This window comes from Geodermatophilus sp. SYSU D00867 (assembly GCF_054050315.1).
Genome location: NZ_JBJGZC010000002.1, coordinates 227177 through 282722, shown reverse-complemented (window position 1 = coordinate 282722; position 55546 = coordinate 227177). Strand labels below are relative to the sequence as shown.

General features: G+C 75.4%; 55 protein-coding genes (2 of these 55 cut by a window edge). 21 read left to right on the top strand and 34 right to left on the bottom strand.

The window, feature by feature from the left end; translation table 11 throughout:
- Positions 1–683: the 3' portion of a response regulator transcription factor gene (locus tag ACI8AK_RS03455; RefSeq protein WP_456955108.1), read on the top strand. 124 nt of this gene lie to the left of the window's left edge; only the last 683 of its 807 coding nucleotides appear in the window; its start codon lies beyond the left edge, outside the window; its stop codon occupies positions 681–683.
- Between the two features lie 104 nt (positions 684–787).
- On the opposite strand, the gene ACI8AK_RS03450 is transcribed toward ACI8AK_RS03455, so the two are convergent.
- From ACI8AK_RS03450 to ACI8AK_RS03435, 4 genes are read right to left on the bottom strand one after another with little or no spacing between them, the layout of a single operon-like run.
- A complete protein-coding gene (locus ACI8AK_RS03450; protein ID WP_387990968.1) occupies positions 788–1933 on the bottom strand; it encodes a hypothetical protein in 1146 nt (381 codons plus the stop codon).
- Positions 1934–1947: 14 nt separating this feature from the next.
- A complete protein-coding gene (locus ACI8AK_RS03445; RefSeq protein ID WP_456955107.1) occupies positions 1948–3600 on the bottom strand; it encodes a PEP-utilizing enzyme in 1653 nt (550 codons plus the stop codon).
- Entirely contained in the window at positions 3597–4799 is a 1203-nt protein-coding gene (locus tag ACI8AK_RS03440) for a hypothetical protein (protein WP_387990962.1), read from the bottom strand. Before ACI8AK_RS03440 ends, ACI8AK_RS03445 begins: the two co-directional genes overlap by 4 nt.
- Positions 4796–5173, bottom strand: a complete 378-nt coding sequence (locus tag ACI8AK_RS03435; RefSeq protein WP_456903248.1) for a PEP-utilizing enzyme — start codon at positions 5171–5173, stop codon at positions 4796–4798. Before ACI8AK_RS03435 ends, ACI8AK_RS03440 begins: the two co-directional genes overlap by 4 nt.
- A 183-nt stretch (positions 5174–5356) precedes the next feature.
- Between ACI8AK_RS03435 and dapB the strand changes: the two genes are divergently transcribed.
- On the top strand, positions 5357–6160 hold the full coding sequence (gene dapB / locus ACI8AK_RS03430; protein WP_387990956.1) for a 4-hydroxy-tetrahydrodipicolinate reductase: 804 nt from the start codon (positions 5357–5359) through the stop codon (positions 6158–6160).
- 31 nt (positions 6161–6191) lie between these two features.
- On the opposite strand, the gene ACI8AK_RS03425 is transcribed toward dapB, so the two are convergent.
- From ACI8AK_RS03425 to ACI8AK_RS03405, 5 genes are all read right to left on the bottom strand, one after another.
- On the bottom strand, positions 6192–7445 hold the full coding sequence (locus ACI8AK_RS03425) for an NAD(P)/FAD-dependent oxidoreductase (protein ID WP_456955106.1): 1254 nt from the start codon (positions 7443–7445) through the stop codon (positions 6192–6194).
- Positions 7446–7494: 49 nt separating this feature from the next.
- Positions 7495–7998, bottom strand: coding sequence for a cupin domain-containing protein (locus ACI8AK_RS03420; protein WP_456903250.1), 504 nt, complete (start codon positions 7996–7998; stop codon positions 7495–7497).
- A 132-nt stretch (positions 7999–8130) separates the two neighbouring features.
- Positions 8131–8964 (bottom strand): alpha/beta fold hydrolase, encoded by an 834-nt coding sequence (locus ACI8AK_RS03415; RefSeq protein WP_456955105.1) that lies wholly within the window; start codon positions 8962–8964, stop codon positions 8131–8133.
- A complete protein-coding gene (locus ACI8AK_RS03410) occupies positions 8937–10589 on the bottom strand; it encodes an HD domain-containing phosphohydrolase (protein WP_387990947.1) in 1653 nt (550 codons plus the stop codon). Before ACI8AK_RS03410 ends, ACI8AK_RS03415 begins: the two co-directional genes overlap by 28 nt.
- 11 nt (positions 10590–10600) lie before the next feature.
- A complete protein-coding gene (locus tag ACI8AK_RS03405) occupies positions 10601–11212 on the bottom strand; it encodes a hypothetical protein (protein ID WP_456903251.1) in 612 nt (203 codons plus the stop codon).
- A 233-nt stretch (positions 11213–11445) separates the two neighbouring features.
- Here ACI8AK_RS03405 and ACI8AK_RS03400 point away from each other — a divergent pair, with 233 nt between their 5' ends.
- Positions 11446–13170, top strand: coding sequence for a GmrSD restriction endonuclease domain-containing protein (locus ACI8AK_RS03400; protein ID WP_456955104.1), 1725 nt, complete (start codon positions 11446–11448; stop codon positions 13168–13170).
- A 58-nt stretch (positions 13171–13228) separates the two neighbouring features.
- On the opposite strand, the gene ACI8AK_RS03395 is transcribed toward ACI8AK_RS03400, so the two are convergent.
- Complete coding sequence (locus ACI8AK_RS03395) at positions 13229–13438, bottom strand: hypothetical protein (RefSeq protein WP_387990935.1); 210 nt, start codon at positions 13436–13438, stop codon at positions 13229–13231.
- A 243-nt stretch (positions 13439–13681) separates the two neighbouring features.
- Here ACI8AK_RS03395 and ACI8AK_RS03390 point away from each other — a divergent pair, with 243 nt between their 5' ends.
- Positions 13682–13885, top strand: a complete 204-nt coding sequence (locus ACI8AK_RS03390) for a cold-shock protein (RefSeq protein WP_387990932.1) — start codon at positions 13682–13684, stop codon at positions 13883–13885.
- Positions 13886–13954: 69 nt separating this feature from the next.
- Here the strand turns inward: ACI8AK_RS03390 and ACI8AK_RS03385 are convergent, their stop codons facing one another.
- Positions 13955–14434, bottom strand: coding sequence for a hypothetical protein (locus ACI8AK_RS03385; protein ID WP_387990929.1), 480 nt, complete (start codon positions 14432–14434; stop codon positions 13955–13957).
- A gap of 74 nt (positions 14435–14508) precedes the next feature.
- Entirely contained in the window at positions 14509–15147 is a 639-nt protein-coding gene (locus tag ACI8AK_RS03380) for a hypothetical protein (protein ID WP_456955103.1), read from the bottom strand.
- 173 nt (positions 15148–15320) lie between these two features.
- On the opposite strand from ACI8AK_RS03380, the gene ACI8AK_RS03375 reads away from it, so the two are divergent.
- From ACI8AK_RS03375 to msrB, 3 genes are read left to right on the top strand one after another with little or no spacing between them, the layout of a single operon-like run.
- On the top strand, positions 15321–17459 hold the full coding sequence (locus tag ACI8AK_RS03375) for a sensor histidine kinase (RefSeq protein ID WP_456955102.1): 2139 nt from the start codon (positions 15321–15323) through the stop codon (positions 17457–17459).
- On the top strand, positions 17446–18102 hold the full coding sequence (locus ACI8AK_RS03370) for a response regulator (protein ID WP_456955101.1): 657 nt from the start codon (positions 17446–17448) through the stop codon (positions 18100–18102). Before ACI8AK_RS03375 ends, ACI8AK_RS03370 begins: the two co-directional genes overlap by 14 nt.
- A 52-nt stretch (positions 18103–18154) precedes the next feature.
- On the top strand, positions 18155–18574 hold the full coding sequence (msrB, locus tag ACI8AK_RS03365) for a peptide-methionine (R)-S-oxide reductase MsrB (RefSeq protein WP_387990917.1): 420 nt from the start codon (positions 18155–18157) through the stop codon (positions 18572–18574).
- A gap of 109 nt (positions 18575–18683) precedes the next feature.
- Here the strand turns inward: msrB and hemQ are convergent, their stop codons facing one another.
- Genes hemQ through hemE form a run of 4 tightly spaced genes read right to left on the bottom strand, consistent with a single transcriptional unit; the run spans position 18684 to position 22326 of the window.
- A complete protein-coding gene (hemQ, locus tag ACI8AK_RS03360) occupies positions 18684–19400 on the bottom strand; it encodes a hydrogen peroxide-dependent heme synthase (RefSeq protein ID WP_387990915.1) in 717 nt (238 codons plus the stop codon).
- Between the two features lie 22 nt (positions 19401–19422).
- Entirely contained in the window at positions 19423–19857 is a 435-nt protein-coding gene (locus ACI8AK_RS03355; protein ID WP_456955100.1) for a hypothetical protein, read from the bottom strand.
- 22 nt (positions 19858–19879) lie between these two features.
- On the bottom strand, positions 19880–21271 hold the full coding sequence (gene hemG, locus ACI8AK_RS03350) for a protoporphyrinogen oxidase (RefSeq protein WP_456955119.1): 1392 nt from the start codon (positions 21269–21271) through the stop codon (positions 19880–19882).
- On the bottom strand, positions 21271–22326 hold the full coding sequence (gene hemE / locus ACI8AK_RS03345) for a uroporphyrinogen decarboxylase (protein WP_387990907.1): 1056 nt from the start codon (positions 22324–22326) through the stop codon (positions 21271–21273). The genes hemG and hemE overlap by 1 nt, the downstream gene beginning before the upstream one ends.
- A gap of 76 nt (positions 22327–22402) precedes the next feature.
- Between hemE and ACI8AK_RS03340 the strand changes: the two genes are divergently transcribed.
- Both ACI8AK_RS03340 and ACI8AK_RS03335 read left to right on the top strand, forming a co-directional pair.
- Positions 22403–23035: a DUF3000 domain-containing protein gene (locus tag ACI8AK_RS03340; RefSeq protein ID WP_387990904.1), complete on the top strand. Its 633-nt coding sequence runs from the start codon at positions 22403–22405 to the stop codon at positions 23033–23035.
- 225 nt (positions 23036–23260) lie between these two features.
- On the top strand, positions 23261–24448 hold the full coding sequence (locus ACI8AK_RS03335) for a ribonuclease D (RefSeq protein WP_387990901.1): 1188 nt from the start codon (positions 23261–23263) through the stop codon (positions 24446–24448).
- 117 nt (positions 24449–24565) lie between these two features.
- On the opposite strand, the gene ACI8AK_RS03330 is transcribed toward ACI8AK_RS03335, so the two are convergent.
- The 3 genes from ACI8AK_RS03330 to ACI8AK_RS03320 all read right to left on the bottom strand — a co-directional run bounded on the left by ACI8AK_RS03330 (position 24566) and on the right by ACI8AK_RS03320 (position 27861).
- Positions 24566–25852, bottom strand: coding sequence for a sugar ABC transporter permease (locus ACI8AK_RS03330; RefSeq protein WP_387990898.1), 1287 nt, complete (start codon positions 25850–25852; stop codon positions 24566–24568).
- Between the two features lie 3 nt (positions 25853–25855).
- Entirely contained in the window at positions 25856–26662 is an 807-nt protein-coding gene (locus tag ACI8AK_RS03325) for an ATP-binding cassette domain-containing protein (protein ID WP_387990895.1), read from the bottom strand.
- 83 nt (positions 26663–26745) lie between these two features.
- On the bottom strand, positions 26746–27861 hold the full coding sequence (locus tag ACI8AK_RS03320; protein WP_387990892.1) for a sugar ABC transporter substrate-binding protein: 1116 nt from the start codon (positions 27859–27861) through the stop codon (positions 26746–26748).
- A 242-nt stretch (positions 27862–28103) separates the two neighbouring features.
- On the opposite strand from ACI8AK_RS03320, the gene ACI8AK_RS03315 reads away from it, so the two are divergent.
- Positions 28104–29309: a thiolase family protein gene (locus tag ACI8AK_RS03315; protein ID WP_456955099.1), complete on the top strand. Its 1206-nt coding sequence runs from the start codon at positions 28104–28106 to the stop codon at positions 29307–29309.
- Positions 29306–31393 carry a 3-hydroxyacyl-CoA dehydrogenase NAD-binding domain-containing protein gene (locus tag ACI8AK_RS03310; protein ID WP_456955098.1) on the top strand — a complete coding sequence of 696 codons (2088 nt, stop codon included), beginning with the start codon at positions 29306–29308 and terminating at the stop codon, positions 31391–31393. The genes ACI8AK_RS03315 and ACI8AK_RS03310 overlap by 4 nt, the downstream gene beginning before the upstream one ends.
- Positions 31394–31472: 79 nt before the next feature.
- Here ACI8AK_RS03310 and ACI8AK_RS03305 read toward each other — a convergent pair whose 3' ends face one another.
- Together ACI8AK_RS03305 and dxs are read right to left on the bottom strand one after the other, a co-directional pair.
- Positions 31473–31757 (bottom strand): thiamine-binding protein, encoded by a 285-nt coding sequence (locus tag ACI8AK_RS03305; RefSeq protein ID WP_387990883.1) that lies wholly within the window; start codon positions 31755–31757, stop codon positions 31473–31475.
- Positions 31758–31845: 88 nt separating this feature from the next.
- A complete protein-coding gene (dxs, locus tag ACI8AK_RS03300) occupies positions 31846–33765 on the bottom strand; it encodes a 1-deoxy-D-xylulose-5-phosphate synthase (protein WP_387990880.1) in 1920 nt (639 codons plus the stop codon).
- 215 nt (positions 33766–33980) lie between these two features.
- Here dxs and ACI8AK_RS03295 point away from each other — a divergent pair, with 215 nt between their 5' ends.
- Positions 33981–35165: an ROK family transcriptional regulator gene (locus ACI8AK_RS03295; protein WP_387990877.1), complete on the top strand. Its 1185-nt coding sequence runs from the start codon at positions 33981–33983 to the stop codon at positions 35163–35165.
- 46 nt (positions 35166–35211) lie between these two features.
- Here ACI8AK_RS03295 and ACI8AK_RS03290 read toward each other — a convergent pair whose 3' ends face one another.
- The 4 genes from ACI8AK_RS03290 to ACI8AK_RS03275 all read right to left on the bottom strand — a co-directional run bounded on the left by ACI8AK_RS03290 (position 35212) and on the right by ACI8AK_RS03275 (position 39916).
- The gene (locus ACI8AK_RS03290) at positions 35212–35589 is read right to left on the bottom strand and encodes a hypothetical protein (RefSeq protein WP_387990874.1); all 378 of its coding nucleotides are present in this window, start codon (positions 35587–35589) and stop codon (positions 35212–35214) included.
- A 176-nt stretch (positions 35590–35765) separates the two neighbouring features.
- Complete coding sequence (locus ACI8AK_RS03285; protein WP_387990871.1) at positions 35766–35993, bottom strand: DUF4177 domain-containing protein; 228 nt, start codon at positions 35991–35993, stop codon at positions 35766–35768.
- A 568-nt stretch (positions 35994–36561) separates the two neighbouring features.
- Positions 36562–37878: a class I SAM-dependent RNA methyltransferase gene (locus ACI8AK_RS03280; RefSeq protein ID WP_456955097.1), complete on the bottom strand. Its 1317-nt coding sequence runs from the start codon at positions 37876–37878 to the stop codon at positions 36562–36564.
- Complete coding sequence (locus tag ACI8AK_RS03275) at positions 37871–39916, bottom strand: APC family permease (protein ID WP_387990866.1); 2046 nt, start codon at positions 39914–39916, stop codon at positions 37871–37873. The genes ACI8AK_RS03280 and ACI8AK_RS03275 overlap by 8 nt, the downstream gene beginning before the upstream one ends.
- Before the next feature lie 169 nt (positions 39917–40085).
- On the opposite strand from ACI8AK_RS03275, the gene ACI8AK_RS03270 reads away from it, so the two are divergent.
- Both ACI8AK_RS03270 and ACI8AK_RS03265 read left to right on the top strand, forming a co-directional pair.
- Positions 40086–40751, top strand: coding sequence for a potassium channel family protein (locus ACI8AK_RS03270; protein ID WP_387990863.1), 666 nt, complete (start codon positions 40086–40088; stop codon positions 40749–40751).
- The gene (locus tag ACI8AK_RS03265) at positions 40751–41416 is read left to right on the top strand and encodes a potassium channel family protein (RefSeq protein WP_387990860.1); all 666 of its coding nucleotides are present in this window, start codon (positions 40751–40753) and stop codon (positions 41414–41416) included. The genes ACI8AK_RS03270 and ACI8AK_RS03265 overlap by 1 nt, the downstream gene beginning before the upstream one ends.
- Here the strand turns inward: ACI8AK_RS03265 and ACI8AK_RS03260 are convergent.
- Genes ACI8AK_RS03260 through ACI8AK_RS03230 form a run of 7 tightly spaced genes read right to left on the bottom strand, consistent with a single transcriptional unit; the run spans position 41413 to position 45942 of the window.
- Positions 41413–42285: a DUF3159 domain-containing protein gene (locus ACI8AK_RS03260; protein WP_456955096.1), complete on the bottom strand. Its 873-nt coding sequence runs from the start codon at positions 42283–42285 to the stop codon at positions 41413–41415. The genes ACI8AK_RS03265 and ACI8AK_RS03260 overlap by 4 nt on opposite strands.
- A complete protein-coding gene (locus ACI8AK_RS03255) occupies positions 42282–42659 on the bottom strand; it encodes an OB-fold nucleic acid binding domain-containing protein (protein WP_387990854.1) in 378 nt (125 codons plus the stop codon). Before ACI8AK_RS03255 ends, ACI8AK_RS03260 begins: the two co-directional genes overlap by 4 nt.
- The gene (locus tag ACI8AK_RS03250) at positions 42656–43450 is read right to left on the bottom strand and encodes an alpha/beta hydrolase family protein (protein ID WP_456955095.1); all 795 of its coding nucleotides are present in this window, start codon (positions 43448–43450) and stop codon (positions 42656–42658) included. The genes ACI8AK_RS03255 and ACI8AK_RS03250 overlap by 4 nt, the downstream gene beginning before the upstream one ends.
- Positions 43447–44166, bottom strand: coding sequence for a DUF3710 domain-containing protein (locus ACI8AK_RS03245; RefSeq protein WP_456955094.1), 720 nt, complete (start codon positions 44164–44166; stop codon positions 43447–43449). The genes ACI8AK_RS03250 and ACI8AK_RS03245 overlap by 4 nt, the downstream gene beginning before the upstream one ends.
- Before the next feature lies 1 nt (position 44167).
- A complete protein-coding gene (gene dut / locus ACI8AK_RS03240; protein ID WP_387990845.1) occupies positions 44168–44623 on the bottom strand; it encodes a dUTP diphosphatase in 456 nt (151 codons plus the stop codon).
- A 50-nt stretch (positions 44624–44673) separates the two neighbouring features.
- Positions 44674–45600 carry a hypothetical protein gene (locus tag ACI8AK_RS03235; RefSeq protein ID WP_387990842.1) on the bottom strand — a complete coding sequence of 309 codons (927 nt, stop codon included), beginning with the start codon at positions 45598–45600 and terminating at the stop codon, positions 44674–44676.
- Positions 45601–45639: 39 nt separating this feature from the next.
- Complete coding sequence (locus ACI8AK_RS03230) at positions 45640–45942, bottom strand: DUF4193 domain-containing protein (RefSeq protein WP_204693870.1); 303 nt, start codon at positions 45940–45942, stop codon at positions 45640–45642.
- Between the two features lie 307 nt (positions 45943–46249).
- Here ACI8AK_RS03230 and ACI8AK_RS03225 point away from each other — a divergent pair, with 307 nt between their 5' ends.
- Entirely contained in the window at positions 46250–47293 is a 1044-nt protein-coding gene (locus ACI8AK_RS03225; protein ID WP_456903264.1) for a phosphotransferase family protein, read from the top strand.
- Positions 47294–47399: 106 nt separating this feature from the next.
- Positions 47400–47936, top strand: a complete 537-nt coding sequence (locus ACI8AK_RS03220; protein WP_456903265.1) for a LytR C-terminal domain-containing protein — start codon at positions 47400–47402, stop codon at positions 47934–47936.
- A gap of 7 nt (positions 47937–47943) precedes the next feature.
- On the opposite strand, the gene ACI8AK_RS03215 is transcribed toward ACI8AK_RS03220, so the two are convergent.
- Positions 47944–48765: an inositol monophosphatase family protein gene (locus ACI8AK_RS03215; protein WP_456903266.1), complete on the bottom strand. Its 822-nt coding sequence runs from the start codon at positions 48763–48765 to the stop codon at positions 47944–47946.
- A 60-nt stretch (positions 48766–48825) separates the two neighbouring features.
- Here ACI8AK_RS03215 and ppgK point away from each other — a divergent pair, with 60 nt between their 5' ends.
- The 5 genes from ppgK (at position 48826) to ACI8AK_RS03190 (ending at position 55416) form a co-directional block, all read left to right on the top strand.
- Positions 48826–49569: a polyphosphate--glucose phosphotransferase gene (ppgK, locus tag ACI8AK_RS03210; protein WP_387990831.1), complete on the top strand. Its 744-nt coding sequence runs from the start codon at positions 48826–48828 to the stop codon at positions 49567–49569.
- Between the two features lie 248 nt (positions 49570–49817).
- Positions 49818–51191: an RNA polymerase sigma factor gene (locus ACI8AK_RS03205; protein WP_387990828.1), complete on the top strand. Its 1374-nt coding sequence runs from the start codon at positions 49818–49820 to the stop codon at positions 51189–51191.
- A 462-nt stretch (positions 51192–51653) separates the two neighbouring features.
- The gene (locus tag ACI8AK_RS03200; RefSeq protein ID WP_143108228.1) at positions 51654–51878 is read left to right on the top strand and encodes a DUF7455 domain-containing protein; all 225 of its coding nucleotides are present in this window, start codon (positions 51654–51656) and stop codon (positions 51876–51878) included.
- Positions 51879–52021: 143 nt separating this feature from the next.
- Complete coding sequence (locus tag ACI8AK_RS03195; RefSeq protein ID WP_456955093.1) at positions 52022–54262, top strand: VanW family protein; 2241 nt, start codon at positions 52022–52024, stop codon at positions 54260–54262.
- 83 nt (positions 54263–54345) lie between these two features.
- Positions 54346–55416: a YihY/virulence factor BrkB family protein gene (locus ACI8AK_RS03190; protein ID WP_456955092.1), complete on the top strand. Its 1071-nt coding sequence runs from the start codon at positions 54346–54348 to the stop codon at positions 55414–55416.
- Here the strand turns inward: ACI8AK_RS03190 and ACI8AK_RS03185 are convergent.
- Positions 55413–55546, bottom strand: the 3' portion of a protein-coding gene (locus ACI8AK_RS03185) for a DUF3039 domain-containing protein (RefSeq protein WP_456903269.1). The gene runs 97 nt beyond the window's last position; the window shows 134 of its 231 coding nt (coding positions 98–231); its start codon lies off the right edge, out of view — the gene reads right to left on this strand; it ends in the stop codon at positions 55413–55415. The genes ACI8AK_RS03190 and ACI8AK_RS03185 overlap by 4 nt on opposite strands.

Below are 55546 nucleotides of genomic sequence, written 5' to 3'. Positions count from 1 at the left end.
CGTCCCTCCCGGACCTCCGCGAGGAGCTGGTGGAGTCGCTGGGCAGCACCTTCGGGCTGCGGCACGTGTCGTTCTTCGCCGGCGCGACGTTCCACAGCACCTTCGGCGACCTGACCCCGCTGACCGAGGGCCTGACCGTGCGGATGCTGCCGGAGTACCACGACCGGTGGTCGCGCTACGACCTGTTCGGCACGCCCGCGGCCATGCGGCAGCTGGTCACCACCGGCGTCTCCTCGCTGGCGGAGCTGCGGGCTATGGGCAGCCTGCCGGCGTCGGCCGACGCCTACGTCCGCCACTTCCTGCACACCACCTGGCGCATGGAGACCGCCGCGGCGATGCGCCTCGAGCTGCCCGGCGGCCACACGGCGCTGGTGGGGATGTTCGACTCGGCGCCCGACCGGCTGGGCCCCCACGAGCTGGCGACGCTCCGCCTGCTCTCCGGGCAGCTGTCCGCGGTCACCCGGCGCCTGCCGGTGTCCCGGCGGCACGCCGCGCTCGCCGGCCTGTCCGAGCGGCAGCAGCAGGTCGTGCAGCTGGTCGCCGACGGGCTGTCGAACGCCGAGATCGCCGAGACCCTGTCGCTGGCCGAGGACAGCGTGAAGAAGTACGTCAGCCGGATCCTGGCCGCCACCGGCTGCCAGTCCCGCATGGAGCTGGCGCTCCTCGCCCGCGCGCACGGCTGAGGGCCGCCCGCACGAGGCGGGCGGCCCTCGAGCCGTACCCGAACGGCCACCCTCCAGGGTCCCTCCGCCTGCGCCTGCGAGGCGGGGGGAGGGTGGTCCTCCCACTAGAGGAAGGACGACTCCCGGGTCAGGCCGTAGCGGGGGTGCTCGCCGATGACCATGGACTCGAAGATCCCGTAGCCCTCCGCGTCGCCCTCACGGACGCGGATGACGCAGTCGCGCAGCTGGTGGACGGTGCGCGCGGTCTCGGGGTCGGACACGTCGGCGAAGCGTTCCCCGTCGACGTGCGTGGGCCCCAGCCACTGGCCGTGGCGGTGACCCTTGAACCCGAAGTACAGCCCCGTGCCGAGGTGGAACCCGGTGTGGCTGGCCGCCTCCACCTCGATGGTGCGGGTCTGGCCCCAGCCGGCGTCGAACACCATCTTGCCGCCGAGCAGGCGCCGGTTCACCGGGTCGAACTTGAGCTCGTCCTGGAGGGCGTGCAGCGGCCGCTGGGTGCCGTCGGGCAGGTTCTCGAACCCGGAGAAGTACGTCGTCCGCCCGTTGACCCACTGGTGGTAGTGGTGGATCTCGTAGCTGCTGCCGTCGGGCCGCTGCAGCCACATCGGGCTCCAGGTGAGGATGAAGTCCCCGGCGAGCCGGTCGGGCCGGTAGACGTCCGCCGGGGGCTCGCCGACGTCCATCCGCACGCCCCAGGAGTGGTCGCGGAAGCCGAACCACTCCTCGTCGTGGACGTCGATCTGCTCCCCGTCGACCCAGATCCGGCCGCTGACCGTCGAGGGCTGGTGGTAGCGGAGCAGGTCGGAGCAGATCCGGAAGCCGGACGGCTCGCGCTGCGAGTCCTTGGACTCCAGGAAGGGCGGCAGCACCCCGGTGACGGTGAGGTCGAACCGGATCGGCAGCACGTGGTTCTCGCGCAGCACCCACCGGACCTTCCTCAGCGGTTCGAGCACCTCGTAGTCCAGCGGGCCGACACCGACCCGCTCCGGGTCGCTGTCCAGCTGCCGGCTGGCCCGGACGGTCAGCTGCTCCGTGCCGCGGGAGATGCCCGCGAACATGTCGATGACGTTCCGGTTGTGGTACTTGCCCAGACCGACGTCGACCTGCAGCGAGCCGTCCCGGGCGAACAGCGACGCCCACAGCTTCTCGGTCCAGGAGACGTCGGCCTGGCTGATCGTCGCGAACGTCTCGGGTGTCTGGTGGCAGAGCAGCTCGTCCGCGGGGACGAGCCGCTGCATCGACTGGCGCATCGATGTCCTCCTGGTCAGGCCGTGCGGGTCGGCGAGAAGGCGCCCGGCATGTCGTTGGCCACCAGCGCGGTCCCGAAGATCGCGGCGGCCTCGTCGTCGTCGTCGAAGGGGTCGGGGTAGAGCGCCAGCGTGTCCGGCGAGAAGGACCAGTCGACCCGGTCGGTCACGCCGGCGACGTCGGCGAACGGCCGCAGCCCGGAGGTGTACATCCGGGTCGCGGAGAAGATCCGCTGCTCGCGGTCCATGTCGGCGAACTGCTGGTAGACGGCCAGGTGCGACCGGCTCAGGTCGGCGGTGAGCTGCGCCCACTCCCCCGGGTCGAGGACCCGCTGCTGCCCGTCGGCGGTGTGCCCGACGACGGCGGCGTCGGTGACGGCGCCGAGCAGCTGGTCGGGTTCGGTGAACGTGGTCCCCCAGTCGTTGATCTCGAAGCTGGAGAACGCCGCCGGGTCGTAGGTGAGCACCAGCGTCAGGCCCGTGAAGGGCGGCCGCAGCTCCCGGGCCCACGGGTAGTCGAACGTGCTCGGTCCCAGGGACAGGTAGTCGCGGACGATGGTGTGCCGGCCGTCGGGCTGCACGTACGGGCCGGAGTCGTAGATGCCGACCCGGGAGTCGGTGAAGTAGAGGAACGAGTAGCCGGCGACGGTCGCGTTGAGCCGCTTGAGCGCCTTGGCCGCGTCGGCGTCCAGCCGCTGCGTCGCGGCGCTCAGCGAGGTGACGGCCTCCGCCGGGAGGTAGCGGTTGGTGAAGCCGGCGTCCTTGTTGTCCAGGGTGCCGTCGCCGCGGTGGGCCAGGGTGAGCCGGCGCCAGAAGTCGACGACCGTGCGGACCTCCTCGGTCCGCTCGTCCGGGCGGAGCCTCCCCATGCGGATCAGGCACTCCCGGCCGCACAGGTAGTGGTAGCCGGCCATCCAGATCCACAGCGGGCTGACCTGCCCGGGCGCCGTCCGCAGCCGCCGGCCGATCTCCTCCGCCGGCATCGCCGCGTCGATGACGGCGACCCGCTGCGCGTAGGTGTGGAAGTCGTCGATCACCGACAGCGACATGTACGGCAGCATCGGGAACAGCTCGGAGGTGAACGACGAGCGCCGCGTCATCTCCGGCTTGAACGCACGGCCCATGTGCTGGACCAGGTCGTCGAGCCGCTCGTCGGTCAGCGGCTCGGCGATCAGGGCGTCGAGGTCGGCCGGGGAGACGTCGACGTCGAAGTCCTTGACGCCGATGTCGTCGCCGACCCGGCGGACGTAGGCCCACCACCGCTCGGACACGTCCTCCCGTGCCGGCGGCGCGGCGGTCGCCGCCGGGGCCCCCGCCGAGGACAGCGACACGAGACCGAGGTCGCCGTCCTGGACCTGCAGGGTGAGCTCGGCGCCGTCGTCGGGGACCTCGACCAGCTCGGTGCCCACGAGGCAGGGGACCTCGAACTCCCGGGACACGATGGCGAGGTGGGAGCGCAGCGTGCCGTCGCGGGCGACGATGCCGCCGAGCCGCCCGAGGATGGGCGAGAGGAACGTCGTGCCGCCGGACTCCACGAGCGCGATCGTCGCCTCGAGGTCGGAGTCGATCGCCTCGATCACGTCGGACGGCGAGCGGAACCAGCGGGCCCGGCCCGTGACCGGGGGGAAGCGGTAGGAGGGGATCCCCTTGCCGATCTGGGACATGGTCATCGCTCCTGTCCGAGGGGGCGGAAACAGCCGTCCCGGTCCTGCGGGACGAAGACGCCGCCGATGAGCCGCAGGGCCAGGTCGGGGTCGCTGAAGCGGGCGTAGGACTCCGCGATGCGCGGGGTGACGGTCCAGTCGATCTCGTCGAAGCAGCCGGCCAGGCGGGCCCAGGGCTTGAGCTTCCACGCGTACATCTGCGTCGCGTAGAGGTTGCGCTCCTCCGGGTCGGTCTCGGCCAGGCGCTGGTAGAGGGCCCGGTGGGCGCTCCGGATGGCCTTGGTCGCCGCCTCGACCTCGTCGGCGCCCAGCGGGCGCAGGGTGCCGTCGTCGGTGCAGAAGACCTGCGTCTCGATCAGGGCGGACTGGTGGTCGCTGGGGCTGAACCAGGCGGTGCCCCAGACGTTGTTGTCCATCCGGACCGAGCCGGGCAGCCGGTGCGCGATGACGAAGTGGTGGTACGGGAGGGTCTCCCGGATGCCGTCGACCCACGGGAAGTCGCCGTCCCGGTCGGTGCACGTCTCGCGGAGGGCGAGGAAGGAGCCGTCCTCGAGCACGTACGGGCCGGTGTCGCAGACGGCGGTGCGCGCGTCGCAGTTCTCCAGGAACGCGTAGGCGGTCAGCCGGGCGCCGAACTTGCGGATCGTCCCCTTCAGGCCCTCGTCGGCGGGGAGCAGTTGCCCGCGGATCTCGTCGAGCAGCGACCGGGGGACGACGTGGGAGCTGTTGGCCGGTTCGGCGTCCATGTTGAACAGCACGCCGTCCGTGCGGGCGGCGATCGTCGCCTCCCGCCAGAAGCGCAGGACCGTCAGCTGGTCCTCCAGCCCGTCCGCGAGGCCGTTCTCCCCCAGGTCGACGAACAGCTCACGGCCGGTGAGGTAGTGCAGCGGCATCGCGGCCAGGTTGATGAAGCTGCGCTTGGTGCCGATCGGCAGGTCACGGCTGACCAGTTCGGACGGCGTGGCGTGCCGCAGGATCGTCCGGAGCCGGTCGGGGACCTGGAGGTAGTCCTCCATCATCGACATGAGGATGTAGGTGTTCATGCCGAACAGCTCGGACTCGAAGACGGTGCGGGCCGCGAGCTCGGACCTGTAGGCGGCACCGGCCTTCTGCACCAGCCAGTTCCACTCCGCCAGGGACGGCTCGTACGCGGCGTCGGTGTACAGGGCCGTCAGGTCGGCCGGCGTCTCCAGCGAGAGGGTCATGCCGTCACCGCCGCGCCCGTCACCGAGATCCGGGCCGTCTCACCGTCGGTGAGGTCGAGGACCACCGTGTCCCCGTCGGACACGGCCCCTGTCAGCTGCGCGGCGAGCACGCACGGCACGTCGGACTCCCGCGACAGGATGGCCAGGTGCGACTCGCGGCTGCCGGCCGTGCACACGATGCCCTTGAGGTCGGGCAGGATCGGCGACAGGAAGGTCATGCCGCCCTTGTTGACGAAGGCGACGGTGTCCTCGAGGTCGTCGTCGTCGATGGACAGGACGTCGGACGTGTCGTTGAACCACCGCGCGGTGCCCGTCACCGTGCCGGCGACGAAGAGGTTGGTGCCGGTCGCCACCTCACGTGGATTGCCGCTCATGAGTGCTCCGTCCCGCCCCGACGCCGGGGCGATCGATGGGCCACGCCGCGTTCTGCCACGGCCAGCCCGGACGGTATGAGCGGCGTCACACCCGACCCAGTGCACTTAGGGGGACACTCCCCCGTCAGGGCACCCGCTGGGTCGTCGCAGCGCTGACGGGGGCGCCGACCCTAGGGTCGGTCCGTGATCCGGGTCTGCTTCGCCGGCGTGACCGGCTGGACCGCGCCGCCGATCCTGGCCGCCGTCGACGCCGCCGACGACCTGGTCCTCACCGCGGGGGTGTCCCGCTCCGCGGCCGGCCGGGCGCTGTCGGAGGTGACGGCGTCGCGCAGCGAGGGCAGGGTCTTCGGATCCGTCGCCGACGCGCTCCACTCGGCCGAGGTCGACGTGCTGGTCGACTACACCAGCGCCACCGCCGTCGAGGAGAACGTGTGGACCGCCGTGCAGGCCGGTGTGCACGCGGTCGTCGGCTCCAGCGGGCTGACCGACGACGACTACACCCGGCTGGACCGGCTCGCCCGTGACCGGGGCGTCGGGGTGATCGCCGCGGGCAACTTCTCCGTCCAGGCAGCGGTCCTGCAGCGGGCCGCCACACTGGCCGCCGGGCTCATCGACCGCTGGGAGATCGTCGACTACGCGAGCGCCGGCAAGCCCGACGTGCCCAGCGGCACCGCCCGCCAGCTCGCCGAGGCCCTCGGTGCGGTCCGCACGCCGGCCTCCGCCGTCCCGCTGCCGGAGCTGCACGGCCCGGTCGAGGCGCGGGGCGCGGAGGTGGCCGGCAGCCGCGTCCACTCCGTCCGGCTGCCGAGCTTCGTGGTCAGCACCGAGGTCGTCTTCGGCGGCACCGGGGAGCGACTGGTCATCCGACACGACGCCGGCGAGTCCCCGGACCCCTACGTCGCCGGCACCCTGCTGGCCGTCCGGCGGGTGGCCGAGGCGCCGGGCGTCCGCCGCGGCCTCGACTCCCTGCTGTTCGACCAGCCCTGACCGGACCGGGCTCGGCCCGGCCGGTGCAGGGTCAACCGACCGCGACCGGGCCGTCCGGTGTGCGGGGACCCGGTGGCGGCTCGGCCGCGGCCAGGATGCGGGCGACGTTGTCCGGCGCGAAGAACTCGGCAGGTGACTCGACCCCGGCGTTGACCCGCGCGAACCGGTCCATCGCCTCCCGGTTGCCGGCAGCGGCGGCGAGCAACCGCTGGAGCTCGGGCGGGGCCGGCTCCAGGGACGCGAACTGCAGGGTGAACTCGTACATCGGCAGGACGCGTGCGTCCCGGCGGGAGTGGTACTCGCCCAGGGCGGCGTCGAACGGACGCCCGCCGGTGAGGGTCTCGTGCAGCGCGGTGGCGCACAGCTCCGCGTCCAGGAAGGCGTCCTGGATGCCCTGCGCCGTGACGAAGTCCTTGTTGTAGCCGGCGTCGCCCACCAGGACCCAGCCGGGCCCGTGGGGCTTGCGGAGGTAGTTCGGCACGACCGCACCGACGAGGCGGGTCTCGCGGGTGGCTGCACGGAGCCGCTCGGCGAACGACGGAGCCAGGCCGAGGGTCTGCAGGTACGCCCCCTCGAGGTCCTGCTTCCTGGCCTGGAACTCCCGGTACGGCCATCCGGCGATGACCAGCGTCAGGTCGTCGTTCGTGGCCCACGCGGCGAAGGCCCGCTCCGGACGGTCGTAGGCCTCCCAGCGGCCGTGCATCGGCAGGCCGCTCCAGTAGGCGTAGTAGCCGCACAGCAGCGGCGGGTGCTCCCGGTACTGCTCCGGGCGGACGACCCGGGCCACGAGCGAGTGCAGACCGTCCGCGCCGACGACCACCCGCGCGCGCTCGTCGACCGGGCGGCGCTCGTCCCGGCCGTGGCCGCGGACCCCGACGACCGCGCCGTCCTCGACGAGCAGCTCGTCGACCGGGAAGCCCTGCCGGACCTCGGCGCCCGCCTCGGCCGCCGCCTCGACCAGCAGCTCGTCCAGCACCGTCCGCCGCGGGGCGTACGCGACCGGGCTCTCCGGGGTGCCCGGCGCGCCGGCGAGGGTGAAGTGCCCGAAGTCGAACGCGTAGGTGTCGATCGCCGGACACCCCGAGGCGACGACCCGGTCGAGGAGGCCCCAGCGCTGGAGCGCCGCCACCCCCGGGGGGTGGACCAGGTGGGTGGAGACCGTGTCACTGGGGAAGGTGGCCCGGTCGACGACCAGGACCCGGTGGCCCTGGCGGGCCAGCAGCAGGGCGGTGGCGGAGCCCGCACACCGGGCTCCGACGACGACGTCGTACTGGTTCTCGTGCACGTCGCACCAGCCGGACGGTCGAGGGGATGGCGGACACGGGGCCGCGGGGTCAGCCCCGCGGCGGCAGCGGCGGTCCGACGAACCGCTGCCCGTACCGCGCGCCGATCTCTCCGAGCGTCTGCGGGTCCGGCGGCTCGCCTGGAGGCAGCGTCGCCGCGAACGCCGAGGCGTCCCGGAAGAACCCCTCCACCCCGGCCGGACCGAAGAACAGGAGCACTCGCGCCTCGTCGGAGCTCATCGTGAACGCGTGGGCGACCCCGCGTGGGCCGTAGACGACGGACCGCGGCCCGGCGTCGGTCACCTCGTCACCGAGACGGAACCGCACCTCGCCCTCGAGCACCACGAAGAACTCGTCGTCGTGGCCGTGCACGTGCACCGGCGACCCGAAGCCCCGCGGACCCCAGAACTCCACGGCGGCGTACCTCCCCTGCGTCTGCGCGGCGGTCGCCTTGATCGTGAGACGGGCCCCGCCGAACCAGGAGTCCAGTGCCTCGCCGGCGCCAGGGTGCAGCACGTACCCGTCGGTGCCGTCCGGGAGCGTCAGGACGGTCATCGGTCATCACCTCCCTGTGACGGCAGGTGCGAGTGGTGGACAGGCTCGTGGAGTCCCCGCGACGCCGCCGCGGCCGAAGGTCCCGTCGACGAGGGCACATGGGACCGTGTCGGTCCCGACCGCCGCGAGCGGTCACCGTCGCCGGGCGTCGGCCTCCGGCCCACCGGACACGAAGGCCAGGACCGCGCTCGCGAACAGGTCCGGCGCGGTGAGCATCGCGACGTGCCCCTGGCCCGCCAGCGACACGATGCGTGCTCCCGGCAGCGCCGCCGCCACCGTCGCCGTCGACTCCGCCTCCGGCGGCGGGCTGTCCGAGCCGAGCAGCAGCAGCGTGGGCACGGAGAGGGCGGCGAACCGCTCCGGCCGGAGGCGGTAGGCGTCGTGGGCGCGCACCTCGCGGACGACGGTGTGCGCCGCGGCCACCCGGTTCGGCCAGGACGGCAGCAGCCGCATGCGGGCGAGCTGGCCGGCCGAGACCCCCGCGGCCACGGTGAGCAGGCGGGTCACGACCTCCTCGCGCCGGTCCGCGGCCAGCGACGCGGCCAGCTCGTCGGTGAGCCCGGGCGGAGTGGGCACCCCGGCTCCCGCCTCGTAGAGGACCGCGCGGCGGATCCGGCGGGTCCGTGTCAGCGCCTCGAGCAGGCACAGGCCGCCGTAGGAGTGGCCGAGCACGTCGACCGGGCCCCCGGTGGCGGTGGCCACCGCCTCGACGACGGCGGCCACGTCGGCGCCCTCCTCCTCGATCCGGTACCCGGCGGCGTCCCCGCTCCCGCCTCGGCCCCGCCGGTCCATCGCGTACACGGTGACGTGCGGCTCGAGCAGCGGGAGCACCGTCTCCCAGCGGGTGTGGTCGGCGGTGGCGCCGTGTACCAGGACCAGCGCCGGTCCCTGCCCCGTGCGCCAGTACGCGATACGGGTGCCGTCCCGGGACGTGGTCGTCAGCCGGCTCTCCGTCCGGACGTCCATGGTGATCCCCTCCCACCGGTCGGATCGGTGGACCGAGGGTGGGAGCGGGGCCGGCGGGACGGCATCGGGTGATCGCCCCATCCCCCGAGCAGGTCGTGCTCCATGGCGAACAGGGCCGCGGCCGGGCGCGTGGTGACGCCGATCTTGGCGTAGACGTGCTCGACGTGGTGGCCCACGGTCTTCGCCGAGATCCCCAGCCGGCGGGCCACCTCCCGGTTGGAGCACCCGTGGGCGATGAGCCGGAGCACCTCCACCTCCCGTTCGGACAGACCCGCCGGGCGGGCGCCTCGCGGGCGGCCGGCGGCCTGTCCCTCGACCGTCAGGACCGCCTCGACCGCCGTCCGGTCGAGGCGACCCTCGGCCGCCTCGCGCCACAGCACGTCACGGACCGCGGCAGAGGTGGACGCCGGGCGGTGCGGCCGGTCCTCGCGCAACGCCGTCCAGACGTCGGCGGCGGCGAGCAGGCGCGCCGGGCCGGGGAGCTGCGCGGCAGCGCTGCCCCGGTGGTAGCCGGACCCGTCGAGCCGCTCGTGGTGGGCGCCGGCGAGGGCGGCGACCGGCCGCAGCTGCGCGCACCTGCCCAGGACGCGTTCGGAGAGGTAGGGGTGCAGGCGCACCCGCTCGACCTCGGCCGGGCCCAGTGGTCCGGGGCGCTGCCAGATCCCGCTCGGGACACCGACGGCGCCGACGTCGGCGACCGACGCGGCACGGGTCAGGGTGGCGAGCTCCGGACCGGACAGCCCGCAGGCCCGCCCGGCGGCCCGCGCCGTCGCGGCGAGCCGCGACGAGCGCCCCCGTGTCCACGTCGACCGCAGGTCGGTGAAGTCCCCGACCGCGGCCATCGCCCGGTCCAGCCCGGCGGACCCGACGCGGCGCACCGGTTCGGGCTCGCCGGCCAGCACCTCCTCCCACACCGCCGGCTCGTCCGGCGCGGGGATCCCGACGGCGAGGACGGCGTCCACGGCGGCCGGGTCGTAGGCCCGGCCGCGGCGGCGGGTCAGGACGTCCGTCGCCGCGTCCGGCCCGGCCGCCCGGTGCCACAGGACGGCGTCACGCGCGACCACGACCACCCGGACCGGGACCGGGATCTCGGCGCCCGACAGCCCGTTCGGCAGGCCACGGCCGTCCCACCGCTCGTAGGCGTGCGCCAGCGCCTCCACCACCCCGGGTCCCAGGCCGAGGCGGGCCGCCAGGCGGGCGCCGACCTCGCAGTGCGACACCTCGGCGCGGGCGGAGGCCAGCGCCTCGGCCAGCAGGCCGGCCCGGCGGGGCGGCGAGAGACCCCGCCCGGCGCTGCGCACCAGCGTCCGGACCTCCTCCCTGGCCGAGCCCGTGGCCACCGGAGCCATCGCGGCCATGAACCCGAGGTTGTCCCCGCCCGCGAGCCGCGCCATCTCCGGCGCGTCGGCGGTGCAGCCGAGGAACCGCAGCAGGGCGACGAAGTGGACGTCGGCGACCGTGCCGGCGTCCAGTCCGAGGGAGCGGGCGACGGTCACCGCCAGCCGGCAGGTCCGCAGGGCGTGCTCCATCGGCTGGCCCGTCACCAGGTCGGTGGCCAGCGAGATCGACGCGACGAGCTCGGTCAGCCGGAGCCCGTCGCCGTCGGGCACTCCACCGCTCGGCACCGCACCACCCGTCAGCGCCGCGAGTGCAGGAGGGGCCCGCGGAGGTCGAGGTAGGTGGGCGGCTCCTTGGCCAGCCGCGTCAGTTCCTCGACGACCTCCCGCCACTCCGCCGGGGGCTCCCTGCGCTCGCCCTCGCGGGCCTCGTCCTCCGACGTGAACCAGGTGACCTGGACCCAGCGCCCGTCATCGGAGCCGATGCGCATGGTGGCCAGGACGTCGGGCCGGTACTCGGCCAGCCGCTCCCGCGGCATCTGCCGCACGAGCTCCCTGGCGCGCTCGAGGTCGGTGGTCTGGCCCTGCATGACCTGGACGAAGCCGGCGCGGTCCGGGTCCCCGAACAGGTCGACGGTCACGTCCTCGCTGTCGAGGAACGCGGGCTCGCCCTCGAACAGGTGCCGGACCCCCTCCCACCACCGGCCCTGCTCGGGACGGTCGGAGTTGCGGCGGGCGGCGTCGGCCGACTCGAAGCGGACGACGGTGACGAACCAGCCGTCGTCGGTGACGCCGGTCGTGCTGCCGAGCCACCCCTCCGCGGTGGGCGACAGCTGTGCCACCCAGTCCTCCACGGCCGAGAACACGGCCTCGGTGTCCGTCGTCCTGCCCTGGATGACCTGAGCGAACATGGCGTGCCTCCCGCCGACGGCGTCTGTCCGGCCCCCGTGGGACCTCGAACGCTACGACCGGGCGGCACCGGGGTCGATGGGTCCGCGCCCGGTGGCGAAACACAGCGCGCGGAGGTCACGGCTCGCCCCTCTGACCCCACGCGCCCCGGGGCCGCTGCGGTTCCTGTACCGGCGGGTCCGCTCGTCGGACGATGACGGGCCGCCGCACCGGAGCACCCACGGGGAGAGCACACATGGCGTCGTCGTCCGACCCTGCCGTCGAGGCCGTCCTGCGGCACCACACCGGACGGTCGCCGGGGACGCCGATGCGCGCGGTCGTGTCCAAGGCCGCGGCACTCGGCTACGACGTCGCGCCCGAGCCGTGGGGGACCGAGCCCACGCTGCGCCTGGTGCGGCGGGCGCCGTCGGGGCGCAGTGTCACGCTCCTGGTGGACGGCCGGCAGCTCACCTCGCCCTCCCCCGCGGAGCGCGCCTTCGCCGCCGCGCTGCCCGGCGCCGACGCGACCCGGGTGGACGTCCGGTTCCCCTTCGCCGGCAGCGACCCGTTCGACGTCCTGGTGGCCTTCTCCGCCGAGGCGGACCGCGCGCCGGCACCGTTCCTCCCGCCCGCGCCGGTCCTCCCGCCGGTGCCCAGCTCCACCGGGGACCGGCGGCAGCGGACGGTCCTCGGCGTCGTCGCCGCGGTCGCCGTGCTGCTCGTCGTCGCCGGGACCACGACCTCGGGCGTCCCCGGTGGGCTGCTGGCGCTGGGTCTGGTGGCGCTGCTCGTCGGTCTCGGCGCGGTCGTCACCGGCCGGGCGCGGTGGGCGTTCATCGCCTCCCGCCGGGTCGGCGGGGCCGTGGTCGCGGCGGGTCTGGCGGCCGTCGTCGTCGGCGGGGTGACGGCGCCGCGCGCCGAACCGACCGCCGTCTCGGCCCCCGCGCGCACCTCCCCGGCCGCGCCCACCACCTCCGCGGCCGAGGAGAGCGCCGCCGCGGAGGCCGCCACCGAGGCCGCCGAGGACGCGCTGGCGCAGACCGAGACCGCCGAGACCGCCGTCCCCGCGGTCGACTCCGCCACCGGGCTGCTCTCCGACGACGCCACCGACGACGCCGTCGGGTCCGCCGCCCCGACCACCGCGCTGGCCGCCCTCGCCGCCGTCCCGGTGCAGGGCCGGGCGCCGCGCACCGGCTACGACCGTGACCTGTTCGGCAACGGCTGGGTGGACACCGACCGGAACGGCTGCGACACCCGCAACGACGTGCTCGCCCGCGACCTGACCGGGGAGACGTTCAAGCCGGGCACGCGGGACTGCGTCGTCATGACCGGGACCCTCGACGACCCCTACTCCGGCCGGACCATCGCCTTCCAGCGCGGGCAGACCACCAGCGACGACGTCCAGATCGACCACGTCGTCGCGCTGTCGGACGCGTGGCAGAAGGGCGCCCAGCAGTGGGACGGCGCCCGCCGCGCGCAGTTCGCCAACGACCCGCTCAACCTGCTCGCCGTCGACGGGCCGCTGAACACGCAGAAGGGCGACGGCGACGCCGCGACCTGGCTGCCGCCGGACCGCTCCTACCGCTGCGCCTATGTCGCCCGGCAGGTGGCGGTGAAGGTCAGCTACGGACTCTGGATGACGCAGGCCGAGCGCAACGCGGTCGCCACCGTGCTGAGCACCTGCCCGGCCGAGCCGCTGCCCGGCGGCGTGGTCGCCGCCGTGCCGCGGACGGCGGCGCCGACCACCCCGGCGCCCACGACCCCCCGGCCGACCACGCCGGCCCCGGCGCCCACTCCTGCGCCGGCCCCTGCGCCCGCACCCGTGCCCGTTCCTGCTCCCGCGCCGGTGCCCGACACCTCGGTCAGCTACGCCAACTGCGACGCCGTCCGCGCCGCCGGGGCGGCTCCCATCCACCCCGGGGACCCCGGCTGGGACGAGAAGTTCGACCGCGACCACGACGGCGTCGGCTGCGAGTCGTGACCGCCGGCCCGACCCCCACCCCCGTGGCGCGGGTCGGGCCGGCGAGATCGAGGGGTGCTCAGTCGGCGAGCAGAGCGGCGTGCGCGCCCAGGCGGTGCGCCAGGGCCGCGGCGGCGCCGGTGGAGCGCAGGACGTCGGCGAGCAGCTCGGCGAGCTCGACCGGGCGCTCCTCCAGCTCCCCGGCCAGCAGGGCGTCGAGGTCGGCCGTGTCGAGGTCGGCGAGCTCCACGAGCACCAGCGGCTCGGCGGGACGCGCGGTGGTCTCCATGACGGGCTCCTCGGGTCGGCGGGCCGGGGTCCGTCCCGGCACCGACGACCCTGACCGGCCTCCCGCAGCCCTCCCTCCACGGAACCGCAGGGTTCCCGCAAGACCGGTCCCGGCAGGTCCGCGCCCCGACGCGCGCGGCCCCGGGGCGACCGGAGGGGGCCGGGACGGCTATGGTCTGCGCGTCGGGAAGGCCCTGCGCACTGGCAGGACCCCGATGCACCATCGCAGCTAGGAGCGAGCGCAATGCCCGAAGGAACTGTCAAGTGGTTCAACGCGGAGAAGGGGTTCGGCTTCGCCACCCCTGACGGTGGCGGACCGGACGTCTTCGTCCACTACTCGGCCATCCAGACCAGCGGTTACCGCACGCTCGACGAGGGGCAGCGCATCTCGTTCGACGTCGAGCAGGGTCAGAAGGGCCCGCAGGCGGCGAACGTCACCCCGCTCTGATCGCCTGAGCCTCCGTCAGCGCCCCCGTCCGGTCCGCCGGGCGGGGGCGCTGTCGCGTCCGGGGCCGGTTCAGCGGGCCCGGGGCACGTAGCCGCCGACGAGCGCCTGCATGAACAGCGCCCCCGCGTCCGGGCCCACCGCCTGGGCGGCGTCGGCGAAGGCCCGCCAGCGCTGCCGCTCGACGTCGGTCGGCGCCTTCTCCGCCCGGGTGGCCGCCTGCTCCAGCAGCCGCTCCCACTCCCCCTGCGGGGTCGGCCACAGCCCCGCGAGCCGGCGGGCCTCGGCGGAGATCCCGGTGATGCGGACGATGTCGCCGGCGTGGTTGGTCAGCGGCTCGATGTAGCCGGCGGCGGCGAGCGCCTTGGCCGCGGCGATGACGTCGGCCTTCGGCAGCCCGCTGCCGGGGACGACCGAGCCGAGCAGGTACGGCGCGCCGCCGTGCCTCGGCTCGTCGACCAGCCGGGCGATGGCCCGCAGCACGGGCAGGTCGCGGCGGAACCAGGTGTCGGGCAGGGGCCGGTCGAGCGGCGGCTGGCCAGGAGGTGTCACCCGGGAAGTCTCCGCCGCACGCGACGGCGCCCCGCCACCCGGGGTCACGGGGTGGCGGGGCGCCGCGGTCGGGTTCAGCGCGCGCCGGTCAGGTGGGGGCGGGTGGCCAGGACGATCCCCAGGACCACGTAGCCGACGAGCAGGTGGGCGGCGCCGACGTACTGGGTGACCGAGGGCAGCAGGAAGGCCGTGGGCACGGTGACCGGCGCCCAGCTCTCGGCGACCACCGGCCAGGCGCGGGCCACGCCCGTCCACCGCCCGGCGATCGCGATGCGGACGCCGATGGCGGCCATGCCGAGCATCGACAGCGGCCAGAACAGGTCGATCACGAAGAAGAGGCCGGTGTCGTAGAGAGAGGGCGTGAGGGCCCACATCAGCGACGACACCATCGCCACCGCGAGCAGCGCGTGCTCGACGTGCAGCAGCGTCCGGGCCAGCCGGCCGGTGCCGATCGCCCCGGTGCGCATCTGCGCCGACACGAGGAACACGAGACCGACCTGGAAGGCGAACGCGGTCAGGTTGACCACCGTGGCCTGCCAGGTGCCGGCCGGCGGCGTGGTCCCGAGCAGGGCGCAGGCGGCCGCCCAGGAGGCGGAGCCGGCGGTCACCGCGATCCCGGCCGTGCGGACCGAGCGGATCGAGGCGGCCGACCGGGCGCCGGCCGCTGCGGCGAGGTCGGTGCGGGCGGGAGCGGGGGCGGTGGTGAGGGACATCGGGTCCTCCGTCGTCGTGCGGCGCCCTGTGCGCCGTCCGGGGAGAACCGTCGCGGGAACGCGTCCCGGGCACCCAGGGCCCGCCGCCACGGATCCGGTCACGTCCCGTGTCCCGGGGGACACGGGACAGCTGCCTCGTGCCCGTCGGGACACCGGCAGGCGAGGATGCGCGCGTGCAGGCGCAGGCCCCGGTGGACGGGCGGACCGATCCGGCACCGGAGCCCCTCCCCCGGCCCGGTGCCGGCGGGCGGCGGTGGGCGCGGACGACGGCGGCCGCGGGGGTCCTCGCCGTCGTCGTCGGCTCGGCGGTCACCGCCGCGGTCCTCGACGCCACCACGCCGCCGGCGGTGCGGGCGGCGCTGGGCCGCGAGCCGGGCTGGCCGGCCACCCTGCCCGGCCTCGCGCTCGCCGTCCCCGCGGTGCTCCTGCTGCTGCGCGCGCCGCGCAACGCCGTCTCGTGGGTGGTGGCGGGCACGGCCGCGTTCTGGGCCGTCGACGGGCTCGCCGAGTCGTGGGTGTCGTGGTCGCTGCAGGACGGCACCCCGCGCGTCGGCGGCAGCCTGGCGTTCTGGACCGTCGAGCGGCTCGGCTCGGCCCTGCTGCTGGGGCTGCCGCTGCTGCTCCTGCTCTACCCCGACGGCCGGCTGCCCGGCGGCCGGTGGCGCCCGCTGAGCGTGGCCAGCCTCGCCTCGACCGCGCTGCTGCCGGCACTGCTGCTCGTCGTCCCCGCGGACGTCGCCTTCACCGCCGACGAGGGGACGGCGATCGCCCCCCTCCACGGCGCCCTCGACCTGGACCTCACCTCGCTGCCGCTGCCCGCCGCCGTCGCGCTGCCGCTGCTGCGGATCGGCTTCCCGCTCGCGGTGCTGGGCATCGCGGTCCCGGCCGCCTCGGTGGTCGCCCGGTACCGGCGGGCGGACGGGGAGGACCGCACCCGGATGCGCTGGCTGCTGTGGGCCGCCGTCGTCGACGTCCTCGTCATGCTCGCCACGCTGCTGCTGCCCGCCGACCCGAGCACCCTGGCGCTGGCCGTCGCCGTGGCGCTGACCGGGTCGGCGGTCGCGGTCGGCGTGCTGCGGCCGCGCGCGGTCGACGTCGACCGGCTGCTGGGCGGCACCCTCGTCCACGGCGGCCTCGCCGTCGGCGTGGTGCTGCTCGACCTGCTGGTGCTCGCCGCCGCCGGCGCCCTGCTCGGCGACGCCCTCGGCGGGCGCGACGCCACGCTGCTCACCCTCCTGCTCGTCGCCGGCGTCTACGTGCCGCTGCGCGCGCCGCTGTGGCGGCTGGTCCGCCGCTGGGTGCTCGGCGAGCGCGAGGACCCCTACCGCGTCGTGTCCGGCCTGGCCGAGCGGCTGGAGCGCTCCGACGGCGCCGAGGAGCAGCTCATGGCGGTCGCCGCCGGCATCGCCGAGGCCTTCCGCACGCCCTACGTCGGCGTCGAGGTGGACTCCGCCGACGGCGGCCGGCTGGTGGCCGAGCACGGCACCCGCCCCACCGTGGTGCAGTCGCTGCCGATCGCCTACCGCGGCGAGCAGGTCGGCCGGCTGCTGCTCCCCCGCGACGGCGTCCGCGCGCAGCTGGTCACGCGCGACGAGCGGCTGCTCGCGGACGTCGTCCGGCAGGCCGCCGCGGCCGCCCGCGCCGGCTCGCTGGCCGCCCAGCTGCAGGCCAGCCGCGAGCAGCTGGTCGCCGCGCGGGAGGAGGAGCGCCGCCGGCTGCGCCGGGACCTGCACGACGGCCTGGGCCCCTCGCTCGGTGCCGTGGTGCTGCGCATCGACACCGCCCGCAACCTCGCCGCCGCCCGGCCCGAGGACGCCGACCGGCTGCTGCGCCAGGCCCGCGACGACGTCTCCGCCGCGCTGGCCGACGTCCGGCGGCTCGTGCACGACCTGCGCCCGCCCGCGCTCGACGACCTGGGCCTGGCCGGGGCGGTGCGCCAGCAGGCCGAGCGGCTGCTCGCCCCGCCGGTCACGGTGACCGTGGACGCCGAGGGCCTGACCGAGCTGCCCGCCGCCGTCGAGGTGGCCGCCTACCGGATCGCGTCCGAGGCGCTGGCCAACGTGGCGCGGCACGCCGCCGCCTCCCGCGTGCGGGTCACGCTGGCCCGCGCGGACGGCGACCTGGTCGTCGCGGTGGCCGACGACGGCGTCGGGATCGCGCCGGACCGCGCGGCCGGCGTCGGGCTGGTGTCGCTGCGGGAGCGGGCCGCCGAGCTCGGTGGCCGGTGCACGGTGAGCTGCCCGCCCGAGGGCGGGACGGAGGTGCGGGCGGTGCTGCCCGCCGAGGGAGGAGCGACCGGTGACCGAGCCTGACGAGCCGCTGCGGGTGGTCGTCGCCGACGACCACCCGGTCTACCGGGACGGGCTGGCGCTGCTGCTGAGCTCGGTGACGGGCCTGGAGGTGGTCGGCACGGCGGCCGACGGCGCGGCCGCGGTCGAGGTGGTGCGCGAGCAGCTGCCCGACGTCGTCGTCATGGACGTGCAGATGCCGGTGCTCGACGGCATCGAGGCCACCCGGCGGATCACCGGGGAGGCGCCGTCGGTGGGCGTGGTGGTGCTAACCATGAGCGAGGACGACGGGACGGTGTTCGCCGCCGTCCGCGCCGGCGCCCGCGGCTACCTGCTCAAGGGCGCCGACCAGGAGGAGGTGGTCCGCGCGATCACCACCGTCGCGTCGGGCGGCGCGGTGTTCGGCGCGGCGCTGGCCCGGCGGATCGCCGAGTTCTTCACCGCCGGCCCCGCCGGGCCCGAGACGGCGTTCCCGCAGCTGACCGCCCGCGAGCGCGAGGTGCTGGAGCTGGTGGCCGCGGGGCGGTCGAACGCGCAGATCGCCGCGGTGCTGTACCTGTCGCCGAAGACGGTGCGCAACGTCGTCTCCAACGTGCTGACCAAGCTGCAGGTCACCGACCGCGCGCAGGCCATCGTGCGGGCGCGGGAGGCGGGCCTGGGGCGGTGAGGCGGGGAACCGGGCGAGGAATCCGGGAGCGGCGCGGGTCGTTCTCCCGGGCATGACGACGTCCGCTTCGCAGCCGAAGGTGACCAAGAGCGACGAGGAGTGGCGCGCCCAGCTGTCCCCGCAGGAGTACGCGGTGCTGCGCCGGGCCGGCACCGAGCGGCCGTGGACCGGGGAGTACGTCGACACGAAGACCGTCGGCGTCTACACCTGCCGGGCCTGCGGCGCCGAGCTGTTCCGCTCGCAGACCAAGTTCGACTCGCACTGCGGCTGGCCGTCGTTCTACGAGCCGTCGTCCGCCGACGACGTGGTGCTCCGCGAGGACCGCAGCCACGGGATGGTCCGCACCGAGGTCCTCTGCGGCACCTGCCACAGCCACCTCGGGCACGTCTTCGACGACGCCCCGCAGACGCCGACCGGCGACCGCTACTGCATCAACTCCGTGTCCATCCGGCTGGTCCCCGCCGAGGGCTGAGCCGACGCCGTCCCGCCGTCCTGGCTCACGCTGACGCGTCCGGGCTCACCTCCCACGGTGAGCCCGGACGCAGCACGATCAGGTCAGCTGGTCGTTCGCGGGCCCGGCCTCACGCCAGGTCGCGGACCAGCTCGGCCACCGGCTTGCGCATGCCCGTGTAGAACGGCACCTCCTCGCGCACGTGCCGGCGGGCGCGGCTGGCGCGCAGGTCGCGCATGAGGTCGACGATGCGGTGCAGCTCGTCGGCCTCGAAGGCGAGCATCCACTCGTAGTCGCCCAGGCCGAACGAGGCGACGGTGTTGGCCCGCACGTCCGGGTAGGGCCGGGCCTGCATGCCGTGCTCCTTGAGCATGTCCCGCCGCTCCTCGTCGGGCAGCAGGTACCACTCGTAGGACCGCACGAACGGGTAGACGCAGACGTAGCGCCGCGGCTCCTCGTCGGCGAGGAACGCCGGGATGTGGCTGCGGTTGAACTCCGCTGGGCGGTGCAGCGCCATCTGCGACCACACCGGCTCCAGCGCGCGGCCGAGCTCGGTGCGGCGCAGCCGGGTGTAGGCCTCCTGCAGCGCCTCCGGGGTCTCGGCGTGCCACCAGACCATGAGGTCGGCGTCGGCGCGCAGGCCCGCGAGGTCGTAGGTGCCGCGGACGACGACGCCCTTGCCGGCCAGCTCCTCGAACAGCCCGGTGACCTCGTCGGCGGCGGCGGTGCGCCGGTCGTCGGCCAGCGGCCGGGCGAGGCGGAACACCGACCACATCGTGTAGCGGATGAGGGCGTTGAGCTCGTTGGCCCGCTTGCCGACGCTCTTGGTCTCCGTCTGCTCGCTCATGCCCCCATTGTCGCGCGGCCGGTCAGCGACCGGCGGCGATCCCCCGGCAGGCCAGCGAGGCGATCGTCACGACGACGACGTCCTCGGCCAGCGCCGCCGGCAGGTCCGGCACCCGCCGTCCGGCGAGCCCCCGCCACCGCGCGCCGCCGAGGGTCCCCGCCGCGGCGCCGGCCGCGCCCGCGAGCGCCGGCAGCAGCCGGCCGCCCTGCCGGCGGGCCAGCAGCGCGCCGCCGGCGGCACCCGCCGCGAGCCGGACGGCGACGCTCGGCGGGATCGTCCGGGACGGCGTGGCCGGCAGCTTGTCGGCGACCAGCTCCCCCGCGACGGCGGCGAGCGCGGCCAGCCGCACCGGCCGGCGCCGGGAGGCGGTGAGCGCCGGGGCGGCGAGGCCCAGGGAGCTGCGGCCGCCGGCGGCGACCCCGAGCAGCGCGGCCCGCAGGACGAGGGAGGAGGTCACCGGCACACCCTGCCAGCCCCGGTCAGGTCAGCGCCTCCACGGCGCGGCGCGCGCCGCGGATGCAGGCCGGGACGCCGACGCCGTCGTACGCCGCGCCCGCGACCGCCAGCCCGGGCACCGCGGCGACGGCGTCGCGCACCGCCACCACCCGCTGCGGGTGGCCGACCAGGTACTGCGGCAGCCCGCCGCCCCAGCGCACCAGGCGCGCCTCCACCGGCTCACGGCGCTCGAGGCCGAGCAGGTCGGCGACGTCGGCGACCACCGCGGCGGTCAGGTCGTCGTCGTCGTGCTGCAGCTGCACCTCGTCGCCGTAGCGGCCCACCGACGCGCGGACGCGCAGCAGGCCGTCGCCGGACAGGTGCGGCCACTTCGACGACGACACCGTCACGCCCTTGACCAGCCGCCCGGTCACCGGCGGGACGAGCAGCCCCGACCCGGCGTCGACCGGCTGGGCGGGGAACGCCATCGCGACCACGGCCATCGAGGCGTACGGGATGCCGCGCAGCGGCTCGACGGCGTCCGGCGCCACCCCGGCCAGCAGCCGCGCGGACTTCCCGGCCGGCGCGGTCACGACGACGGCGTCGGCCTCCAGGACCTCCGGCGCCGCCACCGGGCCGACGGCGACCTCCAGCCGGCCGCCCGCGCGGCGGATCGCGTGCGCGGGCGTGCGCAGCCGCACCTGCGCGCCCGACGCCGCCACCAGCGCGGCCGGCAGCGCGCCGATCCCGTCGGCGACGGTGACGAACACCGGCCCGTCGGCGTCGCCGCGGCTGCGGGCACCGGCGTCGCGGGCGGCGACGGCCGCGGCGAGCACCGAGTCGGCGCGGGCGAGCTGCGCGGCCAGCGCCGGCATGGTCGCGGCCAGCGAGAGGTCGTCGGGGCGGCCCGCGTAGACGCCGCCGAGCAGCGGCTCGACCAGCCGGTCGACCACCTCGTCGCCCAGCCGCTCGCGCAGCAGCCCGCCGACCGAGACGTCGCCCTCCAGGCGCAGCGGCGGCAGCTCGGCCTCCGCCCGCACCCGCGCGACGCCGTCGGGGGTGAGCACGCCGTCCAGCCCGTCGGCCGACGTCGGCACGCCCTGCACGGTGCCCGGCGGGAGCGGGTGGCGGCCGTCGGGGAGCACGATCGACGCCTGCGTGGTGCGCGGCGCGACCAACCGGTCGGCCAGGCCGAGGTCCCCGACCAGCTCGACCGCCTCCGGCACGCGGGCCAGCACCGCCTCGGGCCCGGTGTCGTACCAGACGCCGGCGAGCTCGACCCGGTCGAGCTTGCCGCCGATCCGCCCGCCGGCCTCCACGACGACGACCTCGTCGGCGGGCCGCCGCCGGCGCCACTCGAACGCCGCGGTGAGCCCGGCGATGCCGGCCCCGACGACGACGACGCGGGCTGCCGGGGCGGCGGGGCGGGACGACATCACCGCGCCGAGAGCTCGTGCACCAGCTCGACGACGTGGGTGAGCACGCCGGGGTCGGTCTCGGGCAGCACGCCGTGGCCGAGGTTGAACACGTGCCCGCGGGCGGCGCGGCCCTGCTCGACGACGCGGCGGACCTCGCGGTCGACGGTCTCCCGGTCGGCCAGCAGCACGGCCGGGTCGAGGTTGCCCTGCAGCGAGCGCTGCGGCCCCACCCGGCGGGCGGCCTCGTCCAGCGGCACCCGCCAGTCGACGCCGACGACGTCGGCCCCCGCGTCGCCGATCAGCGCGAGCAGCTCGCCGGTGCCGACGCCGAAGTGGACCCGCGGCACGTCGCGGTCCCCGAGCCCGTCGAAGACCGCGCGCGAGTGCGGCAGCACCCGGGTGCCGTAGTCGGCGGCGGACAGCACCCCGGCCCAGGAGTCGAACAGCTGCACCGCGGAGGCGCCGTTGTCGACCTGCACGCGCAGGAAGGTGGCCGCCGAGACGGCGAGCCGGTCGAGGAGCCGCTTCCACGCCTCCGGCTCGGCGTACATGAAGGCCTTGGTGCGGGCGTGCTCCTTGGACGGGCCGCCCTCGATCAGGTAGGTCGCCAGCGTGAACGGCGCCCCGGCGAAGCCGATCAGCGGCGTCGGGCCGAGCTCGGCGACCAGCCGGCGCACCGCCGTCGCGAGGAACTCCAGCCGGTCGGGCTCCAGGTCGGGCAGCGCGTCGACGTCGGCGACGGTGCGCACCGGGCTCGCCACCACCGGGCCGACGCCCGGCTTGATCTCGATGTCCACCCCGGCCACCACCAGCGGGAGCACGATGTCGGAGAAGAGGATCGCGGCGTCCACACCGTGCCGGCGGACCGGCTGCAGGGTGATCTCGGTGACCAGGTCGGGGTCCTGGCAGGCCTCGAGCATCGCGGTCCCGGCGCGCAGCGCCCGGTACTCCGGCAGCGACCGGCCGGCCTGCCGCATGAACCACACCGGCGTCCGTCCGACGGGGAGGCCGCGGGCGGCCCGCACGAGGTCCGAGTCGGCGGGGGACGGCGGGACGGCGGGTGCGGTGCTCACGACGCCCGATCCTCCCAGACCCCGCAGCGGCGGCGCGTCCGAGACAGACCGGGCCCGCGGCCCCTACCCTGCGAGCGTGGAGCCACACAGCCTGGCCGGGTCCCGGGACGGGTCCGGTGCGCGTGCGGGCTCCGACGACCGTCCGGCCGCCTTCGTCGCTGGCCTGGAGTCCCTGGCCGCGGTGCGGGTGCGCCCCGAGGTCGTCCTCGAGACGATCCCGCCGCCCCAGCGCCTGGCGCCGTACGCGCACGCGCTGGCCGCCCGGGTCGTCGAGGGGGAGGGCGACGACGAGGTCGAGGTCGCCGTCGCCCGGTTCATCGTGCTGTACGACCCCGACGGCCACGAGGCCTGGGACGGCACCACCCGCTGCGTCGGGTACCTGTCGGCGAGCACCGACGAGCACATGGTCGACGACGCGATGTTCTCCGAGGTCGCCTGGAGCTGGCTGACCGACGCCCTGCAGGAGTGCGGCGCGGCCTCGCACGCGCTCGGCGGCACGGTCACCCGCACCGCCTCGACCCGCTTCGGAGACCTCGCCGGTCCCGAGCACACCGTCGACGTCGAGCTCCGCGCCTCCTGGACCGCCGAGGACACCGCGCTCGGCCGCCACCTCGACGCCTGGCTGCAGGTGCTGGCCAACGCGGCCGGGCTGCCGCCGCCGGGCGTCGCCCTGCTCGGCCCGTCCGGCCCGGTCCCCGGCACCCCCTGACGCCCGCCCCCTGACCGGCCGGTCCACCGCGGTCTCTACCATCGGTGGTGACGGGACGCACTCCCCCGGGTCCGCGCCGCTCGGCCTGCACACCCCGGGAGCCGGCGGGACCGGTGGCGCGCACGGACGGGACGGCGAGTAGGTGGACGGCAACTGAGCACCGAGCCCCTTCCCCTCGACGGCCTGGAGACCGCCCCGGAGTCCGCTCCGGAGGCGCCCGCCCCGGTGCCCCTGCTCGCCCCGCGCGACGGGCTGCCGCCGGTCATCGACACCCCCGACGCGCTCGCCCGCTACGCCGACGCGCTGCGCGCGGGCACCGGCCCGGTCGCCGTCGACGCCGAGCGGGCCTCCGGCTACCGCTACGGCCAGCGCGCCTACCTGGTGCAGCTGCGCCGCGCCGGCGCGGGCACCGGGCTGGTCGACCCCGTCCCGCTCGGGGACCTGTCGGTCGTGCAGGACGCGATCGCCGACGCCGAGTGGGTGCTGCACGCCGCCAACCAGGACCTCCCCTGCCTGGCGGAGATCGGCATGGTGCCGAGCCGCCTGTTCGACACCGAGCTGGCCGCCCGCCTCGCCGGGCTGCCCCGGGTGGGGCTGGCCGCCGTCGTCGAGTCGCTCCTCGGGTACTCGCTGGTCAAGGGCCACTCGGCCGCCGACTGGAGCACCCGCCCGCTGCCCGAGGAGTGGCTGGTCTACGCCGCCCTCGACGTCGAGGTGCTCGTCGACCTCCGCGACGCGCTCGCCGCCCTGCTCGAGGAGCAGGGCAAGACCGAGTGGGCGCGGCAGGAGTTCGCCGCCGTCCTCGCCGCCGGCCCGCCGGCGCCGCGGCAGGACCCGTGGCGGCGCACCTCCGGCGTGCACGGCCTGCGCAACCGCCGTCAGCTCGGCATGCTCCGCTCGCTGTGGCAGGCGCGCGACGACATGGCCCGCCGGCGCGACGTCGCCCCCGGCCGGGTGCTGCCGGACGCCGCGATGGTCGCCGCCGTCCAGGCGGATCCGCAGACCGAGGCCGCGCTGCTGGAGCTGCCGGTCTTCCGCGGCCGGGCCAACCGGCGGCTGGTGGGGACCTGGTTCGGCGCCCTGGCCCGCGGCCGGGCGCTGCCGGAGGCGGAGCTCCCGCCGCACAGCCGCCCCGGCGACGGGCCACCGCCGGTCAACCGCTGGGCCGACCGCGACCCCGCCGCGGCCACCCGGCTGCAGACCGCGCGCAAGGCCCTCGCGGCCCTGTCCGAGGAGCTCAGCGTGCCGGTGGAGAACCTCCTCTCCCCCGACCTGGTGCGCCGGCTGATGTGGACCCCGCCCGAGCCGCGCGACGCCGGGACGGTGGCCGCGGCCCTGCGCGCCGGGGGCGCCCGCGAGTGGCAGGTCGAGCTCACCCGCGACCTGCTCACCGACGCACTCTCCCGGGCCTAGCCCGCAACGACGACGGGCCCGCCGTCCGGTACCGGACGGCGGGCCCGTCGTGAGGTGCTGGAACGGCCCCCTCGCCCCCGCCGCGAGCGTGCGAGCGGCGGGGGCGAGGGGGTCCTCCTAGTGCCCCGTGGCCGCGGCCCGCCGGCGGGCCAGCGCGTCCACGCTGGCGGCCAGCAGGAGGACTCCACCGGTGATGATGAAGTTCAGGTACGCCTCGGTGCCCAGCAGGCCCAGGCCGTTGGCGATGATCGCCACGACCAGGCCACCGAGGACGGCGTCGCGCACCCGGCCCCGGCCACCGAAGAGGCTGGTACCACCGATGACCGCGGCGCCGACGGCGTAGAGCAGCGTGTTGCCGCCGCCGGAGCCCGGCGCGACCGAACCCAGGCGGGCGGCCGCGACGATGCCGCTGATCGCGGCCAGCGTGGAGCCGATCACGAACACGGCCACCCGGATCTTCGTGACGTTGATGCCGGCCCGCCGGGCCGCCTCGGCGTTGCCGCCGACCGCGTAGACGTGCCGGCCGAAGCCCGTGCGGCCGAGCACGAACGTCAGGAACAGCAGCAGCAGGACCACGAGCGGGATGGCGTACGGGATGCCGGCGAGCACCACGCCGACGGCCGGGGCGCGGTCGACGCTCAGCACCGCCGTCACCAGGACGACGACGGCGGCGATCACGCCGATCCGGACGAGCACCACCGCGAGCGGGGCGTGCGCCAGGTTCCTGGCCCTCTGGACCCGGAACCGGTTGAGCTGCAGCGCCGCGTACACGGCGATCGTCAGGAGGGCGAGGACCCAGCCGAGCGCGACCGGCACGTTCTTGTCGCTGATCGCCGAGATCACCGGGTCGCGCACCGGCACCGTGCCGCCCTCGCCGATGAGCCGCAGGGTGAAGCCCTGCCAGCCCAGGAACAGCGCGAGGGTGACGACGAACGACGGGATGCCGACCATCCCGACGAGGCTGCCGGTGAACAGGCCGATGACCACGCCGGTGACGATCGCCGCCAGGACCGCGACCCACCACGGCGAGCCGGCGTCGGCGAGCAGCTTGGCCATGACCGCGGCGCAGACGCCGCTGACCACACCGGCGGACAGGTCGATCTCGCCCAGCAGCAGGATGAAGACCAGGCCCATCGCCAGGATGATGATCGGCGCGGCCTGGTCGGCCAGGTTGGCCATGTTGCGCGGGGTCAGGAACGTCTCGGGCCGCAGCGCGAAGAACAGCAGCCCGAGGACGACGATGCCGAGGATGGCCGGCAGCGCCCCGAGGTCACCGCCGCGGACGCGGTCGACGTACGCCCGGACGGACGCGCCGAGGGACTCCGCGCCGCGGTCGGCCTCGAAGCCCGACGGGGCCCCACCCGGCTCCTGTGAACTGGTCGGCTTGGAGATGGTGCTGGACACGGGTCAGACCTCCACGGCCGCGGCTTCGGCGGGTGCGATGCCCAGGTCGCCCGACCGGCCCGCCGTGATGAGCTCGATCACCTGGGGGCGGTCGACCTGCGAGATCGGCACGTCGGCCGCCATCCGGCCCAGGTACAGGGCCGCGATCCGGTCGGAGACCTCGAAGACGTCGACCATGTTGTGGCTGATGAAGACCACCGCGTGACCGGTGTCGGCCAGCCGCCGGACCAGGTCGAGGACCTGCCTGGTCTGCGCGACGCCCAGGGCCGCGGTCGGCTCGTCGAGGACGACCAGCTTGGACTCCCAGAGCACGGCCTTCGCGATGGCGACCGTCTGCCGCTGACCACCGGAGAGGCTGGAGACGAGCTGGCGTACGGACTTCAGGGTCCGGACGGAGAGCTTGCTGAGGGTGTCCCGGGCGGCCTCCTCCATCGACGTCTCGTCGAGGAGGATGCCGTTCTTGCGCTCGCGGCCCAGGAACATGTTCTGGACGACGTCGAGGTTGTCGGCCAGGGCGAGGTCCTGGTAAACGATCTCGATGCCGAGGGCCGCGGCCTCGCGCGGCCCGCTGACGGTGACCGGCCGTCCCTCGAAGAGGAACTCGCCGGAGTCGATGGCGTGGATGCCGGCGATGGACTTGATGAGCGTGCTCTTGCCCGCCCCGTTGTCGCCGACGAGCGCGGTGACCTGTCCGGGGTAGACCTTCATGTGCACGTCGTGCAGGACCTGGATGGCACCGAAGCTCTTGTTGACGCCGCGGAGTTCCAGGGTGGGGGTGCCGTCCTGGGGACGGTCGGTGGGAGCGGACACACCGGGCCTCTCGGTCGCGCTGGTGGGGCTACGGCAGCAGCCGCCGGGGCGTCCATGATGGGCGCCCCGGCGGCTGGTGACCACTAGGAGATGCCGAGCTCCTGGCACGCGGCGGCGAAGTCGCCGGTGCACAGCTCCTCGGCGGTCACGAACTCGTCGTCCACGACGTCCTTGACGTTGTCGCGGAAGATCGCCTGCGGCGTCAGCAGGACCGACGGGACCTCACGGCCGCCCTCGGTGTCCTCGACGGTGCCGGTGGTCTCGCCCTCCTCGCCGTTGATCAGCGAGACGGCCAGCTCGGCCAGCGCGTTGGCCTCGTCGCGGACCGACTTGTAGACCGTCATGCACTGGTCGCCGTTGAGGATGTTCTGCAGGCCCTCGACGGTGGCGTCCTGACCGGTCACGTTGGCCTGACCGGCGGCGTTGTTGCGGCCGAGGATCTGGATGACCGAGTTGGCGAGGCCGTCGTTGGCGGCCAGCACACCCTGGATGTTGCCGCCGGCCTGGGTGTACATCTGCTCGAAGATCGTCGCGGCCTGCTGGTTGTCCCACTCCGGCACGGCCTGCTCGGCGACCTGCGTGTACTGGGTCAGCGGGTCGAGGACCTCGTGGGCACCCGAGGAGAACAGCGTCGCGTTGTTGTCGTCCGGCGAGCCGTTGAGGAACGCGATGTTGCCCTGGGTGACGCCGTTGGCCTCGAGGCACTGCTGCAGGCCCTGGCCCTGCAGGCGGCCGACCTCGGTGTTGTCGAAGGAGACGTAGTACTCGGCCGACCCACCGAGGGTGAGCCGGTCGTAGTCGATCGTCTGGACGCCCTCGGCGGCGGCCTGCTCCTGGATCTGCGCGCCGGAGGCCGAGTCGAGGTTGACGATCGCGAGGACGGTGGCGCCCTCGGTGATCATCTGCTCGGCGATGGTCGCCTGCCGCTGGGCGTCGCCCTCGGCGTTCTGGATGTCGTACTCGACACCGGCCTCCTCGAAGGCCGCCTCGAGGTAGGGGCGGTCGAAGTTCTCCCACCGCACCGAGGACTCGGTGTCGGGGAGGATCACGCCGACCTTGCCGGCGGCCTCGCCGCCACCGCCGCCGCCGCCGCTGTCGCCGCCGCCGCCGTCGCCGCCGCCGCTGTCGCTGCCGCACGCAGCGAGGCTGAAGACCAGGGCGGCCGCCAGGGCCGTCATCGTGGTGCGCCGTCGCGCCATGGATGGGTCCACCGTTCCGTCGGGAATCTGCAGAAGTGCGGCGGCCAATATGCGCCCCGGGTCACACGGGTCGCAACCCCGGGTCGGTGGCGTTGCCGGACCGTGACCTCCGTCCGGGTGAGGTGTCGGGGGCCCCGGTGCCCCGCGCGGGTCGGGTCGCGCTTGGAGCGGCGGTTACCCACGGGTAACTTCACCTGCGCCGTCCCCGTGCCCGGGCCGGCTCCCCCTGCTGCGGAGGTCCCATGTCCCGCTCGCTGCGTGAGGTCGTCTTCGTCGACGGCGTACGCACCCCCTTCGGCAAGGCCGGCCCGAAGGGCGTCTACGCGGAGACGCGCGCCGACGACCTGGTCGTGCGCGTGATCCGTGAGCTGCTGCGCCGCAACCCGGCGCTGCCGGCCGACCGGGTCGACGAGGTGGCCATCGCCGCCACCACCCAGATCGGCGACCAGGGCCTGACCATCGGCCGCACCGCCGCGCTGCTGGCCGGGCTGCCGAAGTCGGTCCCCGGCTACGCGATCGACCGCATGTGCGCCGGGGCCATGACCGCCGTGACCACCACCGCGAGCGGCATCGCCTTCGGCGCGTACGACGTCGCCATCGCCGGCGGGGTCGAGCACATGGGCCGCCACCCGATGGGCGAGGGCGCCGACCCCAACCCGCGGTTCTTCAGCGAGCAGCTCGTCGACGGCTCGGCGCTGGTCATGGGCTCCACCGCGGAGAACCTGCACGACCGCTTCCCGCACCTGACCAGGGAGCGCGCCGACGCGTTCGCCCTGGCCAGCCAGCAGAAGTACGCCAAGGCCCTCGCCAACGGGCAGATCGGCCCGGAGCTGGTGCCCGTCGCGACCCGCTCGGCCGAGCACGGCTGGGGCCTGGCCACCGCCGACGAGCCGCCGCGGCCGAACACCACCCTCGAGGGCCTGGGCACGCTCAAGACGCCGTTCCGCCCGCACGGGCACGTGACCGCCGGCAACGCCGCGGGCCTCAACGACGGCGCCACCGGCTGCATCCTGGCCGCCGAGGAGGTCGCGCAGGAGCTGGGCCTGACCGCCGGCATGCGGCTGGTCGGCTACGGCTTCGTCGGCGTCGAGCCCGAGGTCATGGGTGTCGGCCCGGTCCCCTCGACCGAGCGCGCGCTGGCCCGCACCGGCCTGACCATCGACGACATCGGGCTGTTCGAGCTCAACGAGGCCTTCGCCGTCCAGGTGCTGGCCTTCCTCGACCACTTCGGCATCGCCGACGACGACGAGCGGGTCAACCCGTGGGGCGGCGCGATCGCCGTCGGCCACCCGCTGGCCTCCTCCGGCGTCCGCCTGATGACCCAGCTGTCGCGGCAGTTCGCCGAGCGCCCCGACGTCCGCTACGGCCTGACCGCCATGTGCGTGGGCCTGGGCATGGGCGCCACCGTCATCTGGGAGAACACCGACTGGGAGGGTGCGGCCAAGTGAGCACCGCCGTCTTCGAGAACGAGGTCGTCACCGCCGCCAAGGTGCGGTACGTGCGCGTGCCCGGCCTGGCCGGCGAGATCGCGCTGATCACGCTGGACAACGGGCACGACCACACCCGGCCGTCCACCTTCGGCCCCGGCGGGCTCGCCTCGCTGGACGCCGCCCTCGACGGGATCGCGGCGCACACCCCCGCGCCCGCGGCCATCGCCGTCACGGGCAAGCCGTTCGTGTTCGCCGTGGGCGCCGACCTCTCCGGCGTCGCGGCGGTGACCGACACCGCGGCCGCCCGGGAGATCGCCGAGACCGGCCACCGGGTGTTCCGGCGGCTCAAGGACGCCGGCGTCCCGACGTTCGCGTTCGTCAACGGCGCGGCGCTCGGCGGCGGCCTCGAGCTGGCGCTGCACTGCACCTACCGGACGATCGCGAGCACCGCCGTCGTCGCCTTCCCCGAGGTGTTCCTCGGGCTGGTGCCCGGCTGGGGCGGCACGCAGCTGCTGCCGGACCTGATCGGGATCGACCCGGCGGTCACGGTGATCGTCGAGAACGCGCTGGCGCAGAACAAGGTCACCTCCGGCCCGCGGGCGGCGGAGCTGGGGATCGCCGACGCGCTGTTCGAGCCCGCCGACTTCCTCGAGCGGTCGCTGGAGTGGGCCGTGGCGGTCCTCAACGGCGACGTGACCGTCGCGCGGCCCGCGGTGGACCGGTCGGGCTGGGACGCCGCGATCGAGCGGGCCCGGGCCGTCGTCCGGGCGCGGACCCGCGACGCCTCCCCCGGCGCGCTGCGCGCCGTCGAGCTGCTCGACCTCGCCCGCAACGGCGTCGAGGGCGAGGCGTTCACCGCCGGCACCGCCGCCGAGGACCAGGCGCTCACCGACCTGCTGATGAGCGACGAGCTCCGCGCCTCCCTCTACTCGTTCGACCTGGTCAACAAGCGGGCCAGGCGGCCGGCCGGCGCGCCGGACGAGTCGCTGGCGCGGAAGGTCACCAAGGTCGGCGTCGTGGGTGCCGGGCTCATGGCCTCGCAGCTGGCGCTGCTGTTCGTGCGCCGGCTCCAGGTGCCCGTCGTCCTCACCGACGTCGACCAGGCGCGGGTGGACAAGGGCGTCGGCTACGTCCACGGGGAGCTGGAGAAGCTGGCCGCCCGCGGCCGGCTCTCCCCCGACGAGCTCAACCGGCTCGAGGGCCTGGTCACCGGCGCGCTGGACAAGGCCGTCTTCGCCGACGCCGACCTCGTCATCGAGGCCGTGTTCGAGGAGATGTCGGTCAAGCAGCAGGTGTTCGCCGAGGTGGAGGCCGTCGTCTCCCCCGAGTGCGTGCTGGCGACCAACACCTCGGCGCTGTCGGTGACCGAGATGGCCTCGAAGCTCGAGCACCCCGAGCGGGTCGTCGGGCTGCACTTCTTCAACCCGGTCGCGGTCCTGCCGCTGCTGGAGGTCGTGCGCGCCGAGCAGACCGACGACGCCGCGCTGGCCACCGCCTTCGCCGTCGGCAAGGCGCTGAAGAAGTCCTGCGTGCTGGTCGCCGACGCCCCGGCGTTCGTCGTCAACCGGCTGCTCACCCGCTTCCTCGGGGAGGTCACCTCGGCCGTCGAGCAGGGGACGCCGGTGGCCGTCGCCGACCGGGCGCTGGACCCGCTGGGCCTGCCGATGTCGCCGTTCGAGCTGCTCACGCTGGTCGGCCCGCCGGTGGCGCTGCACGTGGCCGAACGGATGCACGAGGCCTTCCCCGACCGGTTCGCCGTCGGCGAGGGACTGAGGAAGATGGTCGAGCTGGGCAAGACCAGCGTCTACTCCGAGCCCGGCGTGGTCGACCCCGACCTGGCCGGCATCGACGCGGGCGACTCCCCGCTGACCGAGGACGAGGTCCGCGACCGCGCCGTGCGGGCGCTGGCCCAGGAGATCCGGCTGATGCTCGACGAGGGCGTCGTCCAGGCCGTGCAGGACGTCGACCTGTGCATGGTGCTGGGCGCCGGCTGGCCGTTCTGGCTGGGCGGCATCTCCGCCCACCTCGACCGCACCGGCGTCTCCGAGGCGGTCACCGGCTCGCGGTTCCTGCCGAGGGGCGTGGCCAGCCTCCCGGCCTGATGCCGTGCCCCTCCGCGGAGGTGCACGCCGGACGACGACGGCCCGGGTCCCCGCGCGGGGGCCCGGGCCGTTCGCCGTCTCAGCGGAACTTGTGGGTGAGCGACTCGATCGTGCGGTCGACCGAGGCGACCTTCACGTGCGAGATGCCGCTGGTGGCGCCCGCCGCCAGCATCGCCTCGTGCGCGGCCCGCAGGGTCGCCCACACGGCGTCGGCGTCGCCCTCCAGCGTGGTCCCCAGCGCCCCGACCTCGCAGTGCAGGCCGGACGCCTGGATCACCCGGACGGCGGCCTCCACGTACGCGTGCGGGTCGTCGGGCGTCCCGGCCGGCGACGGCGCGACCTGGATCTCCGCGATGACCTGCACGACAGCCTCCGGTCCGACGTCCCCGGCCGGCCCCCGTCCGGAGGCTCGCCCCGAGCCTGCGGAGGGTGAGGGGGACGGGGTCCTCCGACTACTGCTGGGCGCCGTCCACGGGCTCGGCGGCCAGCTGCTGCTCGGCCCGCTCGGTGAGCACCGCGGTCCACTCGGCGATCCGGCGGGCGACGTCCTGCTCGGTCAGGCCGCAGTCGGCGAGCACCTGGCCCCGGCTGCCGTGGTCGAGGAAGGCTTGCGGCAGGCCCAGCGCGCGCACCGGGACGTCGTGCTGGCGGTCCTGCAGCGCCTGCGACAGCGTCGTCCCGACGCCGCCGGCCCGGCCGCCATCCTCCACGGTGACGACCAGCCGGTGCGCGGCGGCCGTCTCGACCAGCTCGTCGGAGACCGGCAGCACCCAGCGCGGGTCGACGACGGTCACCTCGATGCCGTGGTCGGCGGCCCGCTCGGCGGCGGCCAGGCACATCGGCACCATCGCGCCGACGGCGACCAGCAGCACCTCCTCCCGCTCCCCGCGCCGCAGCACGTCGACCGGGCCGCGCCGCTCCAGCGCCGGGATGTCCAGCGGCGGCGGGCCCTTGGGGAAGCGCACCACGCTCGGCGCGTCGGAGATCGCGACCGCCTCTCGCAGCGCCTCGCGCAGGGTCGGCTCGTCGCGCGGCGCGGCCAGGTGCAGCCCCGGCACGACCGAGCAGATCGACATGTCCCACATACCGTTGTGCGAGGCGCCGTCGGTCCCGGTGACCCCGGCGCGGTCGAGGACGACGGTGACCGGCTGGCGGTGCAGCGCGACGTCCATGAGCAGCTGGTCGAAGGCCCGGTTGAGGAAGGTCGAGTAGACCGCGACGACCGGGTGCAGCCCGCCCATCGCCATGCCGGCCGCGCTGGTGAGCGCGTGCTGCTCGGCGATGCCGACGTCGTAGGTCCGCTCGGGGAAGCGCTCGGCGAAGGCGGCCAGGCCGGTCGGGTGCAACATCGCCGCGGTGACCGCGACGACGTCGCTCCGCTCGGCGCCGATGCGCACCAGCTCGTCGGAGAACGCCGTCGTCCAGTCGCGGGCGACCGCGGGGCTGGTGCCGCTGTCGGGGTCGAAGACGCCGGTGGCGTGCCAGGCGTCGATCTGGTCGGTCTCGGCCGGCGGGTAGCCGAAGCCCTTCGTGGTGACCGCGTGCACGATCACCGGGCGGCCGAACGACCGCGCCCGGCGCAGCGCGGACTCGAGCACCTCGACGTCGTGGCCGTCGACCGGACCGACGTACTTGAGGCCGAGGTCCTCGAACATGCCCTGCGGCGCCAGGACGTCCTTGACGCCCTTCTTCAGGCCGTGCAGCGCGTCGTAGAGCGCCGAGCCGACGACCGGGGCCTTGTGCAGGGCCTGACGGATGGCCAGCAGCGCCTGCTCGTAGCCCGGCCGCAGCCGCAGGCCCGCCAGCGCGTCGGCGACACCGCCGATGGTCGGCGAGTAGGAGCGGCCGTTGTCGTTGACGACGATGACCACCGGCCGGTCCTGGGCGGCGGCGATGTTGTTCAGCGCCTCCCAGGCCATGCCGCCGGTCAGCGCGCCGTCGCCGACGACCGCGACGACCGGGCGCTTGTCACCGCGGACGGCGAAGGCCTTGGCCAGCCCGTCGGCGTAGGACAGCGCGGTCGAGGCGTGGCTGTTCTCGACCCAGTCGTGCTCGCTCTCGCCGCGGCTCGGGTAGCCCGACAGCCCGCCGCGCTGGCGCAGCCGGTCGAAGCCCTCGACCCGGCCGGTGAGCATCTTGTGCACGTAGGCCTGGTGGCCGGTGTCGAAGACGATCGGCTCGTGCGGGGACTCGAAGACCCGGTGCAGCGCGATGGTGAGCTCGACGGTGCCGAGGTTCGGCCCGAGGTGGCCGCCGGTGCGGGCGACGCTGGTGACGAGTGCGTCACGGATCTCCGCGGCCAGCGCGGGCAGCTGCTCGGGGGGCAGGGCCCGGAGGTCGGCGGGGTCGCGGAGCGAGCGCAGGAGCGACACGGGGCGGCGGTGTCCTCTCTGTCGGCGGCGGGGCACGGCCCTCCGACGGCCGCCGACCCACTGTAGTCGCGCGACGGCGCGCACCTCCTGTCGAACCGGGTCCGAGACGGGACGGTTCCGTCACTCCCGACGCGCCGCACCCCGCTCACCCGACCGATGGGCGCCCCTTCTGTCGGTGATTGACAGAACACGGGCACGCTCGGACGATGCCCGCCATGGACCTCCGCCCGTGGCTGCCCGACGTCACGGGCCCCTCGCGGCGGCTGGTCGAGGCACTGCGGGTGAGCGGCCCCTCGACGCGGGCGCAGCTGGTCGAGCGGACGGGGCTCTCCCGCGCCACGGTCTCCGGCTACGTGGCCGACCTCGTCGACCGCGGGCTGGTGGCGCCCGGGGACGACGCGGGCGCGGTGGAGACCGGCGGCCGGCCCGCGCGGCTGGTGCACCTGACCCGCCGGGCCGGTGTGGTCGTCGGGGTCGACATCGGGCGCACCCACGTCCGGGTCGCGGTGGCCGACCTCTCGCACGAGATCGTCGGCGAGGAGACCACCACGCTGCCGGTCGCCGACCTGGACTCCGACGCGGTCCTCGACACCGTGGCCGGGCAGGTGCGGGCCGAGCTGCGGCGGGCCGGCGCCTGCACCGAGGACGTCGTCGGCGCGGTGGTCGGCCTGCCGACGCCGGTGGTCGGCCGGGCGGCGAGCTCGCGCGGCACCGTGGCGCGGTCGAACATCCTGCCGAGCTGGTCGGGCCGGACGCCGGCGCCGGCGCTGCAGGAGCGGCTCGGCGTCCCGGTCATCGTGGAGAACGACGCCAACCTGGGCGCCGTCGCCGAGGTCCGCTGGGGCGCCGGCCGCGGCTCGTGCGCCACCCTCTACCTGAAGATGGCGACCGGCGTCGGCGGGGCGCTGGTCATCGACGGCGACCTGCTGCGCGGCGTCACCGGCACCGCCGGCGAGATGGGCCACGTGAGCCTGGACCCGACCGGCCCGCTGTGCCGCTGCGGCAACCGCGGCTGCCTGGAGCTGACCGCCGGCGGCACCGCCCTGCTGCGGGCCATCAACACCGCCGCCCCCCACTACACCGACCTGCGGTCGCTGGTGGCCGGCGCCCAGGACGGCGACCAGGCCTGCCGTCGGCTGATCGCCGACGCCGGGGCCTCGGTCGGCTTCGTGCTCGGCGGCCTGGTCAACGTGCTCAACCCCGACCGCATCGTCGTCGGCGGCGAGCTGGGCACCGCCGGCGACCTGCTCGTCGACCCGCTGCGGCGGGCGCTCGAGCAGTCCGCCATCCCCGCCGCGGCCGAGCAGCTGACCGTGGTCCCCGGCTCGCTCGGGGCCCGCGCGGAGGTGCTCGGCGCGCTGGCGGTCGCGCTCCGGGAGGCCGACCGGCTGACCGGCTAGGGCCCCGGGGGCCCGCGGACGACGACCGGGCCCCCGGGTGCCACTACTACAGGCGGGGGACCCAGACCTCGCCGCGCAGCGCCCCGGCGACCACCTCGACGCCGCGCGCCGCCGCGGCCAGCCGCGCGCCCTCCCGCTCGTAGGCGGTGACGGCGGCCTCGATGGCGTCCGGCGGCAGGTGGTCGGCCAGCTCGACGCGGACCGTGCGCCAGCCCGCCCGCGCCGCCTCGAGGCCGGCCGCGACGTGGTCGCCGGCGAACCGGGCGAGCAGCAGCGGATAGCGGCGCAGCACCTCGTGGGCGCGGTAGTCGGGCGGGACGAGGTCGAACAGCCAGGCCACCGCGGTGTGCTCCCAGTCGGGGGCGCCCGGGGGCCGCACCTGCTCCGGCCAGCCCGGAGGCACGCTCGCACCCACGTCCGGCATCCTGCCGCAGGTCGAACACGTGTTCGACGGGAGGCGCGCCGTCGTCACCCGCTCGTGATCACCGACGGACCGGCCCGACCACGGTCGCGTCGATCATCCGGCTGCGTGCCGCCCGTACCGGCGTGTCGGCGCGCGTCGCGTGCACGCAGCCGATGATCGACACGGGCGGAGCGCGATCAGTCCCGCTGTCGCTTCAGCCAGAACTGCTCGAAACCCCAGGTGCCCGCACCGCTCGAGTGGTAGCTGACCAGCTCCCAGCCCTCGCCGCCGAGCCGGTTGAGCACCGAGCTGGTGTCCCCCTGCTGCCGCTCCAGCGAGCCGCCGGGGAGCTTGACGCTCACCCCCGCGCGCTGCGACTCGGTGTCGTTGGCCGTGATGACCGAGGCGTACTCCCAGGTGGTCACGGAGGACACGGTAGCGAGGCGCCGTCCGGCAGCCCCAGCCGCGCCCGGGAACCGGCGCCGTGGCCGGTCGCCGGGTCGGAGGAGAAGACGCTCCCCTACCCCGGCTGGTCCCACCACCGGGCGGTGGGCACACCGAGCACCCGGCACGGCAACGACGTGCCCACCGCTCCGTGGCGGACCACCGCGACGTCCCCGTCCGCTCCCCCCACCGCTCGCTCCCGGTGGGCCGGGCGGAGAAGGCGCCCGCCGTCGCCTCGGACTCCGCGGGCGGCAGGAGACCGGTGGCGGAGCGGTCGTCCTCCCCGAGCTCCGGGTCGACGGCGACCGTCAGGTCGGTGGCCTCCGCAGCGCGGCCGCGGTCTCACCGGCCTTGCGCCCGGCGCTGGAGACGACCCGCGCCAGCCGGACCGTCCACGGCAGCGCGACCAGGTGCTGCAGCCGCGCGGCGAGCGTCGGACAGCCCCCCTCGGGGACGGCACGGCCGGGTCGACCAGGACCCCGGGATGGGTGACGACGTGGACCTGCACGCCCCGCCGCCCACGGTGCCGGGCCCTCCCCGTAGGGCCGATCAGGGGGCGGGCACCAGCAGGGCGACACACTCCACGTGCGCGGTCATCGGGAAGGCGTCGAAGGCGCGCAGGGCGGCCAGGCGGTACCCGGCACCGGTGAAGGCGGCGACGTCGCGGCCCAGCGACGCCGGGTCGCAGGCGACGTAGACGACGGCCCGCGCCCCGGTGCCGGCCAGCACGCGGCTCACCGCGGCACCCGCCCCGGCGCGCGGCGGGTCCAGCACCACGACGTCGGGCACGCCGCCGAGCTCCTCGAGCAGCCCCGTGAGCCCCTCGGCGTCCACCTCGCCCTGCCACACCTCGGCCTGCGGCAGGTCGCCCAGGTTGACCTCCGCGGCGGCGCACGCCTCGGCGTCGGCCTCCACGCACACCACCCGGCCGGACTCCCCCACCCCGGGCGCCAGCGCGCCGCCGAACAGCCCGGCGCCGGCGTACAGGTCGAGCACCGTCTCCCCCGGCCGCACGCCGGCCAGCGCGGACACCGCGCCCACCAGCGCGTCGGCGGCCGCCTCGTGCACCTGCCAGAAACCGGTGCCCTCGACCTCCCAGTCCCGCCCGGCGGCGTGGCGCCCGGCCCGCCCGGCCGGCTCGGCGGGGACGTCGTCGCCGGCCCGGAGCACGCGGGTCGACGTCGGCACGCCGCGGCGGTCCAGCCGCGTGGTGGTCACCGTGCCCGCCGAGTCGACGGCGACGTCCACCGCCCCGGCCCCCGGCCAGCGCCGCGACAGCACCGCCCGCGCGGCCGGCTCGACGGTGATCGGGCAGTCGTCGAGGACGTGCACGTCGTGCGAGCGGTGCCGGCGCAGCCCGGGCACCCCGTCCCGGCCGACGGCGAACCGCGCCCGGGACCGCCAGCGCAGCGGCCCGCCGGGCAGCGCCTCGACGGCGAGGCCGGCCAGCACCGGGTCGGCGGCGTCCAGGCCACCGAGCCGGGTGAGCTGCTCGCGGACGACGTCGGCCTTGAGCCGCCGCTGCCCCTCCCAGGAGACGTGCTGCCAGTCGCAGCCGCCGCAGCGCCCCGGGCCGCTGTGCGGGCAGGGCCGCTCCACCCGGTCGGCTGCCGCCTCGAGCACCTCGACGGCGTCGGCGCGGCAGTAGCCGGGCTGGCGGTCCTCGGTGACCCGGACGACCACCCGCTCACCGGGCAGCGCGTGCCGGACGAACACCACCCGGCCCTCGTGCCGGGCCACGCAGTGCCCGCCGTGCGCGACCGGGCCGACGGTCACCTCGAACTCCCGGCCGGTCCACCCCGCACCCCGGTCGGGCCGGGGCGGGCGGGCCGGGCGGGCTGCCGGTCGGCGCCGCCGGTCAGCCATAGGGGGTGGCCTCGACCTGGTCGTCGGTGAGGCCGCGGCGCAGGTCGCCGGGCATGGGGCCGGAACGGCGGTCGTCCTCGTCGCCGCGGCCGATGGAGCTCTCCAGCTGCCACGGCACCGTGGTGATCATGACGCCGGGCTGGAACTGCAGCCGGGCGCGCAGCCGCAGCGCGCTCTGGTTGTGCAGCACGTTCTCCCACCAGTGGCCGACGACGTACTGCGGCACGAACACGATGACCAGCTCGCGGGGGCTGTCCCGGCGGATGCCCTTGACGTAGTCGACGACCGGCCGGGTGATCTCCCGGTAGGGCGACTCCAGCACGGTCAGCGGGACCGGGACGTCGTAGCGCTCCCAGTCCGCCTGCAGCGCGCGCGTGTCGCCCGGGTCCACGTTGACCGTCAGCGCGGTCAGCACGTCGGGCCGGGTGGCGCGGGCGAAGGCCAGCGCCCGCAGCGTCGGCTTGTGCACCTTGGACACCAGCACGATCGCGTGCACCTTGCTCGGCAGCATGCGGGCGTCGGTGTCGGGCACCAGCTGCGAGGCCACGTGCGAGTAGTGCCGGTTGATCGCCTTCATCAGCAGGAACAGCACCGGCATCACGAGGATGACCAGGTAGGCGCCGCGGGTGAACTTCGTGACCACGATGATCACCAGGACGACGGTGGTCAGGCTGCCGCCGATGGTGTTGATGACCTGCGAGCGGCGCATCCGCCGCTTCTCGGCCGCGTCGCCCGACAGCCGGATCTCCCGGTTCCAGTGCCGCACCATGCCCCACTGGCCGATCGTGAAGCTGGTGAAGACCCCGACGATGTACATCTGGATCAGCCGGTTCGGGTCGGCCTCGAAGGCGAGGATCAGCAGCGCCGCGAAGCCGGCCAGCAGCAGGATGCCGTTGCTGTAGACGAGCTTGTCGCCGCGGGTGTGCAGCTGGCGGGGCAGGAACCGGTCCTGCGCGAGCACCGAGCCCAGCAGCGGGAAGCCGTTGAAGGCGGTGTTGGCGGCGAGGATCAGCACCAGAGCGGTGGCCGCCTGGATGTAGAAGAAGCCGACCGAGGTGTCCCCGCCGAAGGTGGCCGCGGCGAGCTGGGCGATGACCGTGCGCTGGGGGTCGGTCTCGCAGTCGCCCGGGAAGCCGACGAGGTCGCAGGTGTTCTCCGCGTACCGGACGTCGCCGAACAGGGCGAGCGCGGTGACGCCGGCGAACATCGTCGCGGCGATCCCGCCCATGAGCGCCAGCGTCGTCGCGGCGTTCTTGGACTTCGGCGGGCGGAACGCGGGGACGCCGTTGGCGATGGCCTCGACGCCGGTCAGCGCGGTGCACCCGGAGGCGAAGGCCCGCAGCGCGAAGAACACCAGCGCGACGCCACCGAGGTCGTCGTAGCCCGCCTCTGGCAGGACCGACCAGCCGGCGCTCTCGGCGATGACCGGGGAGTCGGTGAAGAGGTCGCGGACCAGCCCCGTGACGATCATGACCATGATCCCGGCGACGAACAGGTACGTCGGGACGGCGAACGTCTTGCCCGACTCCCGCACGCCGCGCAGGTTGGTCGCCGCCAGCAGCGCGACCAGCCCGACGGCGATGAGCACGCGGTGCTCGTTGAGCGTGGGGAAGGCCGAGATGATGTTGTCGGTGCCCGCCGACACGGACACGGCCACGGTGAGCACGTAGTCGACCAGCAGCGCGCTGGCGACGGTGAGCCCGGCGAACTGGCCGTGGTTCTTCATCGCGACCTCGTAGTCGCCGCCGCCCGAGGGGTAGGCGTGCACCACCTGGCGGTAGGACAGCACGACGGTCGCCAGCAGCAGCACGACGACGACGGCCAGCCACGGCGCGAGGAACAGGAACGCGGTGCCGGCCAGCGTCAGGACGATCAGGATCTCCTGGGTGGCGTAGGCCACGGAGGAGAGCGGGTCGCTGGCGAAGATCGGCAGGGCCAGGGACTTCGGGAGCAGGGACTCCCCCGCGCGGTCGCTGCGGACCGGCCGGCCGACGACGAGCCGTTTGGGGAGTTGTCCGAGGTCGGACAGCTTGGGCACGGCGGCGATGGTACGGACGCGGGGGCACCCGGTGCCGCTCCGCGCCGGGCGCCCCGCCCGGAGGGGCACGCGGTCCGGGCGCACCCCCCGGACCGCCCGGGGACGGGTGTAGCTTCGCGCCCTGGACCGCGGGCGGACGGCGCCCGTGCGAGGCATCCGGGAGCGACACGTGCACGTGGTCGTCATGGGCTGCGGCCGTGTCGGCTCGGCCATCGCGCGACGGCTGGAGCAGATCGGCCACAGCGTCGCGGTGATCGACCAGGACCCGGAGGCCTTCCGCCGGCTCGGGCCCGAGTTCACCGGCCGGCAGGTGACCGGCCTGGGCTTCGACCGGCAGGTGCTGCTCGACGCCGGCATCGACTCCGCCGGCGCCTTCGCCGCCGTCAGCAGCGGCGACAACTCGAACATCATCAGCGCGCGCGTGGCGCGGGAGACCTTCGGCGTCCAGCACGTCGTCGCCCGGATCTACGACTCCAAGCGCGCCGAGGTGTTCGAGCGGATGGGCATCCCGAGCGTCGCGACCGTGCCGTGGACGGTGAACCGGCTGCTGCGCGAGCTGCTGTCGGTCAAGGTCAGCGAGATCTGGCGGGAGCCCACCGGCCGGGTGCTGCTGATGCGGGTGACCGTCACCGACGGCTGGGTGGGCCGCAGGCTCTCCGAGCTCGAGGCCGCCTCCGGCGCCCGGGCCGCCTGGCTGGTCCGCTTCGGGGAGGCGCAGCTGCCCACCGCGTCCACCGTGCTGCAGGACGGCGACCAGCTCGTCGTCGCGGCCACCGACGAGATCTCCGACCGCGTGCACCGGACGATCGAGCACCCCGAGGAGGGCAGGGCCTGATGCGCGTGGCCATCGTGGGCGCCGGGGCGGTCGGCCGCTCCATCGCCGGGGAGCTGCTCAACAACGGGCACACCGTGATGCTCATCGAGAAGGACGGCCGCAAGGTCCGCACCCGTGCGGTGCCGGGCGCGGAGTGGGTCCAGGCCGACGCCTGCGAGGTCTCCTCGCTCGAGGAGGCCCAGCTGGCCACCTGCGACGTCGTCGTCGCGGCCACCGGCGACGACAAGGCCAACCTCGTCGTCTCGCTGCTGGCCAAGACCGAGTTCGCGGTCAACCGCGTCGTCGCCCGCGTCAAGGACCCGCGCAACGAGTGGCTCTACACCGAGGCGTGGGGCGTCGACGTCGCCGTCTCCACCCCGCGGGTGCTCGCCGCGCTGGTCGAGGAGGCGGTGACCGTCGGCGACGTCGTCCGGCTGATGAGCTTCCGCAAGGGCGCGGCCAACCTGGTCGAGATCACCCTCGCCGAAAACACCCCGTGGGCCGGCCGGCCGCTGCGCGAGGTGCCGCTGCCGCGCGAGACGGTGCTGACGGCGATGCTGCGCGGCGACCGGGTCATCACGCCCACCCCGGACGAGCCGCTCGAGGTAGGCGACGAGCTGCTGTTCGTCACGCACGCCGACGTCGAGGAGCAGCTGCAGCAGGTCCTGTCGCCGACCGCTCTCTAGGCGCCGCCGGCGTCGGTCTCCACGCGGTGCCGGTGCAGGCGGGCGACGACCCAGAGCGTGAGCGCGAGGGCGGCCGCGGTCACCGGCAGGCCGAGGACGAGCGAGGCGACGCCGAGCAGGTCCTCCTCGTCGGCGAGGTAAAGCGGCGTCTGCACGGTGACGCGCAGCAGGAACGTCACCGCCCAGACGACGGTCAGCCAGCCGTAGGCGCGCACCATCCGGGGGTCGTCGCGCCAGTGCCGCTCGGGCTCGGGGTCGGCCGGGCGCCCGGTCTGCGCCGGCCCGGGCTCCGGCGGGCGCGGGCGCGGCTGGTGGTGCAGCCGGGCGCGGGCGCTGTCGACGCGGCGCCGCAGCCCGGGCAGCGTGTGCGCGGCCATCGACCCCAGGTGGCTCGGCGCGAGCCACTCGGCGACCACGCCGACCAGCGGCCAGCGCAGCGGCACGGAGCCGAGCAGCACCACGCCGATCACGGCGTTGCGGATGATCCCCGGGACGAAGTAGTTGCGCGCCTGCCCCGAGGCGGCGGCGATGGCGACCGCCACCGCGACGCCGAACAGGCCGCTGAACGCCTGCTGCACGCTCTCCCGGCGCACCAGCCGGACCAGCAGGACCAGCACGGCGGCGCCGACGGCGGCCCAGATCCCGGTGCGCAGGTCGCCGATCGAGTTGGCGACGATGAAGGCCAGCGTGGGCAGCGTGGCGTCGACCATGCCGCGCCAGCCGCCGAGCTGCTCCAGCACCATGTGCCGGTCGAAGGTGACGCCCCGGCCCGTGTCCTCGGTCGTGGTGCCGTCCGCGTGCGTGGGCTCCTGGTGCGGTGCTGCTCCCCCCGGATCGCGCCGGCCGTCGTCGTCGGCCGCCGGGATCACCCCGCGCTCAGCTCGTACCAGGGGTTGTAGATGACCTTGCGGCCGTCGAAGTTGGCGAACCGGCCGCGGGCGGTCAGCGTCCGGCCGGGCTCGATGCCCGGGATGCGCCGGCGGCCCAGCCAGACCAGGGTGACCGAGCCGGAGCCGTCGAACAGCTCCGCCTCCAGGGTGGGGACCGTCTCGCGCGGGGTGTAGACGACCGACTTGAGCCGGCCGGTCACGGTCACCACCGCCCCCTTGCGGCAGGCGCTCACCGGCTCGCAGCCGGCGCGGTCGGACTCCTCGCGCAGCTCCTGCGCGTCGATGGCGGAGTCGTCGGCGGTCAGCCGCTGCAGCGTGCGTGCGAGCCAGCCGCCGGGACGGGTCTGTGTCACGGTTCCAGGGTAGTGCCGCCCACCCGGCCGGCGGTGCGTTCCCCCAGCCACGCGCGGACCACCGCCCAGGCCTCCCCCGCCGGGTCGATGGGCACCCGGTGACCGCCCGGGACGGTGCGCACGGTCACCCGGTCGCCGGCCGCCGCGGCCGCCGCCGCGTACCGCTGCGACTGCTCGGGCGGCACGACGTCGTCCTCGGTGCCGTGCACGCACAGCACGTCGGCGCCGGTGGGCAGCAGCCCGACCGGGTCGGCGGCCGCGTAGCGGCCGGGCACCTCACCCGGCTCGCCGCCGAGGAACTCCTGGACCGCGCCGCGGCCCAGCCGCTGCTCCGCCGCCCGGCCCAGGTCCACGACGCCGGCCTGCAGGACCGCCGCGGTCACCCGCACCCGCGGGGCGGCGCCGGGCGCGCCGGCCGGCAGCCGCGTCCGCCCGGCGGCCCACGCGGCCAGGTGCCCGCCGGCGGAGTGCCCGGCGACGGTGACCGAGCCGAGGTCCAGCCGGCCGGCGTCCGGGAGGTCCGGCAGCGCGTCGAGCGCAGCGGCGACGTCCTCCAGGGTGGCCGGCCACCCGCCGCCGCTGCCGACCCGCCGGTACTCGACGGCGATGGCGGCGTACCCGGCGGCGGCGAGGTCGGCGGCCAGCGGGCGGGCCAGCTCGACGCCGTACGCCGCCCGCCAGAACCCGCCGTGCAGCACGACGACCACGGGCGCCGGGTCCTGCCCGTCGGGCAGGGTCAGCTCGAGGAACTGGTCGGGGTGGGAGCCGTAGGCGACGACCGCGGGGGTCACGCGGTCGGCCGCGGCGGGGCCGCCGGTCGCCCCGGCTGCTGCCCCGCCTGCTGCTGGCGGGCCAGCTGCGCGGCGGCCTGCGGCGGGAGGGTGAGCGGCAGCTGCTCGCGCACCGGCATCGGCGAGGTGCCCCGGACCACGACCACCCGGCGGAAGACGTCCTCGAGCACCGCCGCCGCCTCGGGCGACTCGGCGGCGGGGCCGCTGATCATCCCCCGGAGGAACCAGCGGGGCCCGTCGACCCCGAGGAAGCGCGCCGCCCGGCGCACCGGCTTCGGCGGGGGCCCGCCGGGCTGGGGCGGCGGTATGACCACGACGGTGCCGGCCAGCTCGGGACCGAAGGGGCCCTCGGTCTCCTGCAGCCGCCCGCCCTGGCCGGAGGCGCTGCGCGCCAGCTCGGCGCGGACGTCGTCCCAGATGCCGGCGGCGCGGGGTGCGGCGAAGGCGGACAGCTGCAGCAGCGAGTCGCCGTAGCGCAGGGTCGCGCCGATCACCTTCTGCTGCTGGTTGAGGTCCACCCGCAGCTCGGTGCCGGGGACGGCGGGCAGCCGCAGCGAGCCCAGGTCGACGCGGGGCGTGCCGTCGTCGGGGGCGTCGGCCTCGTCGTAGGGGCCGGTGGTCTCCTCGACGTCGCGCTCGCGGTGCTGCGGCTCGGGCGGGACGCCGCGCTCGCGCAGGCTGCGGTCGATCCGGTTGCGCCGTCGTCCGAAGGGCATCTCAGGCCTCCTGTCCCGCGCCGGTGGACCCGTGTCCGCCCTCGCCGCGGACGCTCTCCGGCAGCGCCTCGACCGGTACGAAGCGGGCGGTGACGACCGGCTGCACGACCAGCTGCGCGACCCGGTCGCCGGCGCGCAGCGTCAGCGGGGTGGCCGGGTCGAGGTTCACGAGGTTCACCTTGATCTCGCCGCGGTAGCCGGCGTCGATGGTGCCGGGGGCGTTGACCAGGCTCAGGCCGTGCCGGGCGGCGAGGCCCGAGCGCGGGTGCACGAACCCGGCGTAGCCCTCGGGGATGGCCACGGCCACGCCGGTGCCCACGAGCGCGCGCTCGAACGGCGCCAGGTGCACGTCCTCGGTGATGGTGAGGTCGGCGCCCGCGTCGCCGGGCAGCGCGTAGCGCGGGGGTGTCGCCCCCGCCGCGGTCAGCCGGACGGGGACCTCCAGGGGGTCGGCCACGACGGCGACCCTAACCGCGCCGGGGCGGGGTCGGCGGACCGGCCGGGACCTCAGGCCGGGCCGCGGCGCAGGTCGGCGCGGACCCGGCGGGCGAGGGTCTCGGTGGCCTTGAGGTTGCCCCGGCCGCCGAGCGCCGCGCCGACGAACAGCGGCGCGGCCGAGCCGAGGCCGCGGGCCATCCGGCGGGACAGCCGGCGGCGCAGGGCGCGGAACCCGGCGGTGCCGAGGACGACGCCCAGCCCCTCCCGCGCGCCGGTCTCGACGGCGCGCTGCTGGGTCCAGCTGGAGAGGTAGGCGGCGGCGCGCTCGGCCGGTGTGCCGCCGGCCGGCCGGCCCGCGAGCTCGTGCAGCTCGCCGAGGAGGACGACCTCGATGCCGGCGGTGAGCAGCGTCTCGGCGCCGAGCTCGAGCGGCAGCGCCACCAGCGACCCGGGCACGAACCAGTGGGCCGCGGAGAGCCCGCCGGTGGCCGCGCCGACCGCGGCGGTGAGCCGCGCCGAGCGGGTGACGAGGGCGTCGGCGATCTCCTCGTCCGACTTCCCGGGGTAGGCGGCACGCAGCCGGGCGGCGTCGCGGACGGGCAGCCGGGGTGCGGCGGCGGTGAGCAGCTCGCCGAGCACGCCGACCGGGCCGCGGGCCGACTCCTCGTCGTCGGGTCCGCTCCCCTCCGGCGGCTCGGGACGGCGGGCGGCGCCGGCCGCGGCGGCGCCCAGGGCGGTGATGACGTCGCGGAGGACACCGGCGGCCGACCGCCGGGTGTCCGGCTGCCCAGGGGCGGGCGCCTCGTCGGCGCCCCCGCCGAGCAGCCGGGTCACGGCGTCGGCGACCGTGCGGGCCGCCCGCCCCAGGCCGGTGTCCTCGGACAGCCAGGCCGGACCGTCCCCCGACCGGTCCGGCCCCGGCCGGGGCGCGTCCTGCACGGGCCGGGGCGGCGGGACGTCGCGGGGCGCGCCGATGCGCTCCCTCGGGTCGGTCATCGGCTGCTCCCCCCGTGTCCGGTCAAGCGGTGGTGCGGCTCATGCGGCGCAGTCGCGGCAGTACATCTGGTCGCCGCGGGTGGCGGCGAGCCGGCTGCGGTGCTGCACGAGGAAGCAGCGCGAGCAGGTGAACTCGTCCTCCTGCTTCGGCAGCACGCGGACGGTCAGCTCCTCGTTGGACAGGTCCGCGCCGGGCAGCTCGAGGCTCTCGTTGAAGTCGGTCTCGTCGACGTCGACCGAGGCCGACTGGGCCTCCGCCCGACGGGCCTTGAGCTCCTCGAGGGAGTCCTCGCCGAGCTCGTCGGCCTCGTTGCGGCGCGGGGCGTCGTAGTCGGTGGCCATGGGGTGTGCCCCTCCTCCGGGGTAGTTCGCGGACGCGGGGCGTCCGCCTCGTCCGACGGCGGCGGGGTCCGCCGTCGGCCTGGCCGGCCGCCCGGGGGCGGCCGCTGGTCACGGACCGGACCTGCTCCCGGCCGACCACGGGGTCGGCTCGGTACGGGACCGGCAGCCCCCCAACGCCGTGCGGCCCCGGTTTGTGCCCGCCTGTCCGCGCGGGACACACGAGGACGGACGACGGCCCGTCCGGGGCGCCGGGACCGGCCCGGGCGGGCGGTCGGGAGGCGGAGTGCCGGAGGTTACCCTGCCGCCCGTGTCGAGTCCCGTGGGAGCTGACCCCGCCGTCGTCGGTCCGTATCTCGCCTCCGTGCTCAACGACGAGCGCTGGCGGGAGGTGAGCGTCGAGCTGATCGCGGCGGGCATGTCCAACCTCACCTACGTCGTCACCCCGGCCGGGGGCACGGCCGACGACGCGGTGATCCTGCGGCGACCCCCGACGGGCGCGGTCCTCGCCACCGCCCACGACATGGTCCGCGAGCACAAGGTCGTCTCCGCGCTCGGGCCGACGTCGGTCCCGGTGCCGCGGACGCTGCACCTGTGCACCGACACCGGGGTGCTGGGCGCGCCGTTCTACGTCATGGAGCGGGTCGTCGGCCTGCACGTGGTGAACGAGATCCCGGCCGGCTACGCCGACACCCCGGAGCTGCGGCGGCGGATCGGCGACGGGCTGATCGACGTCCTGGCCGACCTGCACGCCGTCGACGCCGAGGCCGTGGGCCTGGGCGACTTCGGCCGGCCCGAGGGCTTCCTCGCCCGGCAGGTGCGCCGGTGGACCAAGCAGTGGGACGCCACGCGCGACCGCGACCGCCCCCACATGGACGCCCTCGCCGAGCGGCTGGCCGAGACCGTGCCGGCCACCCAGCGGACCGGGATCGTGCACGGCGACTACCGGCTGGACAACTGCCTGCTCGACCCCGAGCGCCCCGGCGCCGTCCGCGCCGTCCTCGACTGGGAGATGTCGACCCTCGGCGACCCGCTCACCGACATCGGGATGCTGTTCGTCTACTGGCCCGAGGCCGGGGAGACCCGCCCGGTGCTCAGCCCGGTGACGACGCTGCCCGGCTTCCCCACCCGCCGGGAGATCGCCGAGCGGTACGCGGAGCGCAGCGGCGTGGACCTCTCCGACCTCGACTGGTACGTCGGGTTCGCCTTCTTCAAGTTCGCCGCGATCGTCGCCGGCATCGTGGCCCGCTCGGCCGCCGGCGCGATGGCCGGCAAGGACACCTCCGGCTACGCCGACCGCATCGACCCGTGCGTCGAGCTGGGACGCGCCGCGCTGGAGGACGGTGCCCTCTGAGCGCCGGTGGCGTGCCTAGACTCCGCGCGACCCGACCTGGACTCCGCGCGACCCGACCTGGCGCGGCCCGCCGGACCCCTCCGGGTCGCCGCCGAGGAGGACGACCGTGAGCACCAGCACCGCCACCCCGCCGGTGCGTCCCCGCAAGGACCGTCGCTACCTGCCGCCGCTGGTCTTCCTGCTCGTGCTGGCCCTGGGCGCGCTCGCCGTGTGGTGGAAGGTCTTCTCCGACGAGGGCGCCCGGGACGCGGCGCAGGCCGCGGCGTGCGAGACCGCCGAGGCGGCGCCGCCGTCGCTGGACCCCAGCACGGTCACGGTGCGCGTCTACAACGCCTCGGACCTCGCGGGCAAGGCGCAGGAGGTCGCCGGTGAGCTGACCGCGCGCGGCTTCGTCGTCGAGGAGGTCGCCAACGACCCGACCGACCGCGAGGTGACCGGCCCGGGCGAGATCCGGCACGGCGCGCGCGGCACCGACGCCGCCCGGTACCTGTCGCTGTTCCTCCCGGACGCCGGCGCCTACCAGGACACCCGCGCCGACGCCCGCGTCGACCTGGTGATCGGCCCGGAGTTCACCGGGCTGGCCCCGGCCGACCAGGTCGCGGCCACCCTCACCCCGATCGCCAGCGCCGAGGCCGCCTGCTGACGACCCGTCAGCGCACCTCCGGGTGGAGCCGGTCGAGCAGCGCGAGCAGCGGCCCGGCCACCGTCTCGGGGACGGCGACCGCCATCGGCTCGGCGAACGGCCGGCCGGGCAGGCCGGTGACCACCAGCCCGGCCTCGGCGGCGACCAGCGCGCCGGCGGCGTGGTCCCAGGGCTTGAGGTCCAGCTCGTAGTAGGCGTCCACCCGGCCGGCGGCCACCGAGCACAGGTCCAGCGACGCGCAGCCCTGCCGGCGGATGTCGCGGACCTCGGGGAGCAGCTGGGCGACGACGGCGCCCTGGGCCCGCCGCTGCTCCACGCGGTACCCGAACCCGGTGGCCACCAGCGTCTGCCCGAGGGACGCCGGCCGGTTGCCCTCCAGCCGCACCGGCTCGGGCCGCGCCGGGGTGGAGAGGAACGCCCCGCCACCGGCGGTGGCGGTGAACAGCTCTCCGGTGGGGACGTCGAGCACCGCGCCGGCCACCGTGACGCCGTCGACCTGGGCGGCGATGGACACGGCGTACCCGCGCAGCCCGTAGAGGAAGTTGACGGTGCCGTCGATCGGGTCGACGACCCACCGCACGCCGCTGGTGCCCGCGCGGGAGGCGCCCTCCTCGCCGAGCAGGCCGTCGTCGGGCCGGGCGGCGAGCAGCCGGCCGGTGATCAGCCGCTCGGAGGCGGTGTCGACGGCGGTGACGACGTCGGTGGGGCTGCTCTTGACGTCGACGGCGGCCGCGGCCGACCCGCGCTCGCGGGCGACGAGGTCGGCCGCCTCGCGGGCGGTCGCGACGGCGAGGCCGAGCAGCTCGGCGGGGGGTGGCGAGGCACTCACCCGGGCGATCCTGCCCGAGCCGCCGCCCGGGGTGCGGTCCCGGTCACTAGGGTGACCGGCGTGCAGGGGTTCGGCGTGGACATCGGCGGCAGCGGCATCAAGGGGTGCCTGGTCGACCTCGAGGCCGGTGCGCTCGTGGGCGAGCGGGTGCGGGTGGAGACGCCCCAGCCGTCCACGCCGGAGGCGGTCTACGAGGTCGTCGCCGGCATCGTGTCGTCCTTCGGCTGGACCGGCCGCATCGGCGTCACCTACCCCGGGGTGATGAAGCGCGGGGTCGCGCACACCGCCGCCAACATGGACAAGGCCTGGATCGGCACCGACGTCGACGCCGGGCTCAGCGCGCTGGTGCCCGGGACCGTCGAGACCCTCAACGACGCCGACGCCGCCGGGCTGGCCGAGATGCGCTACGGCGCCGGCCGGGACCAGGACGGCGTCGTCCTCATGCTCACCTTCGGCACCGGCATCGGCAGCGCGCTGTTCGTCGACGGGCGGCTGGTGCCCAACACCGAGTTCGGGCACATCCAGGTCGACGGCGAGGACGGCGAGAAGCGCGCGTCGGCGGCCGCCCGGGAGCGCGAGGACCTCAGCTATCCGCACTGGGCCAAGCGCGTCGACCGCTACCTCGACGTCCTCGAGGCGGGGCTGTGGCCCGACCTGATCATCGTCGGCGGCGGGGTGAGCAAGAAGGCCCACAAGTGGGTGCCGCTGCTGAGCACGCGGACGCCGGTGGTGCCCGCCCAGCTCCAGAACGACGCCGGCATCGTCGGGGCCGCGCTGGCCGCCGCGGAGCGGCTGGAGCCCTGACCGGGGCACGGTCCCGCCCTTCCGGGCGATCCCGCGCCGTTCGAGGCGGTGGTCACACCGACTCCCGTCGCTACAATGGAAGAGCCCCAGCCCGTCACCACCCAGCCGGGAGTCATCCCCCGTCCGAGCAGCGGCGAAACACCGTTCCGGACTCTGGGGCCCTCCCCGCTCCGCGGCCGACGGCCGGGGCCGCTGCCCGGGAGTCACACCGCCCCCGGGGAACGCACCCAGCACGGGAAGGATCCTGAGTGCCCGCCGACAAGCCTGCACCGGACGACACCGCCGCGAGCAGCACCCGCTCGAAGACGGTCGCCGCGAGCACCCGGTCTCCCCGGACCAGCGCCACCGTCGGCGTCGCCGACGACGCGCCGGCCAAGCCCGCCGCACGCAAGCGGGCCGCCACGGGCAAGGCCAAGACGGCCGCCCCCAAGGGAGCCGCGAAGCCGAGCATCAGCCCCTCCCCCGGTACCGGTGAGGGCACCGTGCTGACCGCCGTCGCGTCCGAGGACTCCGCCGTCGCGGTGGTCGACGCCGGGGCCGAGGGCCTCACCATCGACGAGACCGTCGTCGCCGGTCCCGACGGCGCCGAGGCCGAGGCGCCCGCCGCCGAGGAGACCGCCGAGGGCGGCGGCGACTTCGAGTGGGACGACGAGGAGGAGTCCGAGGCGCTGCGGCAGGCCCGCAAGGACGCCGAGCTCACCGCCTCGGCCGACTCGGTCCGCGCCTACCTCAAGCAGATCGGCAAGGTCGCCCTCCTCAACGCCGAGGAGGAGGTCGACCTCGCCAAGCGCATCGAGGCCGGCCTGTACGCCGCCGAGCGCATGCGCCAGGTCGAGGAGGAGGGCCAGAAGCTCTCCCCGCAGATGCGCCGCGACCTCAACTGGATCATCCGCGACGGCGAGCGCGCCAAGAACCACCTGCTGGAGGCCAACCTCCGCCTGGTGGTCTCCCTCGCCAAGCGCTACACCGGCCGCGGCATGGCGTTCCTGGACCTGATCCAGGAGGGCAACCTCGGCCTGATCCGCGCGGTCGAGAAGTTCGACTACACCAAGGGCTACAAGTTCTCCACGTACGCCACCTGGTGGATCCGGCAGGCGATCACCCGTGCCATGGCCGACCAGGCCCGCACCATCCGCATCCCGGTGCACATGGTCGAGGTCATCAACAAGCTCGGCCGCATCCAGCGCGAGCTGCTCCAGGACCTCGGGCGCGAGCCCACCCCGGAGGAGCTGGCCAAGGAGATGGACATCACCCCGGACAAGGTGCTGGAGATCCAGCAGTACGCCCGGGAGCCGATCAGCCTCGACCAGACCATCGGCGACGAGGGCGACAGCCAGCTCGGTGACTTCATCGAGGACTCCGAGGCGGTCGTCGCCGTTGACGCGGTCAGCTTCACCCTCATGCAGGACCAGCTGACCAGCGTGCTGCAGACGCTGTCCGAGCGGGAGGCCGGCGTGGTCCGGCTGCGGTTCGGCCTCACCGACGGCCAGCCGCGCACGCTCGACGAGATCGGCCAGGTCTACGGGGTCACCCGCGAGCGGATCCGGCAGATCGAGTCCAAGACGATGTCGAAGCTGCGCCACCCCAGCCGCTCGCAGGTGCTGCGCGACTACCTCGACTGAGGAAGGACCCTCCTGCCCCCCACCGCTCGCAGGCTCGCGGCGGGCCCCTGCAGGAGGGCCGTTCCAGGACGTCACCTGACGGCCGGCACCCAGCACGGGTGCCGGCCGTCGGCGTGTGCCGGCCGCGTTGCGGGATGGTCACGATCTCACCCTGCCGGGCGGACGGCGCGGTGTACGGCGGCACCGGCCGGGTAGACGGCGTAGCGTGGGCGACGTCGAGACAGCAGCGGACCCACAGCCGGAAACCAGCCCGGCGCCCGGAACGACCCAGCACCACCAACAGACCGGCACCACCCAGAGGTCCCTGCTGACCACCGTCCCCACCGGTCCCAGCGGTCACCGGCTCACCGGAACCCGGCGAGTCGCCCGCAGTGACACGAGGCACGGGAACAGGAGGATCCATCCTGGCGCTGTGCAGGAGGCCGATCCGCAGCAGCGGGTCCGTGCGGTAGAGAGCGAGTGATGACCCAGATGACCCAGACGCTGACGACGACCCCCGCCGCCGACGACCTGGTCGTGCCCTTCCACTGCGACCGGTGCGGCGCACTGGCCAAGGTGCGTGTCGTGCTCGCCAGCGGCAGCGACCTCGTGTTCTGCGGGCACCACGCCCGCGAGTACGAGTCCAAGCTCCGCGACATCGCCGTCGACATCATCGAGACCGACGGCGAGCAGCGCCTCGCACACTGAGAGAGGCGCTATCGTCGCTCACCGCGATGATGCCCTCACCCGACGCCGCCGCCGGCGTCCCCGATCCGCCTGACGCGGACGGGGACCCGGCGGCTCCGTCGTTCCCGGGGTCCCCCGGTCGACGGCGACCCGAGGAACCCCCGATGCCGCAGCCCCCTGCCTCCTCCCCGTCGACCGGCACCGCCCCCGAGGCGGACGCCGACGCGCACGCGGGCCTGTCCGACGACACCCGCCCGGTCCCCCGCGACCGCGGTCCCGTCGGGCCCGACGCACCCCCTCCGCCGGCCGCCGCCCCCGCCGACACACCGGAGCAGCCCGCCCCGGACGCCGGCGACACGCCCGGGCCGGACCCGGTCCACGACACCGTCGCGCTGACCGGCGGCCCGGCCGCACCGGAGACCGGGCAGCGGACCACCCAGCCGGTCGAGCCGGCCGCTGCCGAGGCTCCCGCCGGGGACGCCTCGGACACCGTCGTCCTCGGCGGTGCCGCCGCCGTCCCGGCCGACCCGCCGGCTCCCCGGCCGCCCGCCGCTCCCCCCGTCCCCCCGCCCGGCTCCGGCGACGGCCCGGGCGACGGCGGCGGTCCCGGCGAGCCGCCCGCGGGCGCCCGCCGTCCCCGCTGGCGCCGGCCCGCCGTCCTGGCCCCCGCCGGCCTGCTCGCCGTCCTCGGGCTGGCCTGGGGCGTCGACGTGCTGGTGGCCGGGGACGACGTCCCCCGCAACACGGTGGTGGCCGGCATCGACGTCGGCGGCCTGTCCCCCGCGGCCGCCGCCGACCGGCTCGAGCAGGACCTCGCCCCCCGGGTCGCCGCCGACCACGTCGTCGTCGCCGACGACGTCGAGGCCACCCTGTCCCCCGCCACCGCCGGCATCACCCTCGACGTGGACGCGACCGTCGACGCCGCCGACGACCAGCCGCTGAACCCCTGGACCCGCCTGGTGTCGCTGTTCAGCGAGCGCGAGGTCGACCCGGTCATCACCGGCGAGGACACCGCGCTGGTCGCCCAGGTCGACACCATCGCCACCCAGGTGGACCGGGTGCCGGTCGACGCGACCATCGCGATCGAGGGCACCACGCCGACCCTGGTCGAGCCGGTGGACGGCCGGACGCTGGACCGCGAGGGCGCCGCCGAGGCGATCACCGCGGCGCTGGCCTCCGGCGGCGACCCGGAGACGCCGATCGAGCTGCCGGTCGACGTCGAGCCGGTGCGGGTGGGCACGGAGGAGGCGCAGCGCGTCCTCGACGAGACCGTCACCCCCGCGCTCGCCGCGCCGGTCACGGTGACCAGCCAGGACGGCGGCACCTCGGTCGAGGTCCCGGTCGAGGCGATCGCGGCGTCCCTGACGTTCACCCCGCAGGACGGCGGCGAGCTCGCCGTCGCCGTCGACCCGGCGGCGCTGCAGTCGGCCATGGCCGAGGACTTCACCGCCTTCGGCGAGCCGGCGCAGGACGCCCGCTTCGAGGTCGTGGGCGACGGCGTGCGGGTCGTGCCGTCGGTCGACGGCACCGGCGTGGACCCGCAGGCCCTGTCCGGCCAGCTGCTCGAGGTGCTGGACGACCCGGCGCCGCGCACGGTCACCGCGCAGCTGGGCCCGGTGCCGGCCGAGCTGACCACCGAGGAGGCGCAGGCGCTCGGCATCGTCGAGGAGGTCAGCTCCTTCACGACCACGACGACGAACAACGCCAGCGCCACCAACATCCGGACGGTGGCCGAGGAGGTCGACGGCGCGCTGGTGCTCCCCGGCGAGACGTTCAGCCTCAACACCCACACCGGCCCGCGCGGCACCGCGCAGGGCTACGTGCCGGCCAACGTGATCAGCGGCGGCGAGCTGTCGACGGCGGTCGGCGGCGGCATCAGCCAGTTCGCCACCACGATGTTCAACGCGGTCTTCTTCGCCGGGCTCGAGGACGTCTACCACAAGCCGCACAGCTTCTACATCAGCCGCTACCCCGCCGGCCGCGAGGCCACCGTGTACGAGGGCCAGATCGACCTGCAGTGGCGCAACGACTCCGACACCGGCATCTTCGTCGACACCCGGTGGACCCCCGGGGCCTCCGGCGGGTCGATCACCGTGACCTTCTACGGGACGCGGCGCTACGAGATCGAGGCGATCGAGGGCCCGCGGACGAACTACCGGCAGCCGGCGGTGCAGGAGAAGGTCGACGACGGCGACTGCATCCCGCAGTCCGGCGTGCAGGGCTTCGACGTCACCGTGACCCGGGTGTTCCGCGACCTGCAGAGCGGCTCGGAGATCAGGCGGGAGACGTTCGAGACCAGCTACGCCGCCGAGGCGGTCATCCGCTGCGTCGCCCCGGCGCCGGCTGCCGACCCGGCCGCACCTCCGCCCGACGGCGGCACGCCGCCGGCGGGGCCCACGGCCTGACCCCGCTCCCCGACCGGGTCCACCGGCGCCCGGCCCCGCCCCGTCGGCGGCAGGGGCGGGCGCCGGGCGTGCACACTGGCCTGGTGAGCACCGTGCGGGCCGGCGGGCGGTCCCGCACCGACGGGGCCGCGGAGGACACGCACGCCCCCGCGGCCGCCCCGCCCCCCGCCGGCGCCAGCCGCGCCGACCTCCCGGCCCCCGGCCGCCTCGACCACTGGCCGCCGGTGGTCCGGGTGCCGCTGCAGGTGCTCGGGCGCACGGTGGCCAAGGCCTGGCAGGACCGCATACTCGGGCTGTCCGGCGAGGCGGCGTTCTGGCAGATCCTCTCGGTGCCGCCGCTGCTGATCGCGCTGCTCGGGTCGCTGGGCTTCCTCGGCGACTGGATCGGCGCGCAGTCGGTGCAGACGATCGAGGACACGCTGGTCGACGCCTCCAGCGAGGTGCTCACCGCCGAGGTCGTCGACTCGCTGGTGCGGCCCACGCTCAGCGACATCCTGACCTCGGGCCGGCTCGACGTCGTGAGCGTGGGCTTCCTGCTCACCCTGTGGGCCGGGTCCTCGGCGACGGCGACGTTCATGAACACGATCGTCATCGCCTACGACCAGCGCGACGTCCGCGGCCCGATCGCCACCCGGCTCATGGCGCTGTGGCTGTTCGTCGTCGGCCTCGTGCTCGCCGTGGTCATGCTGCCGCTGCTGGTGCTCGGTCGCGGGGTGCTGGTCGGGCTGCTCCCGCCGGAGTGGCACGAGACGGCGACGGTGCTGATCAACGCCGTCTACTGGCCGGTGGTGGTCGTGGGCCTGCTGCTCGCGCTGACGAGCTTCTACCACGTGGTCCTGCCGCGGCGGCTGCCGTGGCGGCGGCACCTGCCGGGCACGCTGCTGGCCGTCGGCTTCTTCATGGTGGCGGCGACGGTGCTGCGGCTGTACGTGTCCGACATCCTGGTCGCCGCGCTGCCCTACGGCGCGCTGGCGACCCCGATCGCGGCGCTGCTGTTCCTGTTCTTCTTCGGGATGGCGGTGCTGCTCGGCGCCGAGCTCAACGCGACCGTCCAGGAGCGGTGGCCGGCGCCGCTGCGCCGGCACACCCGCCGGGCGCAGCGCCGCCGCGCCGCCGAACTCGAGGCCGAGGCCAAGCGCCTCGGACTCCGCTAGTCCTTGCGGAGCTGCTCGTAGATCTCCTTGCAGGCCGGGCAGACGGGGCTGCCGGGCTTGGGCGACTTGGTCACCGGGAACACCTCGCCGCACAGCGCCTCGACCAGCGTGCCCATGACGGCGCTCTCGG

Excerpts from the sequence above, each read along its gene's own strand:
- hemG (WP_456955119.1), bottom strand. The coding sequence starts at position 21,271 with ATGTCGTCCCGCCCCGCCGCCCCGGCAGCCCGCGTCGTCGTCGTCGGG.
- ACI8AK_RS03450 (WP_387990968.1), bottom strand. The coding sequence starts at position 1,933 with ATGCGCCAGTCGATGCAGCGGCTCGTCCCCGCGGACGAGCTGCTCTGC.
- hemQ (WP_387990915.1), bottom strand. The coding sequence starts at position 19,400 with ATGAGCGAGCAGACGGAGACCAAGAGCGTCGGCAAGCGGGCCAACGAG.
- ACI8AK_RS03415 (WP_456955105.1), bottom strand. The coding sequence starts at position 8,964 with ATGGACGTCCGGACGGAGAGCCGGCTGACGACCACGTCCCGGGACGGC.
- ACI8AK_RS03265 (WP_387990860.1), top strand. The coding sequence starts at position 40,751 with ATGCGCGTGGCCATCGTGGGCGCCGGGGCGGTCGGCCGCTCCATCGCC.
- ACI8AK_RS03320 (WP_387990892.1), bottom strand. The coding sequence starts at position 27,861 with ATGGCGCGACGGCGCACCACGATGACGGCCCTGGCGGCCGCCCTGGTC.
- ACI8AK_RS03315 (WP_456955099.1), top strand. The coding sequence starts at position 28,104 with ATGTCCCGCTCGCTGCGTGAGGTCGTCTTCGTCGACGGCGTACGCACC.
- ACI8AK_RS03420 (WP_456903250.1), bottom strand. The coding sequence starts at position 7,998 with ATGACCGTCCTGACGCTCCCGGACGGCACCGACGGGTACGTGCTGCAC.
- ACI8AK_RS03445 (WP_456955107.1), bottom strand. The coding sequence starts at position 3,600 with ATGACCATGTCCCAGATCGGCAAGGGGATCCCCTCCTACCGCTTCCCC.
- ACI8AK_RS03280 (WP_456955097.1), bottom strand. The coding sequence starts at position 37,878 with ATGGCTGACCGGCGGCGCCGACCGGCAGCCCGCCCGGCCCGCCCGCCC.
- ACI8AK_RS03435 (WP_456903248.1), bottom strand. The coding sequence starts at position 5,173 with ATGAGCGGCAATCCACGTGAGGTGGCGACCGGCACCAACCTCTTCGTC.
- ACI8AK_RS03400 (WP_456955104.1), top strand. The coding sequence starts at position 11,446 with ATGGCGTCGTCGTCCGACCCTGCCGTCGAGGCCGTCCTGCGGCACCAC.
- ACI8AK_RS03380 (WP_456955103.1), bottom strand. The coding sequence starts at position 15,147 with ATGTCCCTCACCACCGCCCCCGCTCCCGCCCGCACCGACCTCGCCGCA.
- ACI8AK_RS03295 (WP_387990877.1), top strand. The coding sequence starts at position 33,981 with ATGGACCTCCGCCCGTGGCTGCCCGACGTCACGGGCCCCTCGCGGCGG.
- ACI8AK_RS03405 (WP_456903251.1), bottom strand. The coding sequence starts at position 11,212 with ATGTTCGCTCAGGTCATCCAGGGCAGGACGACGGACACCGAGGCCGTG.
- ACI8AK_RS03390 (WP_387990932.1), top strand. The coding sequence starts at position 13,682 with ATGCCCGAAGGAACTGTCAAGTGGTTCAACGCGGAGAAGGGGTTCGGC.
- msrB (WP_387990917.1), top strand. The coding sequence starts at position 18,155 with ATGACGACGTCCGCTTCGCAGCCGAAGGTGACCAAGAGCGACGAGGAG.
- ACI8AK_RS03290 (WP_387990874.1), bottom strand. The coding sequence starts at position 35,589 with ATGCCGGACGTGGGTGCGAGCGTGCCTCCGGGCTGGCCGGAGCAGGTG.
- ACI8AK_RS03230 (WP_204693870.1), bottom strand. The coding sequence starts at position 45,942 with ATGGCCACCGACTACGACGCCCCGCGCCGCAACGAGGCCGACGAGCTC.
- ACI8AK_RS03200 (WP_143108228.1), top strand. The coding sequence starts at position 51,654 with ATGACCCAGATGACCCAGACGCTGACGACGACCCCCGCCGCCGACGAC.
- ACI8AK_RS03440 (WP_387990962.1), bottom strand. The coding sequence starts at position 4,799 with ATGACCCTCTCGCTGGAGACGCCGGCCGACCTGACGGCCCTGTACACC.
- ACI8AK_RS03195 (WP_456955093.1), top strand. The coding sequence starts at position 52,022 with ATGCCGCAGCCCCCTGCCTCCTCCCCGTCGACCGGCACCGCCCCCGAG.
- ACI8AK_RS03245 (WP_456955094.1), bottom strand. The coding sequence starts at position 44,166 with ATGCCCTTCGGACGACGGCGCAACCGGATCGACCGCAGCCTGCGCGAG.
- ACI8AK_RS03395 (WP_387990935.1), bottom strand. The coding sequence starts at position 13,438 with ATGGAGACCACCGCGCGTCCCGCCGAGCCGCTGGTGCTCGTGGAGCTC.
- ACI8AK_RS03235 (WP_387990842.1), bottom strand. The coding sequence starts at position 45,600 with ATGACCGACCCGAGGGAGCGCATCGGCGCGCCCCGCGACGTCCCGCCG.